We start from the raw sequence: 41,946 nt of genomic DNA on the forward strand, positions 1-41,946 counted from the left end.
ATCGGCCGGGTGGAACTGCGGCTCAGCGATACGACGGCTGTGGCATATTCCACCCGTGGACTGTTCCGGCTCTATATCGTCCTGCCCACCGCGCTGCTGAACGACCCCCGTGACCTGCGTTTGACCCTGGCGCATGAACTGCAGCATTTCCGCCAAAAAGACGTGGAAACCGCCTTTCTGATGGAGTGCCTGCGGCCGCTTTTGTTCTGGAACCCCGCCTATTACCTGTGGCGGCGCGACATTCGCGCGATGCGGGAATTTGCCTGTGATCAGGCCTTGGGCGCCCGCCACCGCTTTGATCTGCGCGCCTACTGCGAATGCCTGATCCGCGCCTCGGAACGGGCCCGCCAGACGCCGATTTTCCTGAGCCCGCGCAGCCCTTCCGTTGCGCTGCTGGAACGACGCGAAATTCACAATGCCCCGATCCTCGCACGGCGCATCATCGCGGTCACCGAGAAACGCCCGGATGGCCAGCAGGCCGCGCTTTGGGCGGCCATCGCGGCAAGCATCGCCTGCGCCGTTGTTGGCACCGCCTTTCTGATCCAGCGCCCTGGAGACTGGAGCCACGATCGCATCATGCTGTCCACCATCGTCAATCTGGAACGCATGGCGCACAGGAATTCGACCACCACTGCGGTTTCGGCCCTGGCAGGTGGCTTTGTCACCTCCTCCCGCTAAACGCTGGACCGGGCGCGCTGTCTGACCGGACTGGACGCAACAGTCCTGTCGGATTCGCGTCGCCGGTTCGCAAACGCTTTGCTCCCGCGCGTCTTCCTCGATATGAACCATTGGTGCGAGGAGTCCCCAGATATGAAACTGCAGCCCATCGACATCTCAAAAACCGCTTCGGCCGCGTCGATTGTCTTCGACGCCCTGCGCAAAGCGATTGTCGAAGGGGAGCTGGAAGAAGGGGCGCCGCTGCGCCAGGATGAAATCGCGCGGCTTTTCAACACCAGCCGCATTCCCGTAAGGGAGGCGATTTCCCGGCTTGAAGAAAAGGGGTTGGTTACCTCGCAACGGTTCAAAGGCGCGGTTGTCGCCGGCCTGGACATCGAAGAGTTGCGTGAAATTTTCGAGTATCGCGCCCTGATCGAACCCGAGGTGATCCGCCGCGCCGTGCCGCGTATGACGACAGATACGTTGGACGAGGCCAAGACCTTCTTTCACAAATTACACACCGCCAGCGATCCGGTGTCCTGGGGCGACCTGAACCGTGCGTTTCACGAGCGTCTCTATCGTGCGTCCGGGCTTCCCTATCACGAAGCCGCCATCGACAAGGCAATGGACCGGGTTGATCGCTATCTGCGCGCGGCGCTTATCCGGTCCGGCAACGTGAACAAATCCAACGCCGAACATCTGGCGATCTGGCAGGCCTGCGCCGATGGCGACGCGGACCTGGCCGCGGACCTGACCAGAAATCACATCATGCAGTCCTGCACCGGGCTGATGCAGAACATGACCGATCAGAGCGCAGGCCCGGCGCGCCCCGCACCCTAGCGCGCAGCGCCCAGTTCGTTGGCCCAGGGCGGATTTGCTCCGGCACGCGAAACGGTGACCGCGGCGGCCGCCGCGCCATAGGACAACGCGTCTTGCATCGTTTCGGCCGTGACGCTGCGCAGGCCGGATTTGGTCAGCACGCCCAGCGCATCCAGCTTGGCCAGAACACCAGCGTTGAACGTATCGCCGGCCCCGACCGTGTCGACCACGGTTGTGGGACGGGCGGGAACCGAAACCTGAACGCCGCCAGGCAGGATGGCAGTCGCCCCTTCGGCACCGCGCGTGACCAGGACAATCGCCGGTCCATCCGCCTGCAACGCGGCTGCCTGGGCTTCCAGACCGTCCTGGTTTGGCTTAATCCAAGCCAGATCCTCGTCCGAAACCTTGGCAATATCCGCCTGCGCCAGCATCGACATCAACCTGTCGCGGTACCGGGCCACATCAGGTGCGAACCCGGGGCGGATGTTGGGGTCGATCATGACAGCGCGCTGAGGGCCCGCCTGCGCCAAAAGGGACGCATAGGTCTCTGCACAAGGCTCACACGCGAGGCTGATCCCGCCAAAGAACAGGGCCGTGACCTGCGCGTCAACCGCTGGCAGCATGTCCGGGGCGAGCATCCGCCCGGCGGTGTTCTCATCATAAAACGCGTATGTCGCATGGCCGTTTTCCAGCGTCACGAACGCCAGCGTCGTCGGCCGGGCAGAGCGCAAAAGATACTTTCGGCCCACGCCGCTCTTTTCAAGAGACGCCTCCAGCTGCCGTCCGAACAGGTCCGTTGAAACACCGCTCAGGAGGGACACCTCGCGCCCCAACCGCCCCAGAGCGATCGCGGTATTAAACACAGCCCCGCCAGAATGCGGAACAAAAGCCGCCTCCCCGTTTGCGGTTTCATTGGGGATCATGTCGATCAGCGCTTCGCCGCAACATAGGATCATGGCGTTATCCTGCCCTTCGTTTTGCATCGTGCCCGCATGCCGGGCCTGGGTCGCAAGGGCATTTTATCGCCCTCACGATGCGGGCGCTAACATTTTTCAACTTCTCTGACAAATTATTCCGACACCCGCCTCCGCAATGGCCAACCTCCGGAAGGCCCGACCATTGCCGGGGCGGGACATCCGGACCGCGATCACCTCTCAGGCGGCGCGGACGGCGGCACTCCCAGCCTGTGCTGTGCCGTGCAGTCGAAAATCCGCCACAAGCCCCGCCAAATCGCTCGCATGGGCGGCAATACCGCCAGAGGCCATGCGGGTCGTTTCCGCAACCGCGGTATTCTGGCTTGCAAGGCTGTTGAGAACTCCCATCGCTTCGCTCAGGCTATGCAGGGCCGAGATCTGCGCCTCGGATGTGCGCGAAATCCGTGTCAGGACATCGTCGACATTGGTTATCTCTTCAGAAATTTCACCCAACGCATGACCCGTCCGATCCACAAGAGACACGCCATCTTCGACCTGGCGTCCGCTTTCCTCAATCAACACCTTGATTTCCAGCGCGGCGGCACTGGACCGCTGTGCCAGGGCCCGCACTTCTGAAGCGACGACAGCAAACCCCCGTCCGGCCTCGCCTGCGCGCGCCGCTTCGACGCCGGCATTCAGCGCCAGTAGATTGGTCTGAAAAGAGATGTCATCAATCAGGGAAATGATATTGGCAATTTTCTCCGAGGACTCTTTGATCCGGCCCATCGCACTGACGGCTTCGCGCACCACTTTCGCAGAGCCGTTGGCGCGCTCGCGAGCGTTGCCTGCCATCCCTGCAGCGGAGCGGACATCCTGGCCGAATTCGTCGAACTCTTCGGCCAGACGTTCAACCCGTCCGGTTGTCTCCTGAATGGTGCTGACTTGTTCTGTTGTGCGTCCCGCCAGGTCCAACGCCGACGATTTCATGTCCGCGGAGGAACGATCCAGGTCCTCAACCGTGCGGGCGATCAAGGCGAGGACCCCGCGCAGACGCTCAGAGGCCGAATTGAAATCGCTGCGGATTTTATCGTATTCGGGGTCGAGCGGGTCGTCGAAATGGCAGGTCAGATCCGCCTCGGCCAGGGCTGCCAAACCTTCGGTCACCAAATCGACCACCCTCCCGTGTTTGGCATTCAGCAGGGCTTCATCGCTTTCTTTCAACTCTTCCGCGGCGCGTCGCATGGCGAGCGTTTCCTGTTTGAACGTGTAAATCACCCGGGCCATGCGGCTGATCTCGTCGCGGCCTTCTATGCCTTTGATGAACAGGTCAAATTGACCTTTTGCAAAGCCGTCAACAACCTTGGTCAACCGATTGATGCGGAAAATCATCCACTCGAAGGTCCCGATCGCGAAGAGCGTGACAGCAACCGAAGCGATAATCCCAATTGCCAGAAGTTCACGGTAGGTCTGTTTCACATCCGCCAGAACTTCGACCTTCAAAGCCTCAATATCGGCCCCCAACGACAGCTCGCGTTGCCGCAGGAGATTGATCCAGTCGCTTGAAATTTTGAACCATTCAGGAGCCGTCAGCCCTCCGAAGTCACCGGTTTCGTAGCCTGCAATTATGCGCTGCCGTGCCGCAGATATCGCCTGATACTCCGGTTCGCTTTCCAGCGAGGCCTTCCAGCCCGGGCCGTCAATCAGGTTCGTGGCCTCAATCAGCAGCGCCTGTTGCCCGCCTCCGAGCGATACAAACCGGTCGTGCACCGCAAGGCTGAACCCGCCCCCCAGCCCGGTCGCCCCCATGGCACGCTCCAGCCCGGCACGCTCTTTCGCCCCGCCCACCATCGTTCGCGCCAGGAGCAATGCCCGCTGCAACGTCAAGGCATCAGCAGCGCGTTTTGCCTCCGCGACCTCAGACACGAATTCCGGACGCGCCAAATCCAGCAACATGTTGATCGTGCCAGTATAGAACGCGGCCATTTGCGGCACGGTGAGGTCAAACGCATCAACGGAAACACGGATATCTGACAGTTGCTGCAGCCGCGCCTGCGTTGCCTCGTAGAGCTGTACATCCCGCCCACGAAGCATCTCTGCATTGGCCTGGACATGGCCCAATGCCGTCTCTGTATCACGTCGCTGCAGGTCCAGTTCCGCCGGAAAATTCTTCCCCGCGGAGGCAATGAAGCCCGCCGAATAGCCGCGTTCTTTCTGCAATTCATGGACGAGAGAATTCAAAATATTGGCCCCCGCAATGGTTGCGGTGGCGCTTTCTGTTGCGATCACGCTCTCCCGTTGAGTTTCAAGTTCACGCGAAACGAAAAAAGCGGCCAAAGCCAACAATGGCCCGATCACAAGACACATAACGATCCGAAGACGCATTTGATAACCCAACATGCTGCTTGACCAGCTCCACGTTCCTTCTGAAGAGTTAAGAAACGATAGGCCCAGCGTGACGTGCCCGATAAATCTCAGGCTCACCGCAGGGACATTCGGACAAAGACCGGGTTTCGCCCAAAAACAGAGCAAATGACCTGCTATACCAGGCATTGCGGGCGACCGATTGTCGCGCGACACGCACGCGCAGCCCGGGTTTGATACATTGCTTTTAAATTCTCTTGAGATAGCTCTGGGGGAGTAAAACGACCTCAGGAGACATGCGATGCTGGATGGAACCACGGCAGAAACCCTCGCCCGGATTCAATTCGCCTTTACGGTTTCCTTTCACATCATCTTTCCCGCGTTTTCTATCGGTCTGGCCAGTTTTCTGGCGGTGCTCAATGCGCTTTGGCTGCGTCACCGCGATCCGACGTATCTTGCGCTCTTCAACTATTGGAAAAAGATCTTTGCCGTCGCCTTTGGCATGGGGGTCGTTTCCGGCATTGTCATGTCCTACCAGTTTGGCACCAATTGGTCGGTCTTTTCCGACAAAGCCGGACCTGTCATTGGCCCCTTGATGGCCTATGAGGTGCTTTCGGCCTTTTTCCTCGAAGCCGGCTTTCTTGGCATCATGCTGTTTGGCCGCGACCGCGTGGGCGACAGGCTCCATATGTTTGCGACAGCCATGGTGGCCTTTGGCACGCTGATGTCTGCGACCTGGATTCTCAGCGTCAACAGCTGGATGCACACCCCTGCAGGCTACGCCATCGCCAGCAATGGCCAGTTCATCCCCGAGGATTGGTGGCAGATCGTTTTCAACCCCTCGTTTCCGTTCCGCCTTGTGCATATGGTGTTGGCTGCATTCCTCACCACCGCCTTTGTGGTCGCCGCCGTGGGGGCGTTGCACCTGCTGCGTGATCGCAGCGATAAAGAAGCGCGGCGGATGTTCTCCATGGCGATGTGGATGGCGTTGATCGTCACGCCGATCCAGATCTTTGCCGGCGACGCGCATGGGCTCAACACGCTGGAGCATCAGCCGGTCAAAGTCATGGCCATGGAAGGTCACTATGACAGCTACCCGGATGGTGCGCCGCTGATCCTGTTTGGCATTCCCAACCCGGCAGAAAAGCGCGTCGACTATGCCATCGAGATACCCAAGCTGTCCTCCCTGATCCTGAAACACGATCTGAACGCACCGCTCGATGGGCTGGACACCGTGCCGGACGCGGACGAGCCACCGGTCGCCATTGTCTTCTTCAGCTTTCGCGTGATGGTCGGTCTTGGCTTTGCGATGCTGGCCGTCGGGCTCTGGAGCGGTGTCGCGCGGCTGCGTCGCCAGCTTTATGACAGTCTCTGGCTTCACCGGATCTGTCTGGCGATGGGGCCCTCGGGTTTCATTGCGGTGCTTGCCGGCTGGATCACCACCGAGGTCGGTCGCCAGCCCTATACGGTCTATGGCCTGCTGCGCACATCGGACAGCCTCGCCCCGGTCGAGGCACCGGCTGTCGCGGCCTCGCTCGTCGCTTTTGTGCTGGTGTACTTCGCCGTCTTTGGGGCCGGAACGGCGTATATTCTGGCAATGATGAACAAACGGCCGGCCACACCGCGGCTTGGCCTGCGCGATGCTCCGGTACCGGCTGTGGGCGTCGTGCCGCCACGCATACTCGAAGCCAACAACGACACCCCCAGGACCTGAGGACATGGCAATGGAATTCGATCTTGCATTCATCTGGGCGGGTCTGATCGCCTTTTCGGTGCTGACTTACGTGATCCTCGATGGCTTTGACCTGGGACTGGGCATCCTGTTTCCCTTTGCCAAATCGAACCAGGAAAGAGACCTGATGATGAACTCGGTTGCGCCGGTTTGGGATGGCAACGAGACCTGGCTGGTGCTGGGTGGCGGCGGGCTGTTCGCAGTGTTTCCGCTGGCCTATGCGGTAATCATGCCGGCCCTCTATGTTCCGATCACCGTGATGCTGCTGGCGCTGGTCTTTCGCGGCGTGTCCTTTGAATACCGCTGGCGTGCGCAAAGGTACAAATGGGTGTGGGATTTCACCTTTTTTGGCGGCTCGCTGCTGGCCGCCTTGTGTCAGGGGATCGCCCTTGGCGCCCTGGTGCAGGGGATCGAAGTCGAGGGGCGCGCCTATGCGGGCGGTTGGTTCGACTGGCTCAGCCCCTTCTCGCTGCTGACGGGGGGCGCGGTGGCCGTTGGCTATGCCCTGCTCGGGGCGTGTTGGTTGATCATGAAGACCGAAGACGACATTCACCACCATATGAGGCGCCTTGCCAAACCCCTTGCGATCGCCACGCTGGCCCTGATTGGCGTTGTCAGCCTGTGGACCCCCTTCCTCGACCCGGTCTATTTCTCGCGCTGGTTCAATCTGCCCGGAAGCCTTTGGACATTCTGCGTCCCGGCGATGATGGCGGCCTTGATATGGGCCTTGTTTTCCGGTCTGTCAGGCCCGTCCGATCGCCAGCCGTTTTTTGCCGCGCTGGGGATATTTGTCGTCAGTTTCATTGGCCTTGGCATCAGTTTTTACCCCATGATGGTGCCCCCCTCGCTGACCATCTGGGCCGTCGCGGCACCGGACAAAAGCCTCGGCTTTGCCCTGGTCGGGGCCATCGTGCTGATACCGTTGATCCTGGCCTATACAGCCTATGCCTATTGGGTATTTCGCGGCAAACTCGACCCCGACAACGGCTACCACTGATGCGCCGCTGGCTTTGGTTCATCGGCCTTTGGTGTGTCAGCGTGGCGCTTCTTGCACTGGTCGCATTCGGGCTTCGCTTGCTGCTGATCCCCTAGGGCGCTGCCGTGCTGCCGCCAGCGTAAAGTTACCATCATTCTCGCCGCGCTGAACCCGCGTCAGCTTGCAATTTGGCCCGAAATCTGGCCCGCTCGGCTGAGGGAAGTTCTTTCGTTCGCCAAACCGCTCCAGCCGCGCAAGTGACGTTGCGGCAGCCGTTCGTGCACTAACAGCTTCTTCCATCAGCGAAAAACTGCACGATTTTGTCTCCTTCCCGTTCTTTGACGAAAAAGTCCTTTCCTGCCTCTCGTCGCGAAGGCACAATATTGGATACAATAACCAAAGATAACATAGGGAGTCCCATGAAACACCGTTCACTTCTCATCCCCGCCCTTCTCTCCGGCACGTTGCTCAGCTCCGTACAGGCTGCAACAGTTCCAGACAGCGCAACACTGGCAGACGATCAGACCTTTACCTATCGCGTCATGGATGAATTTTCCTCCTTTGATCCGCAGGTGGTCGAAGGTGTCGTTGGCGCCGAAGTCGTGCGCGACATGTTCGAAGGCCTCTACAATCAGGACGCGGAAGGCAAGAACGTCCCCGGGGTCGCCCTGAGCCACACCGTCAGCGACGACAACATGACCTATACGTTCACCCTGCGCGACAACGCCAAATGGTCCGACGGCAAACCCGTCACCGCCGGCGATTTCGTCTATGCATGGCAGCGTGCCGTCGATCCGGAGCTGGCCTCTCCATATGCTTGGTACATGGAGCTTATGTCGATCGAGAATGCCTCCGCCATCATCGCGGGCGACAAGCCAAACACCGATCTGGGCGTCTCCGCCCCGGACGATCACACGCTGGTTGTACAGCTCAGCCAGCCGCTGCCCTATTTTGACAAGATGGTCAGCCATGCGACCACCTTTCCCGCCCCGAAATGGGCCATCGACGCCCATGGCAAGGAATGGACCCGCCCGGAAAACATCGTCTCCAACGGGGCCTATGTGCTGACCGAACATGTGCTCAAGGAACGTTCCGTGCGCAAGCGCAATCCGATGTATTGGGACAATGACAACACCGTCATCGAAAAGGTGGTGACCCTCAATATCGGCGACGAGGCGCAGGGTCTGACCCGTTACCGCGCGGGCGAGGTCGACAAGACCGAGATCCCCGCCGGCCAGTATCCGACCCTGAAGGATGAATTCCCCGACGAAGCCTATGCGTTGCCACGTCTGTGCAACTATTACTTCACCTTCAACGTCGCCAGCGGCCCCGAGGCGTTCAAGGACGCCCGCGTGCGTCAGGCGCTGTCTTATGCGATTGACCGCAGCGTCATCACCGACGCGGTGCTGCAGGGCGGACAATTCCCCGCCTTCACCTTCACCCCCGGCGCGACCGCGAATTTCGAGGTGCCAGAGGTCGAGTATGCCACCATGACCCAGGCCGAGCGCGACGCCAAAGCCAAGGAGCTGCTCACAGAAGCCGGCTATGGCGAGGGCGGCGAAACCCTGTCGTTCAACTACCTTTACAACACCTCGGAAACCCACCAGCAGGTCGCCATTGTCGCCACCCAGATGTGGAAGCAGAAACTCGGCGTCGATGTGACACTGGAAAACCAGGAATGGAAGGTGTTCCTGGAGACCCGCGGCAACCAGAATTTCGACATGGCGCGCGGGGCCTGGTGTGGCGACTATAACGAGGCCTCGACCTTCCTCGACCTGCTGACCACGCCCTCCGGCTACAATGACGGCAAATACTCCAACGCAAAGGTCGACAGCCTGATGACAGAGGCAAAATCCTCGCAGGACACGACGCCGCTTTATGCCGAGGTGGAGAAGATCCTCGCGGACGAGATGCCCGTGGTTCCGATCTACCACTACTCGACCAACATCATGCTCGACAGCGCCATTCAGGGCTGGCCGATCAACAACGTCGAGCAGACCTGGTATTCCAAAGATCTCTACAAAGTCGCGCAATAACCTCCTTCCGAACATCAACAACCCAATCACCCCGGTCGCCCTTGCGCGGCCGGGGCGACATGAGGCCGTCATATGTTGAATTACACCTTGCGCCGCCTGCTGACGGTGGTGCCCACGCTGCTTGTCCTGATCGTCTTCTCCTTTTACCTGATGCGGCTTGCACCCGGCGGCCCGTTCACCTCTGAACGGCCCCTGCCCCCGGCCGTGATGGCCAACGTTCTGGAACGCTATGGGCTGGACGAACCTCTGCATGTGCAGCTTTTCACCTATATCAAGAACATCGTCCTGCATTTCGATTTCGGCCCGTCCTTCAGCCAGAAGGACCGCGACGTGAACGATGTCATCGCGCAGGGCTTTCCGGTGACCCTGACCTACGGGTTCTGGTCGGCGGTATTCGTTCTGGCCTGCGGCATCCCGTTGGGGATCATTGCGGCGCTGCGGCACAATTCCTTCTGGGACTATTCGATGACCGGACTGGCGATCTTCAGCCAGATCTTCCCGAACTTCGTGCTTGCGCCGATCATGGTGCTTTTATTCACCCTGTCCTGGGGGCTGCTGCCGGGCGGCGGCTGGAATGGCGGCCAGTGGGAATATATCATCATGCCCGCCGTCGCGCTCGGCACCTCCTATATGGCTGGGGTGGCACGGCTGACGCGCGGTTCGTTCCTCGAGGTCATGAGCTCTCCGTTCATCCGCACCGCCCGCGCCAAGGGCCTGCCGGAACGCACCATCATCATTCGCCACGCGCTGAAGCCGGCGCTGTTGCCGACGCTGACCTACATGGGACCGGTCTTTGTCTATATGATCACCGGCTCCGTCTTTATCGACGTGTTCTTTTCCACCGGCGGCATCGGTCAGGATTTCATCGACGGGGCCTATAGCCGCGACTACTCGATGCTGCTGGGCCTCACGATCCTCTACAGCCTCTTGACCTTTACCCTGAACCTCCTCCTCGACCTCGCCTATGCCTGGATCGACCCCAAAGTCCGGAGCAAGCTGTGAGCATTGCAAAGAAACAGATGAACGCCGCCCCTTACGCCGAGGCCGCGGCAGCAGACATGGTCACCTCGCGCTCTTTCTGGGCCGATGCCCGGGGGCGTTTTTTGAAAAACCGCATGGCGGTGGTGTCGGTCTTGATGCTGGTGCTCCTGGTGCTGTTTGCCATCTTCGGCCACACCATTGCGCGCTGGAGCTATGAGGAAATCGACTGGACCATCCTCGGCAAGGTCAAGACCGAAGGCGGGCCAACCCTGGCCAACGGGCATTTCTTCGGCGTCGACGAACTGGGTCGTGATCTTTATGCCCGCGTGGTTCAGGGCAGCCGCACGTCCCTGCTGGTCGGATTCGTTGCCGGCACCGCCTCTGTGCTCCTCGGGTCCGTGATCGGCGCGTCGGCCGGCTATTTCGGGGGGCGGTTCGACCAGCTGGTGATGGGCGCCTATACGATCTGGATTTCGATCCCCTACATCATCTTCTTTGTCGTCTGGAAGGCCTTTTTCGGGCGGTCGCTGACACAGATGATCCTGGTCATCGTGCTGGTCAACTGGACCGCGGGCCTGCTGATCGTGCGCGGACAGGTGATGATGCTGAAGAACCGCGAATTCGTCGATGCCGCGCGGATGCTCGGCATGAGCGATTTCACCATTATTTTCAAACACCTGATGCCCAATATCCTTTGGGTCATCGTGATCTATACCTCGATCGTCATCCCCGAAATCATCATGATGGAAAGCCTGGTGTCCTTCCTCGGCGTCGGCATTCAGGAACCCAACACCTCCTGGGGGGCGCTGATCTCCGAGGGTGCCCGCACGATGACCTTTGGCACCCTCTGGCAACTGGCCTTTCCGGCCGCGTTCTTCGTGGTCGCCCAGGTGTCTCTCTATTACATCGGCGACGGTCTCCGTGACGCCCTAGACCCGAAGGACCGCTGATCCATGAGCCTCCTGTCGATCCGCAACCTGAACATCCGATTTCGCACCGGCGACGACTATGTCCACGCCGTCAATGATGTCAGTTTTGACATCGCCAAGGGCCAGAAGCTCGCCGTGGTGGGAGAGTCCGGCTCTGGCAAATCCCAGATCGCCATGGCGATCATGGGGTTGCTGGCACCCAATGCCGAGGCCAGCGGCGAGGTGCTCTACGAGGGCCAGAACCTGTTGGCCCTGTCGCAGTCACAACTGAACCGGATCCGCGCGCGAGACATTTCAATCATCTTCCAGGACCCGATGAGCTCGCTCAATCCCTATATGCGCATCGAGCGGCAGCTTGGCGAGGTGGTGGTGCAGCACGAAGGCCTCAGCCGTCGCGACGCCCGCAAACGCGCGCTAGAGGTGATGGAGGCGGTCCAGATCCCGGACGCCAGGAACCGCCTGACCGCCTATCCGCATGAGTTCTCCGGCGGCATGCGCCAGCGGATCGTCATTGCCATGGCCCTGATCTGCAAACCGAAACTGATCCTTGCGGACGAACCGACAACGGCGCTTGATGTGACCGTACAGGCGCAGATCATGACCCTGTTGGACGACATCCAGCGCGATCTCAATACCGCCGTGATGCTGATCACCCACGATCTCGGCGTGGTTGCCGGGTTCTGCGAGGACACGTTGGTGCTCTATGGGGGCCGGGTGATGGAAGAAGCGCCGACGCTGGATCTCTTTGATGGCCCCGGCCATCCCTACACGCGTGGGTTGCTGCGCGCGGTGCCCAATATCAGCGACGCAACCGCAACCCTTGCAGCGATCCCCGGCAGCCCGCCCAACCAGACCCGCCCGCCTGTGGCCTGCCCCTTTGCACCGCGCTGCGTGGATGTGCGCGACGCCTGCCTTGAGGCCCTGCCAGACCTGACCGGCAGCCGCCAGAAACGCGCCTGCATCCGCCCCGTAGAGGAGCTGACATGACCGCCCCCATCCTTTCTGTCAAAGATCTCAAGGTGACCTTCGCCATCCATCAGGGCAAACGCTGGCCCTGGTCGCCTGCCCGATCGCTGCATGCGGTGAACGGTGTCAGCTTCGACCTGTCCCAGGGCAAAACGCTTGGCATCGTGGGCGAATCCGGCTGCGGAAAATCCACGCTGATCCGTGCGATTGCCGGGCTTGTGCCGCCGTCCGAAGGGCAGGTCTGGCTGGACGGGGCGGCCATTGACTACAACAACCGGCGCGACATGCAGACGCTGCGCAGGCGCATGCAGATGATCTTTCAGGACCCCATCGCGTCGCTCAATCCGCGCATGACCATCCGCGACATCGTGGCCGAGCCGCTGATCTATTTCCGCCCGGAGATGTCCGCCGCCGACCGCAGAAATGCCACGCGAGACATGCTCGACCGTGTCGGGATACCCGAGCGGAATTTCAATCGGTTCCCGCATGAATTCTCCGGCGGTCAATGCCAGCGTATCGGCATCGCGCGGGCGCTTGTTTCCGCACCGCAAATTCTGCTCTGCGACGAGCCGGTATCGGCGCTGGATGTGTCGACCCAGGCCCAGGTCATCAACTTGCTCAAGGATCTACAGGCGGAAATGGGGCTGACGCTTGTTTTTGTGGCCCATGACCTTGGGGTGATCCGCCATATCTCGGATGATGTGCTGGTGATGTATATGGGGGGCGTGATGGAAAAAGCCCCGGCGTCCCATGTGGTCGATGCCCCCCGCCACCCCTACAGCCAGGCGCTGCTGTCGGCGGTGCCGGTTCCGGATCCGCGCGTCAAAACCACGCCGCAGGTGTTGAATGGCGACTTGCCGAGCCCGATAGACCTTCCGCCAGGGTGCCTGTTTCAATCGCGCTGCCCCAAACGGATCGACGCCTGTCGCAACGTGCGCCCGGCGCTGTTGGGCTCCGCGAACAGACAGGTTGCCTGCCTGCTGGAGGACGTCTGACAACAACGAACCACAGGCCCCTGGCTTCGGACCAAAGCGATCACAGGGGCCTGACAGCGTCAGAAAGCTAAAATTCGCCCTAATTCCGCCCTGAACCTTAACGGATTTTTTTCAGCCTCGGGGCAACAGTGGCACGCAGGTATCCCTGCAGGTGACATGGCCGCATGTCACTGCTTCGTGCGGCCATTTTGCGGAATTAGGCGTTTATGTCAGTTAAGAATCCTCTGGAGAAAGACGCAACAGACACGGCTTTCGAGAACAGTGAAACCTCGCCTGCTGCCGTCGATTTTGGCGACCTTTTTCACGATCCCTGGGATCCCGACTATATCCCGGAAGAGGAAGAAGAGGAAACCGACGAGGAAGACGAAGAAGACGGCCTGATTGCCAACGCCCTGAACGGCCTTGGTCTTGGCAACGGCAACGGCAACGCATACGGCCTGGCCAACGGGAACGGAAATGGCAACGGCCTGTTCAAACTCGTGTTTGGCAACGACACCGATGACACGATCATCGCGTCCGACGACGACAATGCGATCCTCGGCGGGCGTGGCCACGACCATATTACCGGCGGATCTGGCAACGACACGCTGTTTGGCGACGAAAGCGGCTCTGACGGGGACGATGCCACACCGCTGGTCCTTGATATCAACAACCTGGTCAGCCAGACCTATGACAGTTGGAGCGCGCAAGCGGGCGACTCCGCTATTTACAAGGACGTTGCCTTTCTTGAGGACGGCACTTCGGTCTGGGGTCGCCTTGTTCTGGTCAGCACGTCTGATCCCAAAATGTTCGTTGATCTTTCAGGCACTCGTGGCGGGGAAATAACCCTGAATGGACGCGGAACCGGCGACACCGCCGAATTCCGGTTGGAGTTCTTCGACCCGACGACCGGAGAAGCGGTCTCGATCAACTCCACCGCAACCTTCAACGACCTTGATCGGAACAACAATGTTGAGGATGTCGAATCCGTGTCGCTCGACACCGATCAATACACCGGTTTTGGCACCTCCAGCGATTCATCCCTCGACGTAACCAACGATGGCAGCACCGTCCGCGCGGCGGGCACTGAACACAATGATTATGATGATCAGGATGCCTGGTTCTCGGCAGAGTTCGAAGGGCGCACCTCTATCGAATTCACGTTGGAGTCACGGGATTCCACCTCGGGTTTCACCCTTTCAGGCGATCTGATCGAAGACGCTGTGTTTACACCGATAGACGAAGGCGCCGACACGCTCATTGGTGGGCTCGGCTCCGATGTCATCTACGGTCAGGGCGGCAACGATGTCCTCGACGGGGGCGAAGGCGATGACAGTGTCGATGGCGGCGAGGGGGATGACATCATCACCGGCGGCACCGGCAATGACACGCTGATCGGCGGATTGGGCGGCGACACCTTGTCGGGGGGGGACGGGGACGACCTCATCGACGGGGGCGAAGGCGACGACTATCTAAGTACCGGCCTCGGCAATGACACCTTGCTCGGCGGCGAAGGCAACGACACGCTGCACAACTCGGCCGGCGATGACAGCCTCGTCGGCGGCACCGGCGACGACAGCATCGTCGCGACCGAAGGCAACGACACTCTTGAGGGGGGCGATGGCAACGACACCATGTACGCCGGTGTCGATGACGACAGCCTTGTCGGTGGCACCGGCGACGACAGCATGTACGGAGAAGCCGGACATGACTACCTCTCCGGCGGCACCGGCCTGGATTACATGGACGGCGGAACCGGCGATGACAACATGGACGGTGGCGCCGGGGCCGATAGCATGTTCGGCGGCGATGGCTTCGACACGCTTGTAGGTGCCGAAGGCAACGATACCATGTATGCCGGCATCGACAACGACAGTCTGGTCGGTGGCGCCGGAAATGACAGCATGTTCGGCGAGGATGGTCAGGACTATTTGTCGGGCGGCGACGGGCTGGACTACATGGACGGTGGTACCGGCGACGACACCATGGATGGCGGGACGGGCGCTGACACCATGGTCGGCGGCGATGGCAACGACAGCATCACCGGCGGCCTCGGTGCGGATTCGATCACCGGCGGGGTCGGCAATGATACCATCGACGGCGGCGATGATGATGACACCATCGCAGGCGGCGACGGCGACGACCTGATCTATGGCGGCAAGGGCAATGACTATCTGACCACCGGCATCGGCAACGACACCCTCTACGGCGGCGAAGGCGACGATACGCTCCACAACTCCAGCGGCGACGACAGCCTGGTCGGCGGCACCGGCAACGACAGCATCGTGGCCACCGACGGTTACGACACGCTCGAAGGCGGCGACGGCTCCGACACCATGTATGGGGGCAACGACGGCGACCGGCTTGTCGGTGGCGAGGGCGACGACGAAATGTACGGCGAGGCCGACGCCGATACCTTTATCATCGAGGACAATTTCGGCAACGACACCATCGTTGGCGGTGAGGCCGGCGATGATCAGGATATCATCGACCTCTCGGCAATGACCGGCCCGGTAACGGTGACCTATACCGGCGATGAAAGCGGCTTTATCACCGACGGCACCGATACGATCCAGTTCTCGGAAATCGAGGAAATGGTCCTGACGGATCAGGATGATGTCGTGGATGCACGCGCCGACAGCGCTGGCACCACCATCAACGCTGGCGCCGGCAACGACACGCTGGCGGGCGGAAGCGGCGACGACAGCTTCACCGGCGGCGATGGCGATGATGAGTTTGTCCTGACGGATTCAGGTGGCGCGGACCGGATCACCGACTTCGACCTCAGCGATGACGATTCCGACGGCTACTTCAACGATCAGCTGGATGTGTCTGAATTGACCGGCGGCTCCGGCCCTGGCGGGTCGGTGCAGACGCTGGACGTCACCACCAGCGATGATGGGTTTGGAAATGCGCTTCTCACTTTTCCCGGTGGCGAACAATTGGTGCTGGAAGGCGTTGACCCCAGCCAGATGTCGACCCATGCGCAGCTGTTTTCTGCCGGCATCCCCTGCTTCACCCCCGGTGCCCTGATCCGAACCGCATCGGGCGTCCGCCCGGTGGAACAGATCCGCGTCGGGGATCTGATCCAGACGGCTGACAACGGGCTGAAACCCGTGGTCTGGATCGGTCGCCGCCTGCTGTCGGCCGCAGATCTGGTCAAGCACCCGCATCTGTGCCCGATTTTGGTGCGCCCCGGTGGTTTGATCCGCAATACGCGGCCGCTTCGGGTCTCGCCACAGCATCGTTTCATCGTCGCGCCGGACATGACATCTGCACCGCAACAGGCCGCCGAACCCTTCTTGCGCGCGCGCCTTCTGGCGGAGCTGGATCCGGCCCATGTGCAGGTCGACCCAAGCGGCGCCCCCCTGTGCTACATCCACATCCTGACCGAAGATCACCAGGTGATTTTCGCCGAAGACTGCGCCACCGAAACGTTCTGGCCCGGGCCGGATGCCTTGCGCGGGCTCAGCCCCGAGGATGGCCGCGAACTGTTCACACTCTTTCCAGAGCTGGCCGCCGCTGTGGACTTTTACGGGGCTGCCGGGCGCAAGCTTGTCTCCCGGACCTATGGTGGCCTGGCCCGCATGGACCTCAGACGACGCGACCTGCGAGAGGCACCGCCAAAGCGTCCGAACGTCCGACACAGCGCCTGACCTGGGGCGGCGGTCCACTCGCCGCCAGGCCCCGGACGATCCTGGCGGCGCCGACCCTGGTCCGCCTTAGTCGACGGCACCTTGCAGGATGGCGCTGATCTTTTCCACCACGCGGCCCGCATCGGACTGACCGCTGGCCGCCTGCGCGGCGACCCAATCGGCCTGAACCTCATGGTATCGGGTCGCGACCGAAAAGGCTTCGACCTCCGCCGGGGTCAGCCGTCGCACCACCGCACCGCGGTCTTCCAGGGCTTGCAACTGGGCCTCGAAGCTGCGGTCCATCTCCGCCCCCAACGCGGCATATGCGGTTTCTGCGGCCCGCTGAATGGCGTTTTTGTCCTCCTGCGCCAACCCGTTCCACGTATCGCGGTTCATCACCACGGGGTAGAGGTGCCCCAGCCAGAGGTCATTGGAGACCAGAACATGCGGGGCCTGTTCGTAGACCTTCAGATTATATCCGCTGTCGACATTGACCATCAGCCCGTCAAGCGTGCGGGCCGCAAAAGCATCGTAGACCTCCTGGCCCCAGGGGATCCGCACCGCCTCCGCGCCAGCGTGGCCCAGGAAATCAAGATGCCAGAAGCTCGCCGATCGCCAGGTGGTCCCACCGATGTCCTCCAGCGATTCCAGCGGCGCCACGCTGTAAAAGGCCACCGGAAACCCCGTGCCCAGAAAAATCGGAACGACATTGTTGTCCGCAAATTCAGCAGTCAATTCCGGCACTTCGGCATAAACCTGGCGGAAGAAAGAGACCTGATCGGCTGCGGAAGGGCCCACTGGGAAGCTTTTGAATATCTGATGCAGCGGCAATGCCTCCGCAGTGTATTCCGGAACGGCGGTGGCCATGTCAGCAATCTCGCCTGTGCTGACCGTGTCCAAAGCATAATAGGGGGCGGCGAGTTCCCCATCCCAATGGTCGTCAATCTTCAGCCGTCCATTTGATTCCGTTTCAATCGCCGGAAAAAACACATCCTTCAAGAACTGCGTACGCATCTGATCCGCTGGCTGATGGTCAGAGTATCTCAGGACAGTTTCGGCGGATGCCGCAGCAGGCAACAGGAAGGCGGCGAACAGAGCGGCTGGAAACGTCTTCGGCATGTGGTATCTCCTACGATGCATTGGGTAAACTTGACCTCCCCGCCGGACAAAACAGTCTTTCCTGTCAGCGAGGAGATCGGGGCATTCGTCATCGTTATGGACAGGCGGTGTCGCAGAGATATGCCCGGAACGGGTGAAATTGTATCAAACTGTCGCATCAACGCCCCCAGTCCGGCAGGGTCGAGACACTTTGATACAGTTCAACACGATGCATAAGAACCGACGATGGACTATGGTGACCGGATGCAACCGCAGGGACTGTCATGCCGGACCAGATACATATCGTCATTGTCGATGATCACAGCGACATTCGCGATCTCGTCGGCGCCTACTTGTCTCAGCATGGGTACCGGGTCAGCCTGGCCGACGGCGGCCCTGCCCTGCGCCAGATCCTGGACCGCAGCCTGCCGGATCTGGTCATTCTCGACATCATGATGCCGGGCGAAGACGGGCTGGAGATTTGCCGGTCCTTGCGGGCCGAGACGCAACTGCCAATCATTTTCCTGACAGCCGTGGCTGACGATACCGAACGGATCATCGGGCTGGAACTTGGGGCCGACGACTATGTCACCAAACCCTTCAACCCGCGCGAACTGTTGGCCCGGGTCAGGGCCGTTTTGCGGCGTGCGCCTGACACACCGCGAAAGAGCGGCAAACGCGAGACGGTCCGCTTTGACCAATGGACGCTGGATCTCGGTCGGCGCGAACTGACCAACGCCGATGGGCTGGGCGTCGCGCTGAGCACGGCGGAGTTCAGGCTCCTCAACGTGTTCCTCGATCACCCGCAGCGCGTTCTGACCCGTGACCAATTGCTTGACCTCACCGTTGGCCGCACCGCAGAACCATTTGACCGCAGTATTGACAATCAGATCAGCCGATTGCGCAAAAAGATCGAGACCGACCCCAAAACGCCAAGGCTGATCCAGACCCATTGGGGCGGCGGCTACAGTCTGTCCGCCGAAGTCACCGCCAAATGACCGCCTGGTGGCGACGCAGCCTTGGCGGGCAGATTGTCAGTCTGATGCTTGTGGCACTGCTGGCAGGACAGGCCATGGGGTTCGCGCTGTCCTGGAACAGCCGGAACACAGCGTTGAAAACCGCCGCGCAGAGCGAATTCATCAGCCGGACCGCAACGCTGGCCGAGGTGATTGAGACAATGCCCGACGATCTGCGACGGGATGTTCTTCTGGCCAGCGCCACGACCTCGACACGGTTCTGGGCATCGTCGGCAGACCCAAGGCCAGAGGGGCGCAACTGGTACGCCGGCGCGCGCGCCTACCTGCTGGAACCGCTGTCCGACATCGTGAACGACCGATCGCCCCCCGAAACGCGCCTCGCCGACGGACGTCAGGCAGAGGTGGTCCGCAACAAGGCCTTCGCCGGCTGGTCACCGCTGGCGTCACCGCTCTGGACCTATCAGACCCCCGCAAGCGTGCTTCCGTTCGAAGGCCAGATTGGCATGGGGCTGGCGGTTCCGTTGCCCGATGGCTTCTGGCTGAATGCGGTCTTTTACAAGCCCCGCCAGACCGATGCTGGCATGGTGCAATCGTTGATCTCGACCTTCGTCACCGCAATTGTGCTCTGTCTTTTCGGGCTTATCTCGGCGCGGCTGATTGCGCGCCCCCTGCGCGCGCTGACCGAGGCGGCCGAGGCGCTGGGACGCGGCGAACCCTTGCCCGCCCGGCCCGAAAGCGGGCCGGAAGATATCCGAAACCTGCATGTCGCTTTCAACCGGATGCAGGAGCGGCTGCACCGCTTCGTCGCGGATCGCACCCGCATGCTGGCGGCGATCGGACATGATCTGCGCACCCCGCTGACGACCCTGAGATTGCGGGTCGAGCTGCTGCCAGACACGGATCTTCGGGACAAGATGATTGCGACGCTGGACGAAATGCACCGGATGACAGAAGCAACGCTGTTGTTCGCCAAGGGCGAAGCCGCCACCGAACCCACCCGCAATATTGAACTTAGCGCTCTTCTGGAAAGCCTTTGCGATGATCTGGCGGAAACCGGATTTGATGTCGCCTTCATCGAGGCCGACAAGATAACCTTTCGCTGCAGGCCGGACGCGATCCGGCGATGCGTTCGAAACCTGGTCGAAAACGCGGTGCGCTACGCCAACAAGGCCACTGTCAGCGTCGTCGCCACCGCGCAAAGCGTCGAAATCAGGGTTGATGATCACGGACCCGGTATTCCCGAAGACGAGATGCAACAGGTCTTTGCACCCTTCTATCGGCTGGATCGTTCAAGAAACGCCCAGACGGGCGGGGTCGGACTGGGACTTGCAATCGCACGCGCCATCGCGCAGCAACACGGCGGCGATATCACCCTGTCCTCCAACGCGCCCGGGCTTCATGTCAGTCTTGTCCTGCCCCGCGCCTGATCCGCCATTTCCGACTTTGCGCCCGCCCGTTTATGCGCCTTTTTCCACCTCCTGAACGACGGACAGCAAAAGCCGACACCGCAGAAACCCAAGGTCAGAAAAAGAAAAAGGCCGCCCAAGGCGACCCATTCAAAGCCAACAAACGATATGATGGCGGAGACGATGGGATTCGAACCCACGAGACCCTTCCGGGCCTACTCCCTTAGCAGGGGAGCGCCTTCGACCACTCGGCCACGTCTCCGCTGACCCGTATATTGTCGCGACTCCTGAGAGACAAGGCGTTTTTTCAATTTTCCTTCGACGCTCTTGATTGCAACCCGCGCGGCCCCATCGCACCTGCGCCCCGGGGCGGTGTCGGCTCTGGCGGCCTGCGTGTTGAACGGCCGCACTCAAGCAGCTAGGCTTTGGTGATTGAAACAGCGTCCGGCACGGCGAAAAGGGGCAGCACTGGCATTTCAGGCCTCTCCTCTTGCCAGGCATCGGCCAAAATTATCAGGAGTTATTCAATGATCGCAGGCACTCAGGTTACGCTTGAAACATTCAGTCCGACCCTTGACTTTCCCTTGACCCACCCGGAAACAGCAACGGTTTCCTTTAGTTCCATCGAATTTTCCGACGTCTCCGATTTTGATATTGCCAATGATGGTGTGAACATCGTTCCGGTTCAGTTTGATGTCCAACCCGGTCGGATCCATATTGAACTGCTTGAAAATGGCTACTTCGGGAATGTGGACGACGATGCGTTCAACGGGCATCTGTTGACGTTTGACGGGCTGGCGTCACAGGGCCTCAGCATTCGCGGGGCAGAGGTGGTCGGTGCCAGCAATACCCTTGGCCTTCCAGGCGATTTTGTCACCACCTCCGCAAACACGGTGCAGATCAATTTTGACGGCCTGCCCTTCTCATTCGGAGATCAGGCGGAAATTCAGCTGGATTTCAACAGTCGTGGCAGCGCAGGCGCCGATCAGCTGGCGGGCGAGGCCGGGCGCGACCGATTGCTTGGGCGCGGCGGGGCTGATGTGCTTGACGGCGCCGCCGGGCGGGACGTTCTGAAGGGCGGCAGGGGCGCGGACACGCTTGCGGGCGGGGCCGACAATGATCGGCTGTTTGGCAACGGTGGCGATGATGTTTTTGTGCTGGAGCTGGCGGGTGGCAAGGATCGGGTGTTCGATTTTTCGGCCGGCGACCAAATTGCAATCAACACATCAGCGCAGTCCGTCGATGACCTCCATATCATCCAGAAAGACGGCAGGCTGATCATCCGCGACGACGGGGCCTCCCTCGTGCTTCTTGAAACCAATGTTCTGGATCTTCATGACGAGGTCTTTCTCTTCTGAGACCCCGCGCCACACCGGAAAGAGCACATTCCCGGTGTGGCCCACCCAAAGGGCAGCTGTGGCTGGCCTGCCTCAGGGCAGCAGCGACAACCGCTTGAGGAACAGCGCCTTTACCGCCTCCGCATCAACGTCCATCGCGACATGCGTCTTGCCACGACTGTCATCTGTTTCCAGCGTCGCGCCCGAGCGATCCGGATCAACCGCCACGGTGACGGGCACCGCACGGGTCTGGAACAGCTCCGGATGGGTGCAGGCGATCACCGCAGCCGGATCATGCAGCGAGCAGCCGTTGAGGTTCGCAACCTCCTGATAGAACTTGATATAGAAGACACTCATCTGTTTCAGCATGCCCCCCAGATCGGGCGAGCGCTCTTTGATCTTGTCAAAATCGGCTGGCGTACAAAGGATCTTCAGCGTCACATCCAGCCCGACCATGGTGACCTTGCCCGCCGCCGCTGCAAAGACCACCTCCGCCGCATGCGGATCGTGATAGATATTCGCTTCGGCATGGGGGGTAATATTGCCACCGGCCTCCAGCGAGCCGCCCATGATGACGATACGCTTGCAGTTCTTCACAAACGCCGGATCGCGCTGGATCGCCAGGGCGATATTGGTCAGGGGGCCGATGGGGCAGACCACCAGTTCTCCCTTGTGGGCGCGCGCCATACGGATCAGGAAATCCGCCGCGTCTTCGTCGAGCGCCTTCCCCTTCGGGCTGGCCGCCGGAATATCACCGAACCCTTCGTCGCCATGCACATGCGCAGAGGGTTCGAACGGCGGCAAAACCAGCGGCTTTGGCGCGCCTTCCGCCACCGGCAAGTCCAGATCCGCAGCTTCCAGCAGGCGCAGCGCATTGCGGGTTGCCATCTTGGTGGTGACATTGCCGAAAATCGTCGTCAGCCCCAAAAGCTCGATGTCCGGGGCGGCGGCGGCGTAAAAGATCGCCATGGCATCGTCGATGCCGGGGTCCGTGTCGATGATGAGTTTTGTTGTCATTTTTATACCTCCGACGGGTTAATCGACTGGGTGTAGCATTGGTACAAAGCCCAGCTCAAGCCCGACCCTCACCAGATGGCCACACCCCCCACCGGTCAAGGCAAAGCCCGCCTTCGCAGGAAGACGGGCCAATGCTGTGCGGATCGCTGTGATGTCCGGAAGTGATGTCCGGCAGGCGCAGGTCAGGTGTTGAACAGGAAATGCAACACGTCGCCGTCCTTGATGATGTAGCCCTTGCCCTCGGCGCGCATCTTGCCGGCTTCCTTGGCGCCGGTTTCGCCGCCACTGGCAACAAAATCGTCATAGGCGATGGTTTCGGCCCGGATGAACCCTTTTTCAAAGTCGCCATGGATCACACCGGCCGCCTGCGGCGCGGCGGTGCCCTGACGGATGGTCCAGGCGCGCGCTTCTTTTGGTCCGACTGTGAAATAGGTTTCCAGGTGCAGCAAGTCGTAGCCAGCGCGGATGAGACGGTCGAGACCAGCCTCTTCCAGCCCCATTTCCTCAAGGAACATCTGCGCCTCATCCGCCTCAAGCTGGCTGATTTCCTCTTCGATCTGGGCCGAGATGATCACATGGCTGTTGCCCTGCGCTGCGGCCATCTCTGCCACTTTGGCGGAATGGGCATTGCCTTCGACGCTTTCGCTTTCGCCGACGTTGCAGACAAACAGCACCGGTTTGGTGGTCAGCAGCTGCAGCATTTTCCAGGCTTTTTCGTCGTCGGCATCGACCTCGACCAGGCGGGCGGGCTTGCCGTCTTCCAGCATCGCCTGCGCGGCGGCCAGCAGGCGGTCCTGCTGCTGGGCTTCCTTGTCGTTGCCCTTCAGCTTGCGCACCAGATTGGCGCGGCGTTTCTCGATGCTTTCCAGATCGGACAGCATCAGCTCTGTCTCGATGGTCTCCGCATCGGCAACCGGATCAACGCGGCCCTCGACATGGGTGACATCGCCGTCCTCGAAACAGCGCAGGACATGGGCGATGGCGTCCACTTCGCGGATATTGGCCAGGAACTGATTGCCCAGCCCTTCCCCTTGCGAGGCGCCCTTTACCAGACCGGCGATATCAACAAACGTCATCCGGGTGGGAATGATCTGTTTTGATTTCGCGATAGCGGCCAGTTTCTCAAGGCGCGCGTCCGGGACGCCGACCTCGCCCACGTTGGGCTCGATCGTACAGAACGGGAAATTGGCCGCCTGCGCGGAGGCGGTTTTGGTCAGTGCGTTGAACAGGGTCGACTTGCCGACGTTCGGCAGACCCACGATTCCCATTTTAAAGCCCATTCCGGTCTCCTGATCCCATTTGGCTGCCAGCTTCTAGGCCTATGCGCCGCCCTGCGCAAGCGCACAGGGCGGTCACGGCACAGTCACCGGCCAATCACGGCTGCGGGGGATGGAGTTGAAATGGAACAATCCCGCCCCTTTCTTGTTGGTTCATACAATTGTCGGGTCGGAAACATGTCACGATCTGCAAGCCGATAAGAGGATCATATGCGCAAATTAGCCTATGTCGCGGCGCTCGTGCCGACGTTTTTGATTTCCGCTCCACTCCAGGCGCAAGAGGTGGTGACCGGCATCGGTTACAGCGATTTTCACAATTCCGCTGCTGACAGCGGTGGGTTCCTGTCAGCCGACTATCTGGGCGCCCGCGACTGGGACCTGCTGGGGTTTGAAACCGGCGCCGGGCTGACCGTGCAGCTGCATGAAGAGGGCGATGTCTTCCTCGGGGTCGGCCTGCAGGGGCAGCGCGCCTTGCGAAACGACTGGTTCATCGAGGCAAGCATCATGCCCGGCCTGTTCGAGGAAGGCCTGCCCGCCAACGACCTCGGCTCGACCTTCGAAATCCGCTCGCTTGTGGGGATCGGACGTGTATTGCCCAATGGCAACCGCGTGTCCCTGGCCCTCAGTCATATCTCCAACGCCTCGGTGGGGGACCGCAATCCCGGTCTCAACGCGCTCAGCTTTCGCCTGCATGTCCCGCTGTCGCGCGGCAAAAAGGGCTGAGTTTCGGGCTTATCGGGCCCGAGGCCGTTGTCGGGATTGATTTTGCCGGGAAGTTTCGGCACATCAATCTCAACAACAGAGATCTCAGAAGGCCCGCCATGACCCGCCCCACCACACGTATCGACGCCAAGTTTGCCGAACTCGCTGCCGCGGGCAAAAAAGCCTTTGTCACCTATGTGATGGCCGGTGATCCCGACTACGACACCTCGCTGGAGATCGTCAAGGGACTGCCGGGCGCGGGGGTCGACGTGATCGAACTGGGCCTGCCCTTCACCGACCCGATGGCGGACGGGCCCACCATCCAGCTGGCCGGACAACGCGCGTTGGAAGCCGGGATGACCCTAGAGCGCACCCTGCAAATGGTGCGCGATTTTCGCGCCGGGGACTCCACCACGCCGATCGTGCTGATGGGCTATTACAATCCCATCTATGCGCGCGGCGTTGATCGTTTCCTCGCCGAAGCCAAGGACGCCGGGATCGACGGCCTCATCGTGGTGGATCTGCCGCCGGAAGAAGATTCCGAACTCTGCCTGCCTGCGCAGGCCGCCGGTCTGAACTTTATTCGCCTCGCGACCCCCACCACGGATGACGCCCGCCTGCCCCGCGTGATGCAGAACACCTCCGGGTTTGTCTATTACGTCTCGATCACAGGGATCACCGGTGCGGCCGAGGCCGAAGCCTCCGATGTCGGTCCCGAGGTCGCCCGGATCAAGGCGGCGACAGACCTGCCGGTCATCGTCGGATTTGGCATCAAGACACCCGAGCGGGCCCAGACCATCGCCGCCATTTCGGATGGGGCCGTTGTCGGCAGCGCCATCGTCGCAGAGATCGGCGCGGGCAAACCGGTGTCCGAGGTTCTGGCCTTTGTCAAATCGCTGGCCGACGGCGCCCACGCGGGATGAACACCGCCCCGGTGGCAGGTCAAGCGGCGCGGCGCCTTGACGGGGGCGCGCCGCTCAGGCGTCGCGCGCTGCCGCCTCAGACAGGGCCTTGGCCATCGCCTGCAACAAAAGCGTCTTGCGGATCGGCTTGGCGACATGCCCGGACATGCCCTGTGCCAGATAGGTCTTCACCTGATGCACCAAGGCATTGGCTGACACCGCGAGAATAGGCACCGGACCACGGCCCTCGCGGGCTTCGCCGGCGCGAATTCCAGCGGTGGCAGCGACCCCGTCCATCACGGGCATGTTCACATCCATCAGCACCAGGTCGGGCTTCGCATTCAGGCAGGCTTCGACTGCTTCTTCGCCGTCTTCGACCCAGATCAGCTCCAGATCGTAGCTTTTGAGCATATGGTGCAGAACCATGCGGTTGGTCCGGTTGTCCTCCGCAATCAACACCCGCCAGCGCCGCTGCGCCAGGATCGCGCAATCTGCCTGGTCGGTCGTTTCCTGGTTTTCGGGTGTCGGAGCGGCGCGCGTCACCTGAAAGGTCGCCCGGAATTCGCTGCCTTCGCCCGCGGCGCTGGTGCAGGACAGATCGCCGCCCATGCGCTGGCAGATCTGGCGCGAAATCGCCAGACCCAGCCCGGTGCCACCATGATTGCGATGTACGCTGGCATCCGCCTGCATATAAGGCTGGAACAGGCGTCCGACCTGCTCCGGCTTCAGACCGATCCCAGTGTCGCGGACGGTCACGGTCAGGGTCAGCATGCCGTCTTTTTCCGCTCGCAGATGCGAGGTCAGCGCGATGGCGCCATGGTTGGTGAACTTGACCGCATTGGACAGCAAATTCGACAGGACCTGCTGGAAACGGGTCGGATCGATATTCACCCAGACCCCACCCAGCGACAGGCCGCCGCCACAAAGCTTGGTAAAGTTCAGCCCCTTTTCCGCGATACGCGGCTCGAACTGGCGACAGACCGCCTCCATCAGCGAGACGACATCGGTGGGCAGCCGCTCCAGCTCCAGCTTGCCCTCCTCGATCTTTGACAGATCCAGAATATCATCGACGATGTTCAGCAAAAGCCGCCCGCTGTCCCGCATCACCGACAGGATTTGCTCCTGCACCTCGTTCAGCTGTGTATCCGCAAGAACCGACGCCAGCCCCAGAACCCCGTTCAATGGCGTTCGGATCTCGTGGCTCATGGTGGCCAGGAATTGCGTCTTTGCGGCGTTTTCGCCCTGCGCGGCGTCCCGATCCCGTGCCAGATCAGCGGTGCGCATCTCTACCAGGTGGTCGACGCGGCGGGACAGCGCCACCAGCGATGCATTGGCCTGCTCCAGCGATTGGGTTCTCCGCGCCAGCTCGTCCTCCAGGTCCTGCCGTCGCAGACGTTCGCGCGTCAGTTCGGCCATCACTTCGGCAGGAGCCGGGGTGTCAGCCTCCGGGGCAGTAATGTCATCGGTATGCACTGTCATCGCGCGCCTCGCCGGGCTGCGGAGCGCCGCGCCCGCTCCATCGGGCACCGCGCCATGCGGACGCCAGCCAGAATGCCCCGGGCCGCATCGGTTGTGGATACAACAGTCACGTTGCTTTACCTCCAGATAATGCCGCTTTCCTCGGGCCGCCGCCCGCCCGCGAAAAAACGGGCCCGGCATTCTGTCGTCTCAAATATTCTATCCGGCCCAGATGCTGTGATCGCAGGCCGGATGTAATGAATGCTGCTGGACCGTCCGCCGTGAAAAATCGGCGCGTCCAGCGATAAAGTTCCACAAATTCGTAAATGCAAGATTACGACACCCTTGCTTGTCAGAGCAGTTTTCAATTGGTAAGAAAACATGACCAGTTGAGCCCGCACCAAGGAGCCGCCATGCCCGTAATCACTCATATCGACGACCTGAAGCGTATCTATGTGCGCCGGGTGCCCAAGATGTTTTACGACTACGCCGAGAGCGGCTCCTGGACCGAGCAGACCTTTCGCGAAAACACTTCGGATTTTAACCAGATCCGCCTGCGCCAGCGAGTCGCGGTGGATATGGCCGGGCGCAGCACCGCGTCGCAAATGATCGGTCAGGATGTGGCGATGCCCGTGGCCCTTGCGCCGGTCGGGCTGACAGGCATGCAATGCGCCGATGGTGAGATCAAGGCGGCCCGCGCCGCAGAGGCCTTTGGCGTGCCCTTTACCCTGTCCACCATGTCGATCAACTCGATCGAGGATGTGGCGGAGGCGACGACAAAGCCCTTCTGGTTCCAGCTTTACACCATGAAAGACGAGGACTACGTGCGGCGCCTGATCGAACGGGCCAAGGCGGCGAACTGCTCGGCGCTGGTGATCACGCTGGATCTGCAGATCCTCGGTCAACGCCACAAGGATCTGAAGAACGGCCTCTCCGCGCCGCCAAAGCTGACGCCCAAGACCATCGCCAATCTGATGACAAAATGGGCCTGGGGGATCGAAATGCTGGGCGCAAAGCGGCGCCATTTCGGCAATATCGTCGGTCATGTCGATGGCATCTCGGATGCCTCCTCGCTCGGGGCCTGGACCTCCGAACAATTCGACCTGACGCTCGACTGGAGCAAGATCGCCAAACTGAAAGAGATGTGGGGCGGCAAGGTGATCCTGAAAGGCATCCTCGACGAAGAAGACGCCAAGATGGCCGCCAAGGTCGGCGCCGATGCCATCACCGTGTCAAATCACGGCGGCCGCCAGCTGGATGGCGCCCTGTCCTCCATCCGCATGCTGCCGCGGATCATGGATGCGGTGGGCGGCGATATCGAAGTCCATCTCGACAGCGGGATCCGCTCCGGGCAGGACGTGCTGAAGGCGCTGGCGCTGGGGGCGACCGGCACCATGATCGGGCGCGCCTTCGTCTATGGCCTCGGGGCGATGGGCCAACAGGGCGTCACCCGCGCGCTCGAGGTGATTCACAAGGAACTCGACACCTCGATGGCGCTTTGTGGCGAAAAATCCGTGACCAATCTGGGGCGGCACAACTTGCTGGTGCCCGAAGACTTCACTGGCCGCTGGGCCTGATCACATCAGGCGATGAGCTTGCCTCTGCGGGCGGTGGCCCGCAGAGCCGGAACCAGAACCAGCGTGATCCCCAAGAGCACAACGCCCATCACCGCCAGCGCCAGCCGTAGCCCAAAGGCTTCGGCCATGAAGCCGATGACCGGCGGGCCAACGAAAAACCCACAATAGCCGATCATCACCATCCGGGAAATCGCCGCCGCCCGCAGGCGCGATGGGATCGTCTTGCCGACCCAGGCCAATGCGGTCGGGCCAATGGTGGACACGCCCAGCCCAAGGATTGCAAAGCCCGCGTAGGCCAGCCCCTGCACCGGTGCAAATGCCGCCAGCATCAACCCGGCCGCCGCCAGCGCCGCCGCCAGCTGCATCAGACGGCCCTCGGCCACCCGGCGCACCACCTCCTGACCGGACAGGCGGCCAATCCCCATTGTCAGCCCCAGAATCGCCGGGCCCATCGCCCCCTCGGCGGCATTGGCAGCAAAGGCCCGCTCCAGATACAGCGCCGACCAGTTTTCCGTTGCCTGTTCAGCGGTAAAGGCGATCAGTACGATCAACCCAGCCAGTACGATCATCATCACCGGCAATGTCGCAGGCACCGCGCCGGTGTCTTCTTCGGGCGTCTCCACCGGGACCGGGTCGCGCATGCCGAGGGTCATCAGCAAGGTCACGACGAGGATGCCCGCGAAACACCAGACAGGCGGCACCCCTGCCTCCCGCACCAGCCCAGCGACCAGCGCCGCCAGCGCGTAGGCCAGGGAAAACAGCCCGTGATTGAGGTTCATCAACGACCGGCCACTGCGGGCCTCCAGCCCGCTGAGACGCGCGTTCATCACCACATCAAGCAGCCCCGCAGCGCCGGATGCGAGGAACATCGCCCCCGCAAAGGTCAGCCAGCTGTGCGACAGCCCCGGCAGCAAAAAGCCGACCGCGACCATCATCGCGCAGACCACCAGCGCCGCACTGCCCAGCAGCCGGTCCGCCCGTGGCGCCAGCCACATCGCCGCCACGGCCCCTGCCGCCCCGACCAGCAAGGCCAGCCCGAACTCGGCATCGCCCAGCCCCGCCTGCCGCTTCAACTGCGGCGCGTAAGCGGCAAAAGCGCCGACACAAAACCCCATGACCGCGAAGGCCCGCCCATGCACCGCGCTGGTGCGCATATCCGTGAAAAATTCCATGGCGCGAGTTTGCACAGTGCGCGCAGCGCCACAATCGCGAAATTCCACTCCGGGGCGACTGGTCCAAAACAATGGCTGGCGCTATTTCGAAATGATGCTGATCTTCACGTCTCAGGCCCTTGCGTATGTTGCGGTCCCCAAAACCGGGACCACCGCCATTCAGCTTGCCTTGCGGCCGCATGCGGACATCGTCTTCAAGAAGGCCCAGAAACATCTCACAGCGCGGCGGTTTCACCGGCGCATCCGCCCTTTTGTGCACGAGACCTTTGGCATCCGGCTCGAAAGCTTTGCGATGCTGCGCGACCCCGAGGATCACTTGCGCAGCTGGTACAAATACCGCACCCGTGACGAGATCCGCGACAAGCCGGAATTTGCCGGCCATCTCAGCTTTGACGCCTTTGTCAACGCGGTCCTCTCGGACGATCCCCCGGCCTGCGCCCAGATCGGCAGCCAGATGGCGATGCTGACCGGTCGCGGTGGCCGAATTCTGGTGGACCATCTGATCGCCTATGAACGCTGGGACCAGCTGGAAACCTTTCTGGTCGACCGGTTTCAGCAGCGAATCACCTTTGAGCCGCAGAATGTCTCTCCCTTTGTGACCGCCGAGCTGGAGCCGCGCACACGCGCCCGCCTCCAGGCCGCCCGCCGCGCCGAAGTCGACCTTCATGCCCGGCTGATGGATGCAGAGGGGAAACTGGCCCCGCGCACCGGACAGGCGCCGCTTTAGGGCTTTTCAAAGCGGTGCAATCTGGCTAAGAGGGCGGCTTCACGCGGGGTGACAGCCTTGGAGGCACCCCCACCTATATATGGAGAATTACTATGGCGAATGAGATTCCTGATCTCGAGTGCCTGGAACGTGCGGGGACGGGCAAGGGCGCCGCTCGCGCAGCACGCCGTGAAGGCATGGTTCCTGGTGTTGTGTTTGGTGGCGACGTTGATCCGCTGTCCGTTCAGATCCCTTTCAACAAGCTGCTGAAGCTGCTGAAAGCCGGCCGTTTCAAGTCGACGCTGTTCAACCTCAAGGTTGAAGGCCACGACGACGTGCGCGTGATCTGCCGCGACGTTCAGCGCGATGTGGTCAAGGACCTGCCGACGCACTTCGACCTGATGCGCCTGCGCCGCACGTCGAAAATCAACCTGTTCATCCCGGTTGAATTCCAGAACGAAGACGAATGCGTCGGCCTCAAGCGTGGCGGCGTTCTGACCGTTGTGCGTCCCGAGGTTGAACTGGTCGTGACCGCTGGTGACATCCCCGAAAAGCTGACTGTCGATCTGACAGGCCGGGCCATCGGCGATACCATCCACATCTCCGACATCACCCTGCCGGAAGGCGCAAAGCCAACCATCGACCGTGATTTCGTCATCGGCAACATCTCCGCACCGTCCGGCCTCAAGGCCTCCGACGATGCCGAAGACGAGGCCGAAGGCGAAGCAGAGGCCGCTGAAGAATAAGATCGCCACCCCACGCGGGTTGCTGATTTTTCCAAACGGGCTCCTTGCGGGGCCCGTTTTCTTTTGCCTCGACGCGTTTGGCCCACACTGGATTTCCAGCGCAAAAGCGGGCATCACTGCCCCAACAGCAACCAGGAGAACGGTCTATGAAACTCCTTGTCGGCCTCGGCAATCCCGGCGCGAAATATGCGGGCAACCGCCACAACATCGGCTTCATGGCGCTGGACCAGATCGCAGCCGATCACGGGTTTTCGCCCTGGAAGTCCAAGTTTCAGGCCCAGATGAGCGAAGGCCTCCTCGGCGGCGAAAAATCTGTGCTGCTGAAGCCCCAGACCTTCATGAACAACTCCGGGCAATCGGTGGGCGAAGCGCTGCGGTTCTTCAAGCTCGCCCCGGCAGATGTCGTGGTTTTCCATGATGAACTGGATCTGGCGCCGGGCAAATGCCGGGTCAAACAGGGCGGCGGTCATGCCGGTCACAACGGGTTGCGCTCCATCCACGCCCATATCGGCGCCGACTATGGCCGCGTGCGCCTCGGCGTCGGCCACCCCGGCCACAAGGATGCGGTGGCGGGCTACGTGCTGCATGATTTCCCCAAGTCGGATCAGGGCTGGCTCGACGATCTCCTGCGTGGCCTGTCGGACGGCGCGGCCGAGCTGGGGCGCGGCGACAGCGGCAAGTTCATGAACGCGGTCGCGCTGCGCGTGGCCCCGCCCCGCAGCTCCACCGGCAGTGGCAGTGGCAGCGCGGGCTCCGGCGCCGGCAAAGCCACGAAACAGCCGCGTGCGGGGGCCAGACCCGCATCCGCCAAACCCGCATCGCCAGAGGCCCCCGCCACCGCCGAACAGCCAGGCGCGGAGGCCGATCCCACGCGCAGCCCGATGCAAAAGCTCCTCGACAAATTCCGCTAGACCTGCGTGGAGCCCCGGCTGCCCGGGGCGCGCACCGCGCCTGCTCGCGCAAACGTGATGACCACAACGCAGCGACAACTCCGGGACACTGGCAACAGACGCGCTATTCTCGAAGAAGAGCCCGCAAAACCGCGGATGAATTTTGCCAGCCAGAACGGAGAGAGTGATGATGGAAAAGGAAGCGGCCGTAAACGTGATGGGCGGCGCGCTGGCAGCCTGCTCGAATGACCCGAAGACAGGGTTTTTCCGCGATGGCCACTGCAATACCTGTGCCGAGGATCACGGCAGCCATACGGTCTGCGCCATCATGACGGTCGAATTCCTCGCCTATTCAAAATACGTCGGCAACGACCTGTCCACGCCCTTGCCTGCGTTTTTCTTTCCAGGGCTGAAAGCCGGTGATCGCTGGTGCCTCTGCGCGACGCGGTTTCTCCAGGCCGCCGAAGAGGGCTGCGGCCCCGGCGTCGATCTGGAGGCCACCCACCGCCGGGCGCTGGAGGTGGTGCCGATCAAGGTCCTCCAGGCCCATGCGGCGCCTGCCTCCACCTGACATCTGCCCTGCGGCAGCGGGCAGGGCATAGAGGGCTTATAGGGGTAGCAGTGCGGTCAGAAGCTGGGGTGTGTGCGGAACGCGGCGCACAGGGCCAACCTCCCCTCCTCCTCCCCCCGGAAACGACAAAAGGCGCAGCTTGCTGAAGCTGCGCCTTCTCTTGATCTTGTGTCGTGACCCGGAAGCAGGCTGCGCTCATCGCCCCTATTCGTCGAGATCGCGCCCCTCTTCGGTGTCGGACATGTCGAACCCGAGATGGCGCGCCACGGTAAAGATGTCCTTGTCGCCGCGCCCACACATATTCATCACGATGATATGGTCCTTGGGCAGCTCTGGTGCGATCTTCATCACATGGGCCAGCGCATGGCTCGGCTCCAGCGCCGGGATGATCCCCTCCAGCGCGCAGGACAGCTGGAAGGCCTCCAGCGCTTCCTTGTCGGTGATGGAGACATATTGCGCCCGCTTCGTCTCATGCAGCCAGGCATGCTCGGGGCCGATGCCCGGATAATCCAGTCCGGCCGAGATCGAAAACCCTTCGAGGATCTGCCCGTCTTCGTCCTGCAGCAGGTAGGTCCGGTTGCCATGCAGCACCCCCGGTCGCCCACCGGTGAGAGAGGCGCAATGCTCCATCTTCTCGTCCACGCCCTTGCCGCCGGCCTCGACACCGATGATGTTGACGCTGGGATCATCCAGGAAGGGATGGAACAGGCCCATCGCGTTGGAGCCCCCACCGATGGCCGCGATCAGCGTATCGGGCAGACGGCCCTCACCCTCTTGTTCGGCCAGCTGCCAGCGCACTTCCTTGCCGATGATCGACTGAAAATCGCGCACCATCGCCGGATAGGGATGCGGCCCCGCCACGGTGCCGATGCAATAAAACGTATCGCGCACATTGGTCACCCAGTCGCGCAGAGCATCGTTCATCGCGTCCTTCAGCGTGCCCCGGCCCGAGGTCACCGGAATGACCTCCGCCCCCAGAAGGCGCATGCGGAACACGTTGGGGGCCTGACGGCGCACATCATGCGCCCCCATGTAAACCACGCATTTCAAACCGAATTTGGCGCAGACCGTGGCGGTAGCGACCCCGTGCTGGCCAGCGCCGGTTTCGGCAATGATCCGGGTCTTGCCCATGCGGCGCGCCAGCAGGATCTGCCCCAGCACGTTGTTGACCTTATGGGCCCCGGTATGGTTCAGCTCGTCCCGTTTCAGATAGATCTTCGCCCCGCCGAGGTGATCGGTCAGCCGTTCGGCAAAATAGAGCGGGCTGGGCCGACCAACGTAGTGTTTCCACAGGTCATCCATTTCGGCCCAGAAATCAGGGTCCACCTTGGCGCGTTCGTATTCTTCTTCCAGGCTCAGGATCAGCGGCATCAGCGTTTCGCTGACAAAGCGGCCGCCGAAGATGCCGAACCGCCCCTGTTCGTCGGGTCCGTTCATGAAGCTGTTGATGAGATCATCGGCCATTGGTGTCTCCGTCTGTTCTATCGGCTGGGTCTAAATCGCATTTAGAGCAAGAGAAACAGGTTTCTGGGCAATTTCCCGATCCCGCCGGAAAAATCCCGTTTCAGGCCCGTTTCAGGCCCGTCTTGTCAGCGATGGTTGGGAAAACGCATGTCCCCACCGACCGGACGGCGCAGGTCGGACCAGAGGCAGTGCCGACGCGCGGGCGGGGACAGGGCCGGCGGGGCAAAGGGCGCAGCCGCGGGCGCGCCCTAGACGCCCTGTGCAGCGGCGACAAAGGCGCGCATCAGATCCGCGTCCTTGACGGCCGGGGCGCGTTCCACCCCAGAGGCCACATCGACCTGGCGCGCACCCGTCTTGCGGATCGCCTCGGCCACGTTTTCAGCGGTCAGACCGCCGGCCAGCATCCAGGGCACCTGCCAGTATTTCTTGGCCGCAAGCAGCTGCCAGTCGAAGGGCACCCCATTGCCACCAGGCAGGTCCGCGCCCTTGGGGGCCTTGGCGTCGATCATGATCTGGTCCGCGACCTGGGAATAGAGGTCGATCGGCGCGAGATCGCCGGCTTCCGCGACCCCGATGACCTTCATCACCGGCAGGCCATAGCGCGCCTTCACCTCGGCCACACGTTCGATGCTTTCCTGACCATGCAGCTGGATCATATCCAAAGGCACCGAACCGGTGATCGCATCCAGCTCCGCATCGGTCGGGTTCACCACCAGACCGACCTTGGCCAGCCCCACCGGCGCGCCAGCGGCCAGCATCGCGGCCTGGGCGATGGTGACGGAACGCGCCGATTTGGGAAAGAAGTTCAGCCCCACATAGGCCGCACCCGCCGCGGCAGCCGCGTCGATGTCCTCAGGGGTTTTCATCCCGCAGATCTTGGCTCGGATGTCTGCCATGGTCAGGGTGCATCTTCCAGCAGCGCCAGAACCTCGTCCTTGCCCTCGTGCTTTTGGCGTTTGAGTTTCTTGACCTCGCGCGAAAGCTTCTTGACCTCGCCCTGGCGCAGACGCGCCTCGCGGCGATGCTTGTGTTCGCGCAGGTATTCCAGCACGTAACCCAGCGCCAACCCAACCGCGATGCCGCCCAGCACAACCACAAAAAGCGGTAGCGATACGCTGAGGTTAAAACGCGCCAGTTCTGCCAGCGCCTCCGGCATCAGTTTCAGTTCGACAAGGCTGCGGTTCGCCAGACAGACCGACACCAGAACAACGGCCAATATGCCCCAGATTGCATAGCGAATGTAACGCATTACTCTTTTCCGTTCAGACGATCCCTGAGCAGCTTGCCCGTTTTGAAGAAGGGGACGTGCTTTTCTTCGACATGGACCGTTTCACCGGTGCGCGGGTTGCGCCCGACACGCGAATCGCGCTTCTTCACCGAGAAAGCCCCAAATCCGCGCAGCTCAACGCGGTCACCGCGCGACATCGCGTCCGTGACCTCCTCAAACACCGTATTCACGATCCGCTCCACGTCTCGCTGATACAGGTGGGGGTTCTCGTCTGCAATCTTTTGGATCAGTTCCGAACGGATCATATAGTGGCCCTCCCAAAGCTCGTGTCTGACACATAGGGTAGCGTAACTATAGGAAGAAAGTTGTTCTGCGAAAACAGGTTAGACAGTCACTCTCGGCTGAATTTCGCACGTCTTGGTGGAATTGGGCAAAGATCACACAGCATTTCCGGGTCCAATGCCCCCAACCCGCCCAAGTTTCAGGCATCCGCGCGGTGATTGCCGCAGGCGCGAAGTCATTGATTCGGGGGGCGGAATTGGGCTGGTCCCGGAGGCGTCGGCCCTACGCCCCGCAGCGGGCCGTAAACCGGGTGCCCCGCGTCGGCGAATAGGGCTGGCCGCCAAAGCGCGTCAGCGACAGCGATTTGCTTTGACAGGCGCGCTCGACCTCGCCGCGCACATCGCCTTCGGACCAGCCCGGTCCATAGCGCCCGGTGACCTCATACCCCTTGCCCTGCCGCGACAGGTTCATATCCATGAAACGCGGATCAACTGCGCCGCCACTACAGGCGGCGACAGACAGCATCGCCAGGATCGGGGTGGCATGACAAAAACAGCGAAGACGCATGGCGGGCTCCTGTAGACTGTAAACGGGCAAGCGGGCGGGCAGCCTCCGCCACTGGCGGGTCGGCGCCCTGAGGCGGTGATCTGGGTGCCGCAGGTGTAGCGGATCCTCCTCAGGCCGTCGCCCCTCGCGTGTCAGGAACGTAAACAGAGGGTCAAGACGGCCACCTGGGCCTTCGCGTCACCGGGGCGGCATTCCCCCTCTTGTGCTCCTTTCGCCCACCCGTATATGTTACGGTATAACATAACTTATCAGGAAAGCATCCATGACCCCCCTCCACCGTACCCTCCTCGTCCTTCTGACCTCGACCGCCCTTGGCCTGGCGACGCCGCTCCTGGCGGCCTCCGGCGACGATCACAAACATGACGGCGCGCATGACCATGCCGAAACCGAGACTAAGGCCCACGACGACCAAATCCAGAAAGGGTATTTTGACGACAGCCAGATCCAGCACCGGACCCTCAGCGACTGGGCCGGGGATTGGCAGTCTGTCTATCCCTATCTTGCCGATGGCACGCTGGATCCGGTGATGGCAAAGAAGGCCGAAAACGGCGACAAGAGCGCCGAAGAATACCGTGCCTATTATGAAACCGGCTATGCCACCGATGTGGATGCGATCCGTATTGATGGCGATCAGTTGACTTTTGTCGCCAACGGGGCGGAAACCACCGCCACCTACGCGCCGGATGGCTACGAGGTGCTGACCTACAAAAAAGGCAACCGGGGGGTCCGCTATATCTACAGGAAAACCGCTGGCGACGCGCAGGCTCCGGGTTTCATCCAGTTCAGCGACCACCGCATCGCGCCCGAAACCGTCGGCCACTATCATCTGTATTGGGGCGATGATCGCGCCGAGGTGCTGAAAGAGCTCAGCAATTGGCCGACCTATTTCCCGGCTGGCCTCAGCGGCGCAGATATCCTGCACGAGCAACTCGCCCACTGACACGTCAACGTGGCGCTGCCAAGCGCAGCACATAAAAAAGCCCCGCAGGATCGCGCCTGCGGGGCTTCGTCATGTCAGGCTGAAAGCGAAATTACTCGCTCTTCAGTGCCGCGCCAAGGATATCGCCGAGGGACGCGCCGGAGTCGGAGGAGCCATACTGTTCGACGGCCTCTTTCTCTTCTGCGATCTCGCGTGCCTTGATCGACAGACCCAGACGGCGGGTCTTGGAGTCGATGTTGGTGACGCGCACGTCGATCTTGTCGCCGACGGAGAAACGCTCGGGGCGCTGGTCCGCACGGTCACGGGACAGGTCGGAGCGGCGGATGAAGGATTTCATGCCTTCATATTCCACTTCGACGCCACCGTCTTCGATCGCGGTCACGTTCACGGTCACGATGGAGCCACGCTTCACGCCGCCAACGGCGTCTGCGAACTTGTCACCGCCCAGGGCCTTGATGGAGAGCGAGATGCGCTCCTTCTCGACATCCACTTCGGAGACAACGGCCGAAACCATGTCGCCCTTGCGGTAGTTCTGGATGGCTTCTTCGCCGCGCTCGTCCCAGGACAGGTCGGAGAGGTGAACCATGCCGTCGATGTCGCCTTCGAGGCCGATGAACAGACCGAATTCGGTGATGTTCTTGACTTCGCCTTCGACTTCGGTGCCCTCGGGGTGGGTCTCGGAGAAGACTTCCCACGGGTTGCGCATGGTCTGCTTCAGACCAAGGGAAACGCGACGCTTGGCGCCGTCGATTTCCAGCACCATGACGTCCACTTCCTGCGAGGTGGAGACGATCTTGCCGGGGTGCACGTTCTTCTTGGTCCAGGACATCTCGGAGACGTGGACCAGACCTTCGACACCGGGCTCCAGCTCAACAAAGGCACCGTAATCGGTGATGTTGGTGACGCGACCCTTGTGCACGGAGGTCAGCGGGTACTTGGCGCCAACCAGATCCCACGGATCGTCCTGCAGCTGTTTCATGCCGAGGGAGATACGGTGAGTCTCTTTGTTGATCTTGATCACCTGAACCTTGACTGTCTCGCCGATGGCGAGGATCTCGGAGGGGTGATTCACTCGGCGCCATGCCATGTCGGTGACGTGCAGCAGCCCGTCAACACCGCCGAGGTCAACAAACGCACCGTATTCGGTGATGTTCTTGACCACACCCTCGACAGCCTGGCCTTCGGTCAGGTTGCCGATGACTTCGGCACGCTGCTCGGCGCGGGACTCTTCGAGGATCGCACGGCGGGACACAACGATGTTGCCACGACGACGGTCCATTTTCAGGATCTGGAACGGCTGCTTCAGACCCATCAGCGGGCCTGCGTCGCGCACGGGGCGGACGTCGACTTGCGAACCGGGCAAGAAGGCCACGGCACCGCCGAGATCAACCGTAAAGCCGCCTTTGACGCGGCCGAAGATCGCGCCTTCGACGCGCTGATCGTCTGCGTAGGCTTTTTCCAGGCGGTCCCATGCTTCTTCGCGGCGCGCCATCTCGCGGGAGATGACAGCTTCGCCACGGGCGTTTTCAGCCGCGCGCAGGTACACTTCGACTTCGTCACCAACGGTAACTTCAGCCGCTTCACCAGGATTTGCGAATTCTTTGAGCTCGACTCGGCCTTCCATTTTGTAGCCGACGTCGATGATGGCCTGACCCGCTTCAATCGCGATGATCTTGCCTTTAACTACGGAACCCTCTTCGGGGGTGTCCATTTCGAAGCTTTCTTGCAGGAGGGCTTCGAATTCCTCCATCGATGTTGTTTGAGCCATGTGGTCTCAGGTTTCCTTTACAAATCGGTTTTTCTGGCCATGCGGTTGTCTCCGCCGGTCTACGTGGGTTGGTCAGCAGGAGCAAAGCGCGATCAGGCCGAGCACAAACAAACACAAAGGGCCGAGGTATGCCCCGACCCTGCTCAGTCCGTCCTTGTGCGTTTTCGCATCTCTGTTGACATGGCGGCTTATAGGCGGTTTTGGCCTTGCTGACAAGGGGGCATGGGCCATGGGGCGCGGATAGAGGTTGGCCACGGAGGTCAGCGATGCAGCAGATGGCACCCGGGCAGAGAATATCCACATTCAGCCGCGCGAACAGCCCCCTGCGCCAGACCATGACCCCGAATCGGCAAGAGCCTGTGCCCGGACAAGGCGGCGGCGTAAAATCGGCCGTCACGAAGGCCCCGCCCGCAGAATTCCCGGCGATGATGCGCAAGCACCCACAGGGATTTCCAGATCCACCTAGCCAATCGCCACGGAGTGACGGGTCATGCCGTCACCGGTTGGTCCTATAGCACTCAAGGCGGCTTGGTCGCATAGCGCCACGGCCCTTAAAAAGACGCGAAAACGGCGCCCCTTTGGGAACGCAGCGATGATATATGGCTCGCCACTCCAGTCGGGCCTGCGGTCGGCGACTAGCCCTGCCGGCGCGCCTCGACAGCGGCGATGGCTACAGCCACCGCCTCCTTGATGCTCAGGCTGCTGGTGTCGATCTCGACTGCGTCATCGGCGGGACGCAGGGGCGCTTCGGTTCTGTTCATATCGCGATCATCGCGCGCCCGAACATCCTCCAGCACCTCTGCCAGCGTGATGACGCTGCCTTTGCCGGTCAGTTCATGGAACCGCCGGGTCGCCCGGACCTCGGCGCTGGCGGTGACATAAAGCTTCACTTCCGCCTCGGGACAAATCACCGTGCCGATGTCGCGCCCGTCCACAACCGCGCCACCGGAGCGACGGGCAAAGGCGCGCTGGAAATCCACCAGCGCAGCGCGCACGTCAGCGATCACCGCAACCTTGGACGCCGCCTGAGCCACCTCGGCGGTGCGCAGGTCATCCCGTCCCAGATCGGCCACATCGAGGGCCAGCGCCGCCTGCACCGGGTCTTCGCCATCTAGCATGCGCGCGCCGACCACACGGTACAACAGGCCGGTGTCGAGGTGGGCAAAGCCGAAATGGTCGGACACCGCCCGGGAAATTGTCCCTTTGCCTGCCGCTGCCGGCCCATCAATTGCAATGGTAAAACCCATGTCGCTCTGTCTTTCCTTGCACGTTAGCACGCAGCCCCGACGCGGGGTCTGTTGGTCTTCGCGCCCAATCTAGGTCTGCAAATTCCGCTTGTCACGCCACCCGTCGCCTGTCGGCGGGCATCAGCGGTTGCTGCGCCCGATATTGGCGCCGAGATCCGCCATCAGCTGTTCGAAAATCGGGAAGGAGGTGGCAATCGGGCTGCCGTCATCGACGGAGACCGGTTCTTGCGCCCCCATGCCCATCACCATGAACGACATCGCGATCCGATGGTCGAGGAAGCTTTCGCAGAGGCCCCCGCCGGGCACCGCGTCGGCACCGCAGCCCTCAACGCTCCACCAGTCCGGCCCCTCCTCCACGGTCACCCCATTGGCCCGCAGCCCGCGTGCCATGGCGTCGATACGGTCGCTTTCCTTGACGCGCAGCTCCTTGACGCCCGCCATCATGGTGGTGCCGGTGGCAAAGGCCGCGACCACCGAAAGCACCGGGTATTCGTCAATCATCGAGGCCGCACGCTCCGGCGGGACAGCGATCCCCTTCATGTCGGGCGAATATCTGGCGCGCAGATCGGCGACCGGTTCGCCACCTTCTTCGCGCGGGTTTTCAAAGGTCAGATCCGCGCCCATATCCTGCAGCGTATAAAACAGGCCCGCCCGCGTCGGGTTGAGGCCGATGCCCGGCACCAGCACGTCCGACCCCGGCGTCACCAGCGCCGCACAGACAGGAAAGGCCGCCGACGAGGGGTCGCGCGGCACCGCGATCACCTGCGGCTTCAACTCCGGCTGCCCTGTGAGGGTGATCACGCGGCCCTCGTCGGTGTCCTCGACGGTGATCTCCGCGCCAAACCCCGCCAGCATCCGTTCGGAGTGGTCGCGGGTCGCTTCGCGTTCGATCACCACGGTTTTGCCCGGCGCGTTGAGACCCGCCAGCAGCACCGCCGATTTCACCTGGGCCGAGGGTACCGGCACGGTGTAGCGCACCGGGACAGGCTCCGCCGCGCCCACGATGGTCATCGGCAGACGCCCGCCTTCACGCCCCACGGCCTGCGCGCCGAACAGGGCCAGCGGGTCGGTGACCCGCGCCATCGGGCGCTTGTTCAGCGACGCATCGCCGGTGAAGGTCGCGGTGATCGGCGAGGTCGCCATGGCCCCCATGATCAACCGCACCCCTGTGCCGGAATTGCCGCAATCAATGACCGACCCGGGTTCGGCAAACCCGCCGACGCCAACCCCGAACACCGACCATTCACCGCCGCCATGGTTGATCACCTCCGCCCCGAAAGCCTGCATCGCCTTGGCCGTGTCCAGCACGTCCTCGCCTTCGAGCAGGCCCGAAATCCGGGTCTCTCCGACAGCCATCGCCCCGAGGATCAGCGCGCGGTGCGAGATGGACTTGTCCCCGGGCACATGCGCTTCGCCCCTGAGCGGGCTGGCGCGGCGGGAGGTCATTGGAATGGGCGTGCCGTGGCCGGACATGGGGGCTTCCTCTCTTCAGTCGGTCGCAAGGCTGTTAGCGCAAGACTGGCCTTACGTCCATCACCAAGCGTCGCGGTTCAGCGGGGGCGTGCGGATGGGCGCGGGTGAACCGCCTGAAGTTTTGCGCGCCGCTGCGCGGCACACGGTGGGGCAGGCCGCGC

36 protein-coding genes and 1 tRNA gene (1 of these 37 running past the window's edge) are annotated in these 41,946 nt (G+C 61.7%); 21 read left to right on the top strand and 16 right to left on the bottom strand.

What is annotated here, in order from left to right; translation table 11 throughout:
• Both TRIHO_RS13710 and TRIHO_RS13715 read left to right on the top strand, forming a co-directional pair.
• Window positions 1–678, top strand: partial view of a M56 family metallopeptidase gene (locus TRIHO_RS13710; protein ID WP_068244708.1) — the 3' portion only. It extends 462 nt beyond the left edge of the window; 678 of the gene's 1,140 nt are visible here — the last part of the coding sequence; its start codon lies beyond the left edge, outside the window; its stop codon occupies window positions 676–678.
• A gap of 132 nt (window positions 679–810) precedes the next feature.
• A complete protein-coding gene (locus tag TRIHO_RS13715) occupies window positions 811–1,497 on the top strand; it encodes a GntR family transcriptional regulator (protein WP_068244711.1) in 687 nt (228 codons plus the stop codon).
• Here the strand turns inward: TRIHO_RS13715 and TRIHO_RS13720 are convergent.
• On the bottom strand, window positions 1,494–2,432 hold the full coding sequence (locus TRIHO_RS13720) for a carbohydrate kinase family protein (protein WP_068244814.1): 939 nt from the start codon (window positions 2,430–2,432) through the stop codon (window positions 1,494–1,496). The two genes, TRIHO_RS13715 and TRIHO_RS13720, sit on opposite strands and share 4 nt — an antisense overlap.
• A 198-nt stretch (window positions 2,433–2,630) precedes the next feature.
• A complete protein-coding gene (locus TRIHO_RS13725) occupies window positions 2,631–4,676 on the bottom strand; it encodes a methyl-accepting chemotaxis protein (protein WP_165595916.1) in 2,046 nt (681 codons plus the stop codon).
• Between the two features lie 376 nt (window positions 4,677–5,052).
• Here TRIHO_RS13725 and TRIHO_RS13730 point away from each other — a divergent pair, with 376 nt between their 5' ends.
• The 8 genes from TRIHO_RS13730 (at window position 5,053) to TRIHO_RS13765 (ending at window position 17,001) form a co-directional block, all read left to right on the top strand.
• Entirely contained in the window at window positions 5,053–6,465 is a 1,413-nt protein-coding gene (locus TRIHO_RS13730; protein ID WP_068244716.1) for a cytochrome ubiquinol oxidase subunit I, read from the top strand.
• Window positions 6,466–6,475: 10 nt separating this feature from the next.
• Window positions 6,476–7,480 carry a cytochrome d ubiquinol oxidase subunit II gene (gene cydB, locus TRIHO_RS13735; RefSeq protein WP_068244719.1) on the top strand — a complete coding sequence of 335 codons (1,005 nt, stop codon included), beginning with the start codon at window positions 6,476–6,478 and terminating at the stop codon, window positions 7,478–7,480.
• Between the two features lie 398 nt (window positions 7,481–7,878).
• Complete coding sequence (locus TRIHO_RS13740) at window positions 7,879–9,495, top strand: peptide ABC transporter substrate-binding protein (RefSeq protein WP_068244722.1); 1,617 nt, start codon at window positions 7,879–7,881, stop codon at window positions 9,493–9,495.
• Window positions 9,496–9,567: 72 nt separating this feature from the next.
• Complete coding sequence (locus TRIHO_RS13745; protein WP_068244725.1) at window positions 9,568–10,497, top strand: ABC transporter permease subunit; 930 nt, start codon at window positions 9,568–9,570, stop codon at window positions 10,495–10,497.
• On the top strand, window positions 10,494–11,426 hold the full coding sequence (locus TRIHO_RS13750; protein ID WP_232367789.1) for an ABC transporter permease: 933 nt from the start codon (window positions 10,494–10,496) through the stop codon (window positions 11,424–11,426). Before TRIHO_RS13745 ends, TRIHO_RS13750 begins: the two co-directional genes overlap by 4 nt.
• Window positions 11,427–11,429: 3 nt before the next feature.
• Entirely contained in the window at window positions 11,430–12,392 is a 963-nt protein-coding gene (locus TRIHO_RS13755; RefSeq protein ID WP_068244728.1) for an ABC transporter ATP-binding protein, read from the top strand.
• The gene (locus TRIHO_RS13760) at window positions 12,389–13,366 is read left to right on the top strand and encodes an ABC transporter ATP-binding protein (RefSeq protein ID WP_068244731.1); all 978 of its coding nucleotides are present in this window, start codon (window positions 12,389–12,391) and stop codon (window positions 13,364–13,366) included. Before TRIHO_RS13755 ends, TRIHO_RS13760 begins: the two co-directional genes overlap by 4 nt.
• A gap of 206 nt (window positions 13,367–13,572) precedes the next feature.
• A complete protein-coding gene (locus TRIHO_RS13765; RefSeq protein WP_082705141.1) occupies window positions 13,573–17,001 on the top strand; it encodes a Hint domain-containing protein in 3,429 nt (1,142 codons plus the stop codon).
• Window positions 17,002–17,067: 66 nt separating this feature from the next.
• Here TRIHO_RS13765 and dctP read toward each other — a convergent pair whose 3' ends face one another.
• A complete protein-coding gene (dctP, locus tag TRIHO_RS13770; protein ID WP_068244734.1) occupies window positions 17,068–18,099 on the bottom strand; it encodes a TRAP transporter substrate-binding protein DctP in 1,032 nt (343 codons plus the stop codon).
• Between the two features lie 263 nt (window positions 18,100–18,362).
• Here dctP and TRIHO_RS13775 point away from each other — a divergent pair, with 263 nt between their 5' ends.
• Together TRIHO_RS13775 and TRIHO_RS13780 are read left to right on the top strand one after the other, a co-directional pair.
• A complete protein-coding gene (locus TRIHO_RS13775) occupies window positions 18,363–19,076 on the top strand; it encodes a response regulator (RefSeq protein ID WP_068244737.1) in 714 nt (237 codons plus the stop codon).
• Window positions 19,073–20,482, top strand: a complete 1,410-nt coding sequence (locus TRIHO_RS13780) for a sensor histidine kinase (RefSeq protein ID WP_068244739.1) — start codon at window positions 19,073–19,075, stop codon at window positions 20,480–20,482. The genes TRIHO_RS13775 and TRIHO_RS13780 overlap by 4 nt, the downstream gene beginning before the upstream one ends.
• A 151-nt stretch (window positions 20,483–20,633) precedes the next feature.
• Here TRIHO_RS13780 and TRIHO_RS13785 read toward each other — a convergent pair.
• Window positions 20,634–20,723: transfer RNA gene (locus TRIHO_RS13785), tRNA-Ser, on the bottom strand.
• A gap of 265 nt (window positions 20,724–20,988) precedes the next feature.
• Here TRIHO_RS13785 and TRIHO_RS13790 point away from each other — a divergent pair.
• Window positions 20,989–21,819 (top strand): calcium-binding protein, encoded by an 831-nt coding sequence (locus TRIHO_RS13790; protein WP_068244740.1) that lies wholly within the window; start codon window positions 20,989–20,991, stop codon window positions 21,817–21,819.
• A 72-nt stretch (window positions 21,820–21,891) separates the two neighbouring features.
• On the opposite strand, the gene TRIHO_RS13795 is transcribed toward TRIHO_RS13790, so the two are convergent.
• Together TRIHO_RS13795 and ychF are read right to left on the bottom strand one after the other, a co-directional pair.
• On the bottom strand, window positions 21,892–22,815 hold the full coding sequence (locus tag TRIHO_RS13795) for a nucleoside hydrolase (RefSeq protein ID WP_068244741.1): 924 nt from the start codon (window positions 22,813–22,815) through the stop codon (window positions 21,892–21,894).
• 182 nt (window positions 22,816–22,997) lie between these two features.
• On the bottom strand, window positions 22,998–24,095 hold the full coding sequence (gene ychF / locus TRIHO_RS13800; protein ID WP_068244742.1) for a redox-regulated ATPase YchF: 1,098 nt from the start codon (window positions 24,093–24,095) through the stop codon (window positions 22,998–23,000).
• A gap of 207 nt (window positions 24,096–24,302) precedes the next feature.
• Here ychF and TRIHO_RS13805 point away from each other — a divergent pair, with 207 nt between their 5' ends.
• The gene (locus tag TRIHO_RS13805) at window positions 24,303–24,815 is read left to right on the top strand and encodes an acyloxyacyl hydrolase (protein ID WP_068244746.1); all 513 of its coding nucleotides are present in this window, start codon (window positions 24,303–24,305) and stop codon (window positions 24,813–24,815) included.
• Window positions 24,816–24,913: 98 nt separating this feature from the next.
• On the top strand, window positions 24,914–25,717 hold the full coding sequence (gene trpA, locus TRIHO_RS13810) for a tryptophan synthase subunit alpha (protein WP_068244749.1): 804 nt from the start codon (window positions 24,914–24,916) through the stop codon (window positions 25,715–25,717).
• Window positions 25,718–25,771: 54 nt separating this feature from the next.
• Here trpA and TRIHO_RS13815 read toward each other — a convergent pair whose 3' ends face one another.
• Window positions 25,772–27,175 (bottom strand): ATP-binding protein, encoded by a 1,404-nt coding sequence (locus TRIHO_RS13815; RefSeq protein WP_232367790.1) that lies wholly within the window; start codon window positions 27,173–27,175, stop codon window positions 25,772–25,774.
• A gap of 392 nt (window positions 27,176–27,567) precedes the next feature.
• Between TRIHO_RS13815 and TRIHO_RS13820 the strand changes: the two genes are divergently transcribed.
• Window positions 27,568–28,731, top strand: a complete 1,164-nt coding sequence (locus tag TRIHO_RS13820; RefSeq protein ID WP_068244751.1) for an alpha-hydroxy acid oxidase — start codon at window positions 27,568–27,570, stop codon at window positions 28,729–28,731.
• 5 nt (window positions 28,732–28,736) lie between these two features.
• Here the strand turns inward: TRIHO_RS13820 and TRIHO_RS13825 are convergent, their stop codons facing one another.
• Window positions 28,737–29,903 (bottom strand): MFS transporter, encoded by a 1,167-nt coding sequence (locus TRIHO_RS13825; protein WP_068244753.1) that lies wholly within the window; start codon window positions 29,901–29,903, stop codon window positions 28,737–28,739.
• A gap of 91 nt (window positions 29,904–29,994) precedes the next feature.
• Here TRIHO_RS13825 and TRIHO_RS13830 point away from each other — a divergent pair, with 91 nt between their 5' ends.
• The 4 genes from TRIHO_RS13830 to TRIHO_RS13845 all read left to right on the top strand — a co-directional run bounded on the left by TRIHO_RS13830 (window position 29,995) and on the right by TRIHO_RS13845 (window position 32,816).
• Window positions 29,995–30,630, top strand: a complete 636-nt coding sequence (locus tag TRIHO_RS13830) for a hypothetical protein (RefSeq protein ID WP_232367791.1) — start codon at window positions 29,995–29,997, stop codon at window positions 30,628–30,630.
• A gap of 92 nt (window positions 30,631–30,722) precedes the next feature.
• Window positions 30,723–31,355, top strand: coding sequence for a 50S ribosomal protein L25/general stress protein Ctc (locus TRIHO_RS13835; RefSeq protein ID WP_068244756.1), 633 nt, complete (start codon window positions 30,723–30,725; stop codon window positions 31,353–31,355).
• A gap of 146 nt (window positions 31,356–31,501) precedes the next feature.
• A complete protein-coding gene (gene pth / locus TRIHO_RS13840) occupies window positions 31,502–32,266 on the top strand; it encodes an aminoacyl-tRNA hydrolase (protein ID WP_068244757.1) in 765 nt (254 codons plus the stop codon).
• 166 nt (window positions 32,267–32,432) lie between these two features.
• The gene (locus TRIHO_RS13845) at window positions 32,433–32,816 is read left to right on the top strand and encodes a DUF2237 family protein (RefSeq protein WP_408646191.1); all 384 of its coding nucleotides are present in this window, start codon (window positions 32,433–32,435) and stop codon (window positions 32,814–32,816) included.
• Window positions 32,817–33,020: 204 nt separating this feature from the next.
• Here TRIHO_RS13845 and trpB read toward each other — a convergent pair whose 3' ends face one another.
• The 5 genes from trpB to TRIHO_RS13870 form a co-directional block, all read right to left on the bottom strand.
• Entirely contained in the window at window positions 33,021–34,280 is a 1,260-nt protein-coding gene (trpB, locus tag TRIHO_RS13850) for a tryptophan synthase subunit beta (RefSeq protein WP_068244759.1), read from the bottom strand.
• 248 nt (window positions 34,281–34,528) lie between these two features.
• On the bottom strand, window positions 34,529–35,176 hold the full coding sequence (locus TRIHO_RS13855) for a phosphoribosylanthranilate isomerase (protein WP_068244761.1): 648 nt from the start codon (window positions 35,174–35,176) through the stop codon (window positions 34,529–34,531).
• A 2-nt stretch (window positions 35,177–35,178) separates the two neighbouring features.
• Entirely contained in the window at window positions 35,179–35,529 is a 351-nt protein-coding gene (locus TRIHO_RS13860; RefSeq protein WP_068244763.1) for a LapA family protein, read from the bottom strand.
• A complete protein-coding gene (gene ihfB, locus TRIHO_RS13865) occupies window positions 35,529–35,813 on the bottom strand; it encodes an integration host factor subunit beta (RefSeq protein WP_068244766.1) in 285 nt (94 codons plus the stop codon). The genes TRIHO_RS13860 and ihfB overlap by 1 nt, the downstream gene beginning before the upstream one ends.
• A gap of 259 nt (window positions 35,814–36,072) precedes the next feature.
• A complete protein-coding gene (locus TRIHO_RS13870; protein ID WP_068244770.1) occupies window positions 36,073–36,357 on the bottom strand; it encodes a hypothetical protein in 285 nt (94 codons plus the stop codon).
• Window positions 36,358–36,619: 262 nt separating this feature from the next.
• Between TRIHO_RS13870 and TRIHO_RS13875 the strand changes: the two genes are divergently transcribed.
• The gene (locus TRIHO_RS13875) at window positions 36,620–37,297 is read left to right on the top strand and encodes a ZinT family metal-binding protein (RefSeq protein ID WP_068244773.1); all 678 of its coding nucleotides are present in this window, start codon (window positions 36,620–36,622) and stop codon (window positions 37,295–37,297) included.
• 91 nt (window positions 37,298–37,388) lie between these two features.
• On the opposite strand, the gene rpsA is transcribed toward TRIHO_RS13875, so the two are convergent.
• From rpsA to aroA, 3 genes are all read right to left on the bottom strand, one after another.
• Complete coding sequence (gene rpsA / locus TRIHO_RS13880; RefSeq protein ID WP_068244775.1) at window positions 37,389–39,065, bottom strand: 30S ribosomal protein S1; 1,677 nt, start codon at window positions 39,063–39,065, stop codon at window positions 37,389–37,391.
• 635 nt (window positions 39,066–39,700) lie between these two features.
• Entirely contained in the window at window positions 39,701–40,312 is a 612-nt protein-coding gene (gene cmk / locus TRIHO_RS13885; RefSeq protein ID WP_068244783.1) for a (d)CMP kinase, read from the bottom strand.
• 120 nt (window positions 40,313–40,432) lie between these two features.
• Window positions 40,433–41,785 carry a 3-phosphoshikimate 1-carboxyvinyltransferase gene (gene aroA, locus TRIHO_RS13890; RefSeq protein ID WP_068244786.1) on the bottom strand — a complete coding sequence of 451 codons (1,353 nt, stop codon included), beginning with the start codon at window positions 41,783–41,785 and terminating at the stop codon, window positions 40,433–40,435.
• Window positions 41,786–41,946: the final 161 nt, after the last annotated feature.

Source organism: Tritonibacter horizontis (assembly GCF_001518015.1).
GTDB classification, from domain to species: Bacteria; Pseudomonadota; Alphaproteobacteria; order Rhodobacterales; family Rhodobacteraceae; genus Epibacterium; species Epibacterium horizontis.

Bases quoted from the DNA above. Each gene is read 5' to 3' on its own strand.
- TRIHO_RS13715 (WP_068244711.1), top strand. From the start codon at position 811: ATGAAACTGCAGCCCATCGACATCTCAAAAACCGCTTCGGCCGCGTCG.
- TRIHO_RS13720 (WP_068244814.1), bottom strand. From the start codon at position 2,432: ATGATCCTATGTTGCGGCGAAGCGCTGATCGACATGATCCCCAATGAA.
- TRIHO_RS13730 (WP_068244716.1), top strand. From the start codon at position 5,053: ATGCTGGATGGAACCACGGCAGAAACCCTCGCCCGGATTCAATTCGCC.
- cydB (WP_068244719.1), top strand. From the start codon at position 6,476: ATGGAATTCGATCTTGCATTCATCTGGGCGGGTCTGATCGCCTTTTCG.
- TRIHO_RS13740 (WP_068244722.1), top strand. From the start codon at position 7,879: ATGAAACACCGTTCACTTCTCATCCCCGCCCTTCTCTCCGGCACGTTG.
- TRIHO_RS13745 (WP_068244725.1), top strand. From the start codon at position 9,568: ATGTTGAATTACACCTTGCGCCGCCTGCTGACGGTGGTGCCCACGCTG.
- TRIHO_RS13755 (WP_068244728.1), top strand. From the start codon at position 11,430: ATGAGCCTCCTGTCGATCCGCAACCTGAACATCCGATTTCGCACCGGC.
- TRIHO_RS13760 (WP_068244731.1), top strand. From the start codon at position 12,389: ATGACCGCCCCCATCCTTTCTGTCAAAGATCTCAAGGTGACCTTCGCC.
- TRIHO_RS13765 (WP_082705141.1), top strand. From the start codon at position 13,573: ATGTCAGTTAAGAATCCTCTGGAGAAAGACGCAACAGACACGGCTTTC.
- dctP (WP_068244734.1), bottom strand. From the start codon at position 18,099: ATGCCGAAGACGTTTCCAGCCGCTCTGTTCGCCGCCTTCCTGTTGCCT.
- TRIHO_RS13775 (WP_068244737.1), top strand. From the start codon at position 18,363: ATGCCGGACCAGATACATATCGTCATTGTCGATGATCACAGCGACATT.
- TRIHO_RS13780 (WP_068244739.1), top strand. From the start codon at position 19,073: ATGACCGCCTGGTGGCGACGCAGCCTTGGCGGGCAGATTGTCAGTCTG.
- TRIHO_RS13790 (WP_068244740.1), top strand. From the start codon at position 20,989: ATGATCGCAGGCACTCAGGTTACGCTTGAAACATTCAGTCCGACCCTT.
- TRIHO_RS13795 (WP_068244741.1), bottom strand. From the start codon at position 22,815: ATGACAACAAAACTCATCATCGACACGGACCCCGGCATCGACGATGCC.
- ychF (WP_068244742.1), bottom strand. From the start codon at position 24,095: ATGGGCTTTAAAATGGGAATCGTGGGTCTGCCGAACGTCGGCAAGTCG.
- TRIHO_RS13805 (WP_068244746.1), top strand. From the start codon at position 24,303: ATGCGCAAATTAGCCTATGTCGCGGCGCTCGTGCCGACGTTTTTGATT.
- trpA (WP_068244749.1), top strand. From the start codon at position 24,914: ATGACCCGCCCCACCACACGTATCGACGCCAAGTTTGCCGAACTCGCT.
- TRIHO_RS13815 (WP_232367790.1), bottom strand. From the start codon at position 27,175: ATGACAGTGCATACCGATGACATTACTGCCCCGGAGGCTGACACCCCG.
- TRIHO_RS13820 (WP_068244751.1), top strand. From the start codon at position 27,568: ATGCCCGTAATCACTCATATCGACGACCTGAAGCGTATCTATGTGCGC.
- TRIHO_RS13825 (WP_068244753.1), bottom strand. From the start codon at position 29,903: ATGGAATTTTTCACGGATATGCGCACCAGCGCGGTGCATGGGCGGGCC.
- TRIHO_RS13830 (WP_232367791.1), top strand. From the start codon at position 29,995: ATGATGCTGATCTTCACGTCTCAGGCCCTTGCGTATGTTGCGGTCCCC.
- TRIHO_RS13835 (WP_068244756.1), top strand. From the start codon at position 30,723: ATGGCGAATGAGATTCCTGATCTCGAGTGCCTGGAACGTGCGGGGACG.
- pth (WP_068244757.1), top strand. From the start codon at position 31,502: ATGAAACTCCTTGTCGGCCTCGGCAATCCCGGCGCGAAATATGCGGGC.
- TRIHO_RS13845 (WP_408646191.1), top strand. From the start codon at position 32,433: ATGATGGAAAAGGAAGCGGCCGTAAACGTGATGGGCGGCGCGCTGGCA.
- trpB (WP_068244759.1), bottom strand. From the start codon at position 34,280: ATGGCCGATGATCTCATCAACAGCTTCATGAACGGACCCGACGAACAG.
- TRIHO_RS13855 (WP_068244761.1), bottom strand. From the start codon at position 35,176: ATGGCAGACATCCGAGCCAAGATCTGCGGGATGAAAACCCCTGAGGAC.
- TRIHO_RS13860 (WP_068244763.1), bottom strand. From the start codon at position 35,529: ATGCGTTACATTCGCTATGCAATCTGGGGCATATTGGCCGTTGTTCTG.
- ihfB (WP_068244766.1), bottom strand. From the start codon at position 35,813: ATGATCCGTTCGGAACTGATCCAAAAGATTGCAGACGAGAACCCCCAC.
- TRIHO_RS13870 (WP_068244770.1), bottom strand. From the start codon at position 36,357: ATGCGTCTTCGCTGTTTTTGTCATGCCACCCCGATCCTGGCGATGCTG.
- TRIHO_RS13875 (WP_068244773.1), top strand. From the start codon at position 36,620: ATGACCCCCCTCCACCGTACCCTCCTCGTCCTTCTGACCTCGACCGCC.
- rpsA (WP_068244775.1), bottom strand. From the start codon at position 39,065: ATGGCTCAAACAACATCGATGGAGGAATTCGAAGCCCTCCTGCAAGAA.
- cmk (WP_068244783.1), bottom strand. From the start codon at position 40,312: ATGGGTTTTACCATTGCAATTGATGGGCCGGCAGCGGCAGGCAAAGGG.
- aroA (WP_068244786.1), bottom strand. From the start codon at position 41,785: ATGTCCGGCCACGGCACGCCCATTCCAATGACCTCCCGCCGCGCCAGC.